Source organism: Meridianimarinicoccus marinus (assembly GCF_040689105.1).
Taxonomy (GTDB): Bacteria; Pseudomonadota; Alphaproteobacteria; order Rhodobacterales; family Rhodobacteraceae; genus Meridianimarinicoccus; species Meridianimarinicoccus marinus.
The window spans coordinates 1-57,671 of record NZ_JBFBVU010000008.1 but is presented as its reverse complement, the minus strand read 5'-3'; the positions used below and the strand labels follow the sequence as shown (position 1 = coordinate 57,671).

The window sequence follows — 57,671 nt, the reverse complement described above, 5'->3', positions numbered from 1 at the left end:
TATGAGGAATCGCATCGCGACCGGGTCATGGCCGAGCTTGTGCCGCGCGTCACCGATCTGGCCCGCCGCGCGATGATCGGCGGCATGGGCTTCAACATCGACGCCGAGGAGGCCGACCGGCTGGATCTGTCGCTGGACGTGATCGCTGCGGTTCTGGCCGCGCCCGATCTGGCCGGATGGGACGGGTTCGGCGTGGTGGTGCAGGCCTATGGCAAACGTGCCGCCCCGGTGCTGGACTGGCTGCACGGGCTGGCCGAAACCCACGACCGCCGCATCATGGTGCGGCTGGTCAAGGGCGCCTATTGGGACACCGAGATCAAGCGCGCGCAGGTCGAAGGCCTGCCCGGTTTCCCGGTGTTCACCCGCAAGGTGGCGACGGATGTGCATTACCTCCTGTGCGCCGAAAAACTTCTGGGCATGACCGACCGCATCTATCCGCAGTTCGCCACGCATAATGCCCATACGGTCGCGGCGATCCTTGAAATGGGGGCCGATCCGCAGGCCTATGAGTTCCAGCGCCTGCACGGCATGGGCCATGCGCTGCACGACATGGTGCTGAAGGAGTCCGGCACCCGCTGCCGTATCTATGCGCCGGTTGGGGCGCATCGTGACCTGCTGGCCTATCTGGTGCGGCGATTGCTGGAGAACGGCGCCAACAGTTCCTTCGTGAACCAGATCGTGGATGAGGATGTGCCAGCCTCCGTCGTGGCCGCCGATCCTTTTGCGGCGCTGGACGGTCCCGGTCCCGCCGGTGCGGTGGTGCCGCCGGGCGACCTGTATGCGCCTGAGCGTCCGAACTCCAAGGGGCTGGATCTGCACGACCGTCGTGATCTGGCCCGTCTGGAGGAGGCGCGCGCGCCCTTCCGCACCCATGTCTGGGAGGCTGGACCGATGCTGGCCGTGCCCGGCGGCGCAGGTCCGGTGGCCGAGGTCCGCAACCCGGCCCGTCCCGACGATCTGGTCGGTCAGTTGCGCGACACCACCCCCGTCGAGGCCGAAGCCGCGCTGGCCGCTGCCGCGCCTTGGCAGGCTTCGGCCAAAGACCGCGCGGCGGTTCTGAACCGCGCCGCCGACCTGATGGAAGCGCTCTTTGGCGAGGTCTTCGCGCTGGTCACCCGCGAGGCGGGCAAGACCCAGAAAGATGCCATTGCCGAATTGCGCGAGGCGGTGGATTTCCTGCGCTACTACGCCGCCCGGGCGCTGGAGCTGACCCAGCCGCCGCGCGGGGTGATGACCTGTATCTCGCCGTGGAACTTCCCGCTGGCGATCTTCACAGGGCAGGTCTCGGCCTGTCTGGCGGCGGGCAACGGCGTGCTGGCCAAACCGGCCGAGGCCACGGGGCTGACCGCCACTTTCGCCGTGCGATGCCTGCTTGAGGCGGGGGTGCCGCCCCATGCCCTGCAACTGCTGCCCGGTCCGGGGGCGGTTCTGGGCGCGCAACTGACCGGAAATCCGCGCGTGGACGGGGTGTGCTTCACCGGTTCCACCGCCACGGCGCAGCGGATCAACCGCACCATGGCCGCGCATCTGGCCCCCTCGGCGCCGCTGGTGGCCGAAACCGGCGGCCTCAATGCGATGATCGTGGACAGCACCGCGCTGCCGGAACAGGCGGTGCGCGATATCGTGGCCTCGGCCTTCCAGTCGGCGGGGCAACGCTGCTCGGCATTGCGTTGTCTCTACGTGCAGGACGACATCGCGGATGGCCTGCTGAAGATGCTGTATGGCGCGATGGATGAATTGCACGCCACCGATCCCTGGGACCTGTCAGCGGATCTGGGCCCGGTGATCTCGGCCGCCGCGCGCGACGGCATTCAGGCCCATATCGACATTGCGGCGCGCGAGGGCCGGGTGCTGAAACAGGGCAAGGTGCCCGCCACCGGATACTTCGTGAAGCCCACGGTCCTGAAGGTCGACAGCATCACCGACATCGGCAAAGAGGTCTTCGGCCCGGTCCTGCACGTGGTGCGCTTCAAGGCCCGCGATCTGGACCGCGTGATCGCCCAGATCAACGGCACCGGTTTCGGCCTGACCTTCGGGCTGCACACACGGATGGACAGCCGCGTCGCCGAGGTGACCGAGCGGATCCGGGCCGGCAACATCTATGTGAACCGCAACCAGATCGGTGCCATCGTCGGCTCGCAACCCTTCGGCGGGGAAGGTATGTCTGGCACCGGTCCCAAGGCCGGCGGACCGGCCTATGTGGCGCGGTTTACCCGGCCCGATGCTGCCACGGTATTCGCCGTGCCGGATGGCGTCGCGGCGGAGGAAACTGCGGTGCAGGCGGCCCTTGTCGAAGCCGGCACGAAACGGCGGGCGGTGCTGTCCACGGTCAGCCTGCCGGGGCCGACGGGGGAATCCAACCGTCTGACCGAACTGGGCCGAGGGGTGGTCCTGTGCCTCGGACCTGGCCTTGTTGCAGCAAAATCGCAGGCGTCCACGGCGCGTGAGCAGGGCTGTCAGCCGGTGATCGTCGCGCCCGGTGCGACGGGGCCGGGCGCTGTCGACGGGGTGCTGGTGCCCGAGGCCCTGCGCCGCCTGACCGGATTCGATGCGGTGACGGCCTGGGCCGCGCCGCAGGACTTGCGTCCACTGCGGCAGGCGCTGGCCGCGCGCGACGGCAAGATCGTGCCCCTGCTGTGCGAGGCCGACCTGGCCGCCCGCTGCCGCATGGAGCGACACGTCTGCATCGACACCACTGCCGCCGGGGGCAACGCCGCGCTTCTGGCCGCCGTGGGCGCGGAGGAAACCGAGGACGCCTGAGCCGCTAGTGCCGCGACAGCCGGGCGAAATCGGCTTTCGACAGGTAGTCGGCCCCGTGGGTTTGCAGGCGGGCGTATACCGGCCCGTCCGGATCCTCGCCCTGTTCCTTCAGGTAGGGGGCGAGGTCCGAGATGGCCTTGAAGATCCAGACCGCTTCTCCGGTGTCCATATCTACTTCGATCACCCGGCCGTTGATGGTTTCCGAGATCAGCATGAAACGCCCGTCCGGGCTTTCGCGCACCGCGCCCGAAACCTCCGCATCCAGATCGCCTCCGGCCTGATCGGGCGCGGTCGGAAACACCGTCCGGGCGCTGCGCTCGGCCAGATCGACCCGCAGGATCCGAGTGCCGGATCCGGTGGTCTGCCCGCCCTGGTTGTCAAAGACCAGCACCGTGCCGTCGGGCAGGATGCGCGGGCTGTGTTGGGCGACCATCGGGCCGAAATAGTGATACTTGATGACGCCGCTGTCCCGGTCGAGGATCACCAGCGAGGAACTGGACCGCAGAGACACCAGCAGATCGCCGGCGGTCACACCCTCAAGGGTGTCGGCCAGCACCGGGGTGACCTCGACCACCGCATTGACGTGGTAGGGATCGCAATCGTTGCGCACCGCATAGGCCAGCCCCTGCATGTCCGAGGCCCGCACCGACGCGTCGAGGAAATGCGTTGTCGCCTGGGTTCCGTCCGGCGAGATGATCGACACCCCTTCCTGAAACACCGACCCCAGCTTGCAGTCGGTGCGCACACGCGTTGCTGCGACGAATTTCGCGGCCCGTTCGACCGTGGCGGCGGGGGTCAGGATGGTGCCGTCCCCGGTGACCGTGGGCCAGTGATGGCTGTGGTCGGGGCGCACCCAGTCCACCGCGCCCGACCAGGACACGCGGGCGATGCCCACGTGGTACGGATACATGTTGCGCGCCTGGAAGGTCACGATCAGATCGCCCTGATCGGTCATGTCCAGCCCCTGCACATAGACGTTTTCGGCCTGCGCCTTGCCTGAGAAATCGGCCAGACGTTCGGGCGGGAACAGGGCTTCGGGGTCCACCTCCCACGTGTGGAACACCTTGCCCGCGCGATCCATGACATAGGCCAGGCAGCCGAAGGTCGGGCAAAGGTCGCGGCGATGATGGAACCCGCCGGTCATCAGGATCAACTGATCGTCGGGTGCGGGGCCCAGCGTGACGGCGGTATCCACATCCGAGGCCTCGGTGCCAAGCCGGATCACGGTATAGGGCAGTTCCTGATCTTCCAGCTTGCCCATGGCGTCGAAGCCCGCCTTGATCCACACCAGTTGCTTGTAGGGAAACACGCGGTATTCGATGGCGGCGACACCCCAGACAAAGGACAGAAGGGTGATGCCGCAGACGAAGGCGATTTCCGGCAGGTGACGGATCGGGCCCGACCCGGTTTCGCGGGAGGAATACGACATGCTCGAGATCCTGAATGTTTTCCGGAAACTCACCATTCCGCGCGGCAGAGGTCAATCAGATTGTCACTCCAGGGGCGATGGCCGCGATGGATTGGCAAGAACCCGCTGCCGTGGGGTCGATTCTTGTCTGTTTTTCCGGCATGCGGGGCCGCATGAGCCCGGCAGGATGCCGAAACCCCGTTTCGCGGCCTTTACCTGCCGCGGTGCAGGGGCGAGACTGCGGCCCATCGATTTGACGAGGAACACCCGCATGATTCCACCCGACGACAAGGCCCTTCTGACCGCGCTGTTTGAGGCTGCCGTTGCGGCGGCGGACCCCCGGCAGGCTCTGGCGCGGCATTTGCCGGAACGGCCGAAAGGGCGGACCGTGGTCATCGGGGCGGGCAAGGGGGCGGCGCAACTGGCGGCCGCCTTCGAAGGCCTTTGGGAGGGGCCGCTGGACGGGGTGGTGGTGACCCGCTACGGCTATGCCACGCCCTGCCGCCAGATCCGCGTGCTGGAAGCGGCGCATCCGGTGCCCGATGCTGCCGGGTTGCAGGCGACAGCGGCGTTGAAACAGGCCGTCAGCGGGCTTGGCCCGGATGATCTGGTGGTGGCGCTGGTTTGCGGTGGGGGCTCGGCCTTGCTGCCCGATCCCCAGCCGGGACTGACCTTTGACGACGAGATCGCGCTCAACAAGGCGCTGCTGGCCTCGGGCGCGCCGATCTCGGCGATGAATGCCATCCGCAAGCAGTTCAGCGGCATCAAGGGCGGGCGGTTGGCGGCGCTGGCGCATCCGGCGCGGGTGGTGAGCCTTGTGGTCTCGGATGTGCCGGGGGACGATCCCGCACAGGTCGCCTCTGGCCCCACGGTGCCGGACGCCACATCGCCCGAGGATGCCGCCGCGCTGGTGCGGGCCTATCGCATCGATCTGCCGGAGCGCCTGATGGCGCATCTGGCGCAGGCCACGCCTGCTCCGGGGCCCGACGCCGCCGTTTTCGCGGGCCATACGGTGACCGTCATTGCTTCGGCCGGGCTGTCGCTGGAAGCCGCTGCCCGCGCGTGCGAGGGGCAGGGCATTCCCGCCGTCATCCTGTCGGACGCGATGGAGGGAGAGGCCCGCGAGGTTGGCCGGGTTCTGGCCGCCATGGCGCGGGAATGCGCCACCCGTGACCGGCCGTTCCGCAAGCCGGTGATGCTGCTGTCGGGGGGCGAGACCACGGTGACGCTGCGCGCCGAGGGCGGACGCGGCGGGCGCAACACCGAATGCCTGTTGTCCGCCGCCCTTGCGCTGCAGGACATCCCCGGTGTCACCCTGCTGATGGCCGATACCGATGGCATCGACGGCTCGGAAAGCAATGCCGGGGCCTTCGCCGATGGCACCACCGCAGCGCGGTTGCGGGCGCAAGGGCAGGATCCCATGGCGCTGCTGAACGGGCATGACGCCTGGGGGGCTTTCGACAGTATCGGCGATCTGTTCGAACCCGGTCCCACCGGCACGAATGTCAATGATTTCAGGGCGATCCTGGTGCGCTAGCGGTCGGTGCGCCGGGGGCGACACGATCCGGGATCAGCGCTTGCCGTAGTACAGCCCGACCACATGTTCGGCTTGGGCGAAGAACAGCCAGCGCGACGCGCCGACCCCGGCCAGATGCAGGGCCGCGACCAGCGCCAGCATCACCGGGTGATGGCTGATGGTGAGGCCGAGAACGGGCAGCACCACCATGCCCAGAAAGGCCAGACCGCGCAGCTTGCGGGCGTGTTTGCGGCCGATCACATAGACCATCTCGTCCAGCAGGTAGTTGCTGCCGGTGTGCGGGCTGGCCATCTGCCGCATGCCGCCGCTGTCGCCCAGCCCGGTGGCGGTCTGCATCGTGGATCCGGCTTCAGAAAAACGACGGTCGCCGGTGTGCCAGACCCAGAGTTGCACCGCCCCGGCCAGCGCCAGCAGCAGCGGCGCCAGTGCGGGGGCGGCGAAGATCGCACCGCCTGACAGGGCCAGCGCAAGAAACAGCGCCGGGGTGCCGGGCTGGTGCCAGCGCGGCACCGTTTTCAATTGGGTGTAGATCATCGCCGTGGCCCAGACCGTGGCCAGGCACAGCGCCGCGCCCAGCAGACCGAAGGGTTGCCAGAGCGCGCCGAAGAACACCGCCCCGAAGGCGAAAACCCCCATCAGGAGCAAACCGGCCACCGCCAGACAGCCCTCGCGCGACAGCCAGCTTGAGCGCCACTGGGTCAGCGCCCGCCACGCCCGTTCGGGGTGGCCGAGGTGGAAGGTGGAAGACACCAACCCACCGACCGCAAGGCCAAACCCCAGAAAATAATAAAGAAACGCAGCCCATCCGGTTGCAGGCGGCAAGCCGAGGCCGAGCCAGTACAGCAGTCCCAGGCCGAAGCCCGACAGGGTGGTGAAGGCGATGACGGAGGGTGCGGGATGCATCAGGCCGATCCTCCGGGCAGACGGTCGAGGGCGCGGTCGAGCCAGCCGAGGAAGCCCTGCGGGGTCTCGGCGACGGGTTCCAGCAGGGGGGCCAGAATGTCGATCTGGTCGTCCTTGGGCCGGGGCGGCAGGTATTTGTTGACCGGTTTGGTGCCCAGTTCGGGCATCAGGTCCATGCCGCCGCGCTCGGCCACCAACTGGCTGACGGCGCTTTCGGGATCGCCCAGATCGCCGAAGTGGCGGGCCCCGGCGGGGCAGGTGCGCACGCAGGCGGGCACCCGGTCTTCCTCGGGCAGGTTGTCGTTGTAGATGCGGTCCACGCACAGGGTGCATTTCTTCATCACGCCTTCGGCCTTGTCCATCTCGCGGGCGCCGTAGGGGCAGGCCCAGGCGCAGAGGCCACAGCCTATGCAGCTGGATTCATTGACCAAAACGATGCCATCCTCGGTGCGCTTGTAGCTGGCGCCGGTGGGGCAGACGGTGACGCAGGGGGCGTCTTCGCAATGCAGGCAGGACTTGGGGAAATGCACGGTCTGGGCCGTGCCGCCGCATTCGGGCGTGACCTCATAGGTGTGGACGCGGTTCAGGAAGGTGCCTTGCGGGGCCGCGCCATAGGGGTCCTGATCGGACAGCGGCGCGCCATAGCCCTGATCGTTCCAGCCCTTGCAGGCGATGACGCAGGCGTGACAGCCGACACAGGTATCAAGGTCGATCACCAGCCCCATCTTGCGGTCGGTCGAAGCGGGTAGCTGGGTCATGAGTCCTCGGATTCCGGGGTCTGGAAAGCGTCTGGAAAAGGTATGGCTGGAGTCTGGCCCGGTGCGGCTTCGGTCAGCACGCGGCGCATCATCGGGGCCGGTCCCAGCGGGGTCTCGACCTGCGCAATCTCTTCAAATCCGAGCCGTGTGTAGAACCCATAGGCCGCCGAGTTTACCACCAACCGGCAAGAGGTGCAGCCCGCCGATACCGCCTCGCCAAGGGCGGCGTGCAGCAGCGCCCGGCCGATGCCCTTGCGGGTGTGGAACGGATCGACGAACAGCGCCAGCAATTCGGCCTCGGGGCGCGAGGGGGTCAGCGCGGCGAAGCCGATGATGGCCCCGGCGGGATCTTCGCACACGTGGATCACGTCCAGCAGATCCACGTCCAGTTCCAGAAGCTCGGGGTGGGCTTGCAGCTTTTCCACGTCGCCGGCATTGGCCATGGCGCCGCGACGGTACAATTCGGCCAGTTGTGGCAGATCGGAGGGGCGGGCGGCGCGGATCATGGGCGGCTCCTTGGGCCCTTGCCCACCGGGCTGGGCAGGGGCGTAAAAGCGGGTTGGGATTCAGGCGGTGGGTCGGCCTTTTCGATCCGCACCCGCAGGTCGAACCAGGCGGCCTGCCCGGTGATCGGGTCAGAGTTGGCCCATCGCAGCCCGTCGCCCTTGGGCGGCAGCAGTTCGTGGATCAGGTGGTTCAGCAGGAAGCCCTTTGTGGACTCGGGCGCATCATCGTCCAGCGCCCAGGTGCCCTTGCGTTTGCCGATGGCGTTCCACGTCCAGACGGTGTTGGCATTCAGCGCCTCTTGCAGGGCCACCGGCACGGTGATCTCGCCATGCGGAGAGGTCACCCGCGCCCAGTCGCCCTCGGCAAAGCCGTGTTCGTCCCACAGTTTGCGCGGCACATAGAGCGGGTTGACCCCGTGCAACTGTCGCAGCCACGCGTTCTGGCTGCCCCAGCTGTGATACATGGCCATGGGCCGCTGGGTCAGGGCGCGGATCGGATAGCTGTCGTCGGTGCCCTGGGGCTCCTCCCAATAGGGCAGCGGGTCCATGCTGCGGCGCACCCGCTCGCGCAGATGTTCGGGCGGCTGGCGGTCGCCATGGCCCTCGGCGGCGCGCTGAAAGCGGCGCAGGGGTTCGGACCAGAGTTCGAACAGATAGGGTTGTGGCGCATCGAACAGCCCCAGATCCACCGCCCAGTCCTGATAGGCCATGTTCCACGGTTTGTAGAATTGAGCCGCGTCGGGGATGTGGTGGATATGAAAGCCGCCCTGTTCGATATAGCGGTCGATCTGGTCGGGGTTGGGCGCGCCGCGCCCGGTCCGGTCGGCGTTTTCGCCGCGATGGCCCATCAGCGGGCCGATGCCGGGCCGTCGTTCATGGTTGGCGATATAGTCGGCGTAATCCTTGTAGATCGGCATGCCTTCGGCATCGGTGAAGCCGGGCATGCCCAGACGGTTGGCCAGCTGGATCAGCACGGTCTGGAAGCCGCGCACCTCGCGGTCGGGTTCGACCACCGGCCAGCGGATGGCATCGGCGGCGGCCTCGGCCTCGCAGATCGGGCGGTCGAGCAGCGAGATGCAGTCGTGCCGTTCCAGATAGGTGGTGTCGGGCAGGATCAGGTCGGCATAGGCGACCATTTCCGAGCTGTAGGCATCGGAATAGATGATGCGCGGAATGACGTAATCGCCGTTGTCGGTGCGCCGCGTCAGCATCTCCATCACACTCTTGGTGTTCATGGAGGAGTTCCACGACATGTTGGCCATATAGAGAAACAGCGTGTCGATCGGGTAGGGATCCTGCGCCACCGCGTTCGAAATCACCATGTGCATCAGCCCGTGCGCCGATAGCGGGTTTTCCCAGGTGAACGCCTTGTCGATGCGGCTGGCGGAACCGTCATCCTCCAGCAGCAGGTCTTCGGGGCCGCGCGGAAAGCCCAAATGCGGGCCGTCCAGCGGGCGGCCGGGACGGTCATGGCCATGCGGCGTGGGATGGGCCGAAACCGGCTTGGGATAGGGCGGCTTGAAGCGGAAGCCGCCGGGCACCTCGACCGTGCCCAGAATGATTTGCAGGATGTGCAGTGCCCGGCAGGTCTGGAAGCCGTTGGCATGGGCCGAGATCCCGCGCATGGCGTGGAAGCTGACCGGGCGGCCCACCATCGTGGTATGGGTCTCGCCCCGGAAATCGGTCCATGCGTGATCCAGCGTGAAGGCCTGATCAAAGGCCGCATGGGCGATCTCGGCGGCCAGTTGGCGGATGCGCGGGGCGGGGATGCCGGTGGTGTCGGCCACCGCCTCGGGCGCGTAGTCCTTCGACAGGTAGCGGTCGGCCATGTGCTGAAACACGGTGCGCGCGCCATCGTGGCTGGCGGCCAGATCGGGGCGCACGCCCTTCTGGTCGAAGGGGGCGAGCCGTCCCGTGGTGCGGTCAACGACCACCAGCTTGTCCTCGGCGTTGCGCAGCAGCAGCCCGTCGTCGCCCACAAGGCAGGGGGCATTGGTGAAGCGCGCAAGATAATCAAGGTCGATCTTGCCCGCTTCGAACAGGCAATGGATCAGCGCCATGATGAACAGCCCGTCGGTTCCCGGCGTGATGCCGACCCAATCGTCGGCCACCGCATTGTAACCGGTCCGCACCGGGTTGACGCCCACCACGCGCCCGCCACGGCCCTTGACCTTGCCGATGCCGATCTTGATCGGGTTGCTGTCGTGATCCTCGGCCACGCCGAACAGGAAGAACAGCTTGGTGCGGTCCCAGTCGGGCTGGCCGAATTCCCAGAACGCCCCGCCCATGGTGTAGATACCGGCGGCGGCCATGTTCACCGAGCAGAAACCGCCGTGGGCGGCGTAATTCGGGGTGCCGAAGTTCTGCGCCCAGAAGCTGGTGAAGGATTGCGACTGGTCGCGCCCGGTGAAGAAGGCCAGCTTTTGCGGCGCGGTCTCGCGCAGGTCGTTCAGCCAGCCGACGGCGGTGGACAGCGCCTCGTCCCAGGAGATCTCGCGGTACTGGCCCGAGCCGCGCGGCCCGGTGCGCAACAGCGGCGTGCGCAGGCGCGAGGGCGCGGTGTGCTGCATGATCCCGGCCGACCCCTTGGCACAGAGCACGCCCTTGTTCACCGGGTGGTCGCGGTTGCCCTCGATATAAGAGACCTTGCCGTCCTTCAGGTGAACGTTGATCCCGCAGCGGCAGGCGCACATGTAGCAGGTCGTCTTGCGGATTTCATCCGACACATGCGGCGAGGTGTCGAGATCGACCTTCGGGATGGTCACCTGGGATGTCTCCTGGGCTGGGGTGGTTCTGACGCCAGTGTAGACCGGATTTTTCTGCACTGGCGAGAGGATTTTCCCGCCCCTGCGCCAAAATCCCGGAAACGGGTCCGGGATTGGGCAGGTTGACGGAAAATCAGGCTTGCGGCACCATGTCGGCGGGGTCGATGCCCGCCACTTCCACCGGGGTCTTCATGGCGTCGCGGCGGAAGGGTTCGCCGAGCTCCTGGTTGATCATGGCCTCGATCAGCGTGGTAGTGCCGGCGGCCTGGTCCTTGATCGCCTGATCCAGCGCGGCGGTCAGCTCCTCCATGGTGCGGGCGACGACGCCTTTCAGGCCGCAGGCCTGCGCGATGCCTGCATAACTCACGCTTTCATCCAACTCGGTGCCGACGAAGTTGTCATGGAACCATAGGGTGGAATTCCGCTTTTCGGCGCCCCACTGGTAGTTGCGGAAGACGATCTGGGTGATGGCGGGCCATTCGGAGCGGCCGATGGCGGTCAGCTCGTTCACCGAGATGCCGAAGGCACCATCCCCGGCGAAGCCCACCACCGGGGTGTCGGGGTTGCCGATCTTGGCGCCGATGATCGCGGGCAGGCCGTAGCCGCAGGGGCCGAACAGGCCCGGCGCCAGATATTTGCGGCCCGCTTCGAACGACGGGTAGGCGTTGCCGATGGCGCAATTGTTGCCAATGTCCGAGCTGATGATCGCATCGCGGGGCAGGGCCGACTGGATCGCGCGCCAGGCCCGGCGCGGGCTGAGCCAGTCGGGCTTGTCGGCGCGGGCGCGGGCGTTCCAGTCGGTGCCGGGATCGTCGTCTTCGTGATCCATGGCGCTGAGCTGCTGCGCCCAGGCCGATTTGGTCTGCGCGATGCGGGCCTTGCGGTCAGCCCGGTCGGTGTCCCCGGCGGTGTCGGACAGCCGGTTCAGGATGCCGGTCGCCACCTTGGCGGCATCGCCGACGATGCCGACGCTGACGGTCTTGGTCAGGCCGATGCGGTCGGGGTTGATGTCGACCTGGATGATCTTCGCCTCGGCGGGCCAGTAGTCGATGCCATAGCCCGGCAGGGTCGAGAACGGGTTCAGCCGGGTGCCCAGGGCCAGCACCACATCGGCGGTGCGGATCAGCTCCATCGCGGCTTTCGAGCCATTGTAGCCCAGCGGTCCGGCAAACAGCGGATGGCTGCCCGGAAAGGCATCGTTGTGCTGGTAGCCGACACAGACCGGCGCATCGAGCCGTTCGGCCAGCGCCTGGCTGGCGGCGATACCGCCCTGTGCCAGCACCACGCCGGCGCCGTTCAGGATCACCGGGTTGCGGGCTTCGGACAGCAGGCGGGCGGCCTTGGCCACCGAGTTTTCGCCGCCGGGGCTGCGTTCGAACTCGATGGGGTCGGGGATGGTGATGTCAATGACCTGGGTCCACATGTCCCGCGGGATGTTCAGTTGTGCGGGCCCCGAGGCGCGTTTGGCTTTGGCGATGACGCGGGTCAGAACCTCGGCCACGCGGGACGGGTCGCGGACCTCTTCCTGATAGACGACCATGTCCTCGAACAGCTTCATCTGTTCGACTTCCTGAAAACCGCCCTGGCCGATGGTCTTGTTGGCCGCCTGCGGAGTGACCAGCAGCAGCGGCGTGTGGTTCCAATAGGCGGTTTTCACGGCGGTCACGAAATTGGTGATGCCGGGGCCGTTCTGGGCGATCATCATCGACATCTTGCCGGTGGTGCGGGTGTAGCCGTCGGCCATCATCCCGCCGCTGCCCTCATGAGCGCAGTCCCAGAAGGTGATCCCGGCCTTGGGAAACAGGTCCGAGATCGGCATCATCGCCGAGCCGATGATCCCGAAAGCATGTTCGATCCCATGCCGTTGCAGGGTTTTCACAAAGGCTTCTTCGGTGGTCATCTTCATGGGGGTGATCTCCTGTCACGGGTGCGCGTCCGGCGCCCCGGCGAATTGCGTCGGGGCAAACTACGCCCCAAGCGCCCCCGGCGGTTAGGGCCAGCCGGACCGGTCCTCTAGGTCCAGTTGGTGGGGCCTTGGGGGAGGCCACCCTGCGGGCAGGGCTGTCGCGGGGTCAATGCAGGCGCGGCACCGGGGCCACCCCGGTCAGATCCGGAATGCCGAGGCCAGCGTCTCGGGCAGGTCGAATTCCGACAGCACGCGGGCGCGGCCATCGTCCGACATCTTGCGGGCGGTTTTGACCACGATGTTGTGCACCTTGTTCTGCGGGTGCTTGGCCGAGAAGGGCGCGAAATACCACTTCAGGAACACAAAGCAGATCACGTCTTCCAGCGCCTGCACCTGCGGGTCGCGCTTCAGCCCTTCCTTGCGCAGCAGGCTGGCGGCGGTGTCGGCTTCTTCATCGGAATAGCCCGCCTCTCGCATCATCCCGGCCACTCGGGCGCCGTGGTGCTTGGCCAGATCGCGGCGCCAGGTCAGATAGCCGGTGCGGCCTTCGGGGTAATCCGCCCGTTTCAGGGTCCAGCGTTCGATGTGCTGGCCGCGCGCTGCCAGTTGCAGCACCTCTGAGGCGTCGGGGAACAGCCGGTCCAGTTCCGCGCTCATCCGCTCGCCGTACACCAGCGCCTCGGGGCGGCCATCGGTCTGGTTCGGGTCTTCGGCATTGGCGGCGTCTATGGCGGCGATCACATCGGTCAGTCGGCTCATGGGCGGGGTCTCCGGGAGTTGGTCAAAAAGACATCGGGGCGGGGGTACGGTGCGGTCGGCCGGGGCCGGTCTGCAGGCGGGTCAGGGCCTGCGCCAGCCGGGCGATGCCTTCGGCGATGCGATCGGCCGGGATCGAGGAATAGGCCAGCCGGTAGTGCCGGTCGTCCGGTGCGTCGGGGGCAAAGAAAGCGCGCCCCGGTTCGATCAGCACGCCGTGGTCCAGAAGCGCGTCGGCCAGCGCGCTGCTGCTGACGCCCTGCGGCGTGGTCATCCAGAAGCTGGAGCCGCCGAATTGTGCATCCCCGGCCATGGTCAGCCCATGCGCCCGGATCGCCTGATCCATCACCGCGCGGCGTTCGCCATAGGCCAGCCCCATGCGCTTGATCTGGCTGTCGTAATGGCCCAGCGACAGGAAATAGGCGGCGGTGCGTTGCAGGTGGCCCGGCGGGTGGCGCAGCACCAGCGCGCGCAGGGCGCGGGCCTCGCGGATGAAGGGTTCCGAGCCCACCAGATAGCCCAGCCGCAACCCCGGAAACAGCGATTTCGAGAATGAGCCGATGTAGATCACTCGCCCGTGCCGATCCAGCGATTTCAGCGCCGGAGAGGGGGTGTCGAGGAAGGACATCTCGAATTCATAGTCGTCCTCGACCACCAGGAAATTATCGGCCTCGGCCCGGTCCAGCAGCGCCCTGCGACGCTCCAGCGGCAGGGTGGCATTGGTCGGGCACTGGTGGCTGGGGGTGGTGAAGACCGCGTCGACCTCGCCCGACAGGGCGGTCGGGTCCAGCCCGTCTGTGTCCACATCCACCGCCAGCGTCTTGCAGCGGGTCTGGTTCAGGATCTCGCGCAGGCCGGGATAGCAGGGGTTTTCGAAGGCGGCGAGACGGCGCTGGGTCAGCAGGATCTGGGCGGTGATCCACAGGGCGTTCTGGGCGCCCAGCGTGACCAGCACTTCCTCGGGGCGCGCGGTGATGCCCCGGCGCGGCAGGATGTGGCGCAGGATGTACTCCACCAGCTTGGGGTCGTCGCGTTCATAGTAATCCGCCGTCAGGGCCTCGAAATCGCGCTGGCCGAGCGCCTGCATGGCGCAGACCCGCCAGTTGCGGTGATCGAACAGGGTCGGGTCGGTCTGGCCGTAGATGAAGGGATAGGGATAGCGGCGCCAATCCGGCGGGCGGTGCAGGGGGGCGTAGGTGGAGAACTTCTGGCCCAGGGCGCGGGACCAGTCCACGCTGTCCTCGCTGCCGCCGCGCGTCAGGTCGAAGGCCGGCGGGCGCGGCGCCGACAGCGACACGTAGTAGCCCGACCGCCCGCGCGAGGTCAGATAGTCATTGGCCAGAAGCTCGGTATAGGCCAGCGTCACGGTGATCCGCGAGATGCCCAGATGCGCGGCCAGCTTGCGCGACGAGGGCAGCTTGTCGCCGGGTTTCAGCCGTCCTGACAGGATCGCCGAGGTGACCATGTGCTGAAGCTGCTGCTGAAGCGTGCCTTCGAAATCTGGGTCCAGAAAAAAGGTCTGTTCCGAAATCGTGGCCATCGAGCTTCCCGGCTTTGGTGCGCAGGAAGCCTAGGCCGTCGGGGGGGCATGTGCAAGGCATCGACAGACGGGCCGGAAATGTGGCGCGCAAGCGGGCGGTTGCCGTTTTTCCGTGCGGGGGCAGCGGGTGCAACCGCGCCGCGCCGCAGGCGCGGCGCCCGGCCCAACGCCTTGCGGCCGTCAGGCCAAAAGGGGGCGGGAGCCGCCCCCGTCTGGATCTGTCCCCCGCGCGGGCCGCCTAGCCGAAAACCCGGCTCAGGGCCCCGTCCACGGCGCCGGTGATGGCGTCGATGTCATCGGCCGTGGCGATCAGCGGCGGGGCGAAGCACAGCGAGTTGTTGAACCCCGGCAGCGACCGGTTGGTGGCGCCGATGATGACGCCCTGGCCCAGCACGTCGGCCAGCACCGCGCCCACCTGCTTTTCGCTGACCGGCTCCTTGGTGCCGCGATCCGCGACCAGCTCGGCGCCGCAGAACAGCCCCGCGCCGCGCACGTCCCCGATCACCGCATGCTTGTCCTGAAGCGCGCGCAGGTTGTCCAGCATCCGCGCGCCCATGGCCCTGGTGTTGTCCAGCAGGTCTTCGCGTTCGATGATCGCCATGTTTTCCATGGCCGCCGCCTGCCCGGCGGTGCAGCCGCCGAAGGTCGAGATGTCGCGGAAATAGTTCAGCGGATCGCTGTCGTCATCCTTGAACTGCTCGAACACCGCTTCGGTGGTCACGGTGCAGGAAATCGCGGCATAGCCCGAGGCCACGCCCTTGGCCATGGTCACGAAATCGGGCTGGACGCCGTAATTCTGATAGCCGAACCAGGCGCCGGTGCGCCCGACGCCACAGACCACCTCGTCGATGTGCAGCAGGATGTCGTACTTGCGGCAGATCTCCTGCACGCGCGGCCAGTAGCCCGGCGGGGGCAGGATCACGCCGCCGCCGGCGGTCACCGGTTCCAGGCACAGGGCACCGACGGTGTCGGGGCCTTCGCGCAGGATCACCTCCTCGATGGCATCGGCGGCGCGCTGGCCATAGGCCTCGCCGGTCAGATCCCACTGTGCGCGGTATTCCAGGCAGTGCGGCACCTCGACGAAACCCGGCGTATAGGGGCCGTATTGGGCGTTGCGCTCGGGTTGGCCGCCGCCCGACAGGCAGGCGATGGTGGTGCCGTGGTAGTCGCGTTCGCGGTACAGGATCTTGTGCTTGCGGCCGCCGTGGCGCTTGTGAGCGATCTGGCGGACCATCTTGAAGGCTTTCTCGTTGGCCTCGGATCCCGAGTTCGAATAATAGACCCGGCTCATCCCCGGCATCTTGTCCAGAAGCTTCTCGGCGAATTGCGCCGCCGGCACCGTGCCCATGGCGCCGCCCCAGAAGTTCATCTTCAGGATCTGGTCTCGCACCGCGTTGGCGATGCTTTCGCGCCCGTAGCCGACATTCACCGTCCAGACCCCGCCCGAGACGGAATCGATGAACTCCTTGCCGTTCTGGTCCCAGACCTTCAGGCCCCGGCCTTCGACGATGATCCGCGGGTCGTTGGTCTCAAGCGGTTTGTGCTGCATCAGGTGATGCCACATGTGCGCCCGGTCTGCGGCGACCACATCCGACAGATCGTTGCGAGAGATGTTCTGATTCATGCCAGCGTTCCTTCCCAATGGCGCGACCTGGCCAGCCTGACCCGGTCTAGCGCCATGTTCAAGTTTTCTAAGTGCACAGGGAACGGGCGCGGAATAGGGCCAGTCTGACATTCTCTGTAAGGCCAAACCGGCAAGCCTGTTGTCAGCACGACAAGGCCCGCCCTAGGCTCGGTCCTGATCTGGTGGACCGAAATGCGCAGCGACGGAAAAACAGAACAACCGCGCCGCGTCCGGGTGTCGGCCCGCACCGGTCCACGCCGATTGCAACACGGAGATGGAAGATGACGCTGAAGACGAAACTTGCAGGAACGGTGGCAGCACTGGCCATGACCGCCGGGGCGCAGGCCGCCATGGCCCAGGACCTGACCGTGGCCTATTTCCTGGAATGGCCGATGCCGTTCCAATACGCCAAGGTCATGGGCAAATACGAAGAGGCCCTGGGCGTCGATATCAACTGGGTGTCCTTCGACACCGGCACCGCCATGTCCGCGGCGATGGCCTCGGGCGATGTGCAGATCTCGGTCAGCCAGGGCCTGCCGCCCTTCGTGGTGGCAACCTCGGCGGGGCAGGATCTTCAGGTCGTGGATGTGGCCGTGTCCTATTCCGAAAACGACAACTGCTTCGTCGCCGAAGCGCTGGAAATTGACAAGGCCAGCGTCAAGGAACTGGAAGGCAAGAAGGTCGGTATTCCCATCGGCACCGCCGCGCACTACGGGTTCCTGAAACAGATGAGCCATTTCGGCGTCGATATCACGACCATGGAAATCGTCGACATGGCGCCGCCCGAAGGCGCCGCCGCCTTCTCGCAGGGCAGTCTGGACATGGTCTGCGGCTACGGCGCCTCGGTGCAGCGCATGGCCGAGCATGGCAACGTGCTGCTGACCGGCGCCGAGAAGGAAGAGGTCGGCATCCTGGTGTTCGACGTGACCTCGGTGCCCGCCAGTTTCGCCGCCGAGAACGAGGAGCTTCTGGCCAAGTTCCTGAAGGTGACCGCGGACGCCAATGCGGCGTGGAACGCGGGCGAGGATACCGAAGCCTATCTGACCGCCATGGCCGAAGACGCCGGCATGGAGCTGGAAGCGACCCGCGAATACGTCAAGGGCTTCTCCTTCCCCTCGGTCGAGGATCAGCTCAGCAGCACGTGGCTGGGTGGCAACGTGCAGGCGTTCATGCTGGGCGTGGCGCAGGTGTTCAGGGATGCGGGCTCGATCCCGTCCGCCCGCGACAGCTATGAGAGCGCGGTCAACAGCGCGCCGCTGCAGGCGGCCTCTGAAATGTAGGCGCGCCGCATCTGCCGACAGACTCCGGGGCGGGTTGCGCCTGCCCCGGTCCCGAAACCCGCGCGCGGAGGTTCAGCCATGACCGGCCTGTCCATTGAAAAGATATCCATGCGGTTCGATCTGCCCAACGGCACGCATGTTCAGGCGCTGAAGGATGTGTCGCTCGATATCCAGGAGGGCGAGATCCTGTCGGTTCTGGGTCCGTCGGGTTGCGGCAAGACCACGCTTTTGAACATCGTCGCCGGATTTCTGGCGGCCACCGAGGGGCGGGTGGTGCTGAACGGGCACACGGTGCATGGCCCCGACGCCGAGCGCGGCATGGTGTTCCAGAAGGGCGCCCTGTTCGAATGGATGAGCGTGCGCGAGAACGTGGGCTTCGGCCCGCGCATGAAGGGGATGCCGTCGGGCGAGACCCGCAAGATCGTCGATCACCTGCTGAACACCGTGGGGCTGAGCGATTTCAAGGAAAAGGCGGTCTATGAGCTGTCGGGCGGGATGCAGCAGCGCGTGGCGCTGGCCCGCTGTCTGGCCAATGATCCCGATGTGATCCTGATGGACGAACCGCTAGGCGCGCTGGACGCGCTGACCCGCGAGAAGATGCAGGCGCTGGTGCTGAAGCTGTGGAAAGAAAGCGGCAAGACCGTGATCCTGATCACCCATTCGGTCGAAGAGGCGCTGTTGCTGGGCGAACGCCTGATCGTCATGGCGCCGCGTCCGGGCCGCATCCACAAGGAATATCGTCTGCCGTTTGCCGACCGGGGCGTCAACATGGACCTGCGCGAGGTCAAGAAAAGCGAAGGTTTCGCCGAAACCCGCGATGAGATCCTGTCGATGATCTGGGAGATGGAAGAGGAAATCATGGGCCGGACGGAGAATGTCGCATGATGGTCCTGGCGCTTTACATCGGGCTGTTCGTGGGCGCGGCGCTTTTGGTGGGGGCGGTGCGCCGGATCACCACGCCGAAAAACGATTTCACCTCGCTCAAGACCGTGACCTTTGGCGATGAAAGTGCGGTGCGGCCCGACCGGGCGGCCTCGATCATCTCGGTGCTGGTGATCTTCCTGATCTGGGGCGCGTTCACCGGATCGAAGCTGGTGCCGTTCCATGTGCCGGGGCCGTTCAAGGGCGAAACCAGTTTCACCTACACGGCGCGTAACGCGCAGGGCCAGACCGATGCCGCCACCGTCACGGTGCTTGTGCATGACGTGTCGGAATCCCACGACGCGCCCGAGATCGATCCCGGCGACGGCTTCGCCAAGAACTATTCCACCGCGATGGGCGCCTGGCGCAGCTCGCTTCTGGGGGCGCATCGCAACGACGAGGGGCAGGACGAGGACGGCTATGCCATCATCTCGATCGACAGCCAGCCCATTGCCCCCGGCGAGGTGGTGAAGGTGGCCAATGGCGAGGTGTCGATGACCGCCAAAGGCTCGCTCAACTTCACGCCCGAGAAGGGTCTGCAGATGGAGCCGATCTGGATGCCGGCGCCGGAAGCCGTGGTCAAACGCTTCTTCGAGATCGCCAGCGACGGCTATCAGAACTTCACCCTGTGGGAGCATCTGGGCTGGTCCCTGTTCCGGGTGATCCTGGGCTTCGTGCTGGGCTCTCTGGTGGGCATACCGCTGGGCTATGCCATGGGGTTGTCGGGCTGGTTTCGCGGCTGGTTCGATCCCATCGTCGAATTCATGCGCCCGGTGCCGCCGCTGGCGCTGATCCCGCTGGTCATCATCTGGTTCGGCATCTGGGAAACCGGCAAGATCGTGCTGCTGTTTCTGGCGGCGCTGTGGATCATGACCATCGCGGCGCGGGCCGGGGTGTCGGGGGTCAACATCTCGAAGGTGCATGCCGCCTATTCGCTGGGGGCCAGCAAGTTCCAGATACTGCGCTTCGTGATCGTGCCCAACTCGCTGCCCGAGATCTTCACCGGGGCACGGGTGGCCATGGGCGTCTGCTGGGGCACCGTGGTCGCGGCTGAACTGGTGGCGGCGCAGAAAGGCGCAGGCATGATGATCATCGCGGCCTCGAAGTTCCAGCTGACCGATATCGTCATCATGGGCATCGTCCTGATCGGCATCATCGGCTACAGCATCGACATCCTGATGCGCCGGGCCGAGAATTATCTGGTGCCGTGGAAGGGCCGCTCCTGATCCGACGGCAACTGCTCCGCAGGAAAGGGCGCGCTTGACCGGCGCGCCTTTTAATTGAACGGTCGTTTCGTCGCGGATGCCCCGCTTGTCGGATCCCGGCGCCGGGGCCTAGAAGGGTGCCAACAGCGAGGAGGCGAGAATGGATCTGAACGGATTGACGGCGATTGTCACGGGCGGGGCATCGGGGCTGGGCGAAGCCACCGTACGGGCGCTGGTGGCGCAAGGCGCGCGCGTGGCGATCTTCGATCTGAACGCCGAACGCGGCGCGGCTCTGGTGTCGGACCTGGGCGCGGCAACCATGTTCCGCTCGGTGGATGTGAGTGACGCGGCCAGCGTGGCCGAGGCCTTGCGCGCGGTCGAGGCCGCTTTCGGCATCCCCGGTGCGGCGGTGAATTGCGCCGGCATCGTGCTGGCCAAGACCACATTGGGAAAGGCCGGGCCGCATCCGCTGGACGCCTACGCCAAGGTGATTGACGTGAACCTGAAGGGCACCTTCAACGTGCTGCGGCTGGTGGCGGCGCGCATGGCCGAGGCCGCCCCCGGCTTGGATGGCGAACGCGGGGTGATCGTCAACACCGCTTCGGTTGCGGCGTTCGACGGGCAGCGCGGGCAGGCGGCCTATGCGGCCTCGAAAGGCGGCATCGCCGCGACCAGCCTGCCGGTGGCGCGCGATCTGGCCCGCAACGGCATCCGCGTCAACGCCATCGCGCCGGGGCTGTTCCTGACCCCCATGGCCGAAGAACTGGGCGAGGAAGTCTGCGCGCAACTGGCCAAGGACGTGGTGTTTCCCAAGCGTCTGGGCAAGCCGTCCGAGTTCGCCGACGCGGTGCTGTTCCTGATCCGGAACACCTATATGAACGGCGAAACCCTGCGTCTGGACGGGGCCGTGCGCCTGCCCTGAGGCCGCACAAACCCGGTTGGAAATCTCACCCCCGCAACGCCGTTTGCGGGGGTTTTTCGTCTGTGTCGCGGCGCAAGCCGGGAATGCCTGCGCACGATTATTCCGAATTCATTACGCCGAGGAAGGATAAAGGGTTAACATGGCTTCATTCCAGATGTGTCTTTCGACCGGGAGTTTGCCATGAGCACGCCGCCGCTGCTTGATCTTTCCAACGCCGTCACCGCCATTGAAGATTATGACAGCGGCTTGCAGACCAGCCTGAACAACGTCGGCGAGATGCGGACCGAAACCGCCAAGGTCATCGACGCGCTGGACGTGTTCGACCGGGCCATCGAGAAGGTCGTGGCCCTGCGGGACGAACTGGACTCCTTCGGCGACGACATCGGCAAGCTGCGGGTCATCGTGCGCCTGATGGGCAAGGCCGGGGCGCTGAAAACCATCGCCAAGACCGCCGACGAAATGCTGGAGGTCATCGAGACCAAGACCAAACAGTTCGAGGCCCGCGTCGACAGCGTGGTCAAGAAGCTGGAAAAGAGCCCGATCAAGACCACGCTGGACAGTGTCAACAGCAAGGTGATGGATTTCGACGCCCGGCTGGCGGCGGTCGAGGGCGAGTTGGGGGCGCAGAAATCCAGCTTCGGACAGGTGCGCGAGGTGGTCGGTCAGGCCGCCGCCTTCAACGCCACGCCGATCCAGTGGACCGGAACGCTGGTGGAAACCCCTGCCGCCCTGCTGGGCGAGATCAACCAGCAGTATGACAATGCCAAGGCGCTGCTGGACAGTTTCTCGGCCGATGTGCCGGAAGGCGATTTCCAGCCGATCATTGATCTGGATGCAGCGGTGCGCAAGGTGACCAGTCTGCTGGACAATTTCAGCAAGCCGCTGAACGAGGTCTACAAGCTGCTGGAGCCGATCGAGCCGCTGCTGGCGGCGGTGGACTTTCTGGCGTCGCTGACCATCGATCCGGTCATCAACAAGATCCAGGAAGCCATCGGCATCGACGACATCATCGACAAGGCCAAGGCACAGGTGGAACGCCTGCTGCCGTCACTGTCGATCCTTGACCATCTGGACGGGGCGTTCGATCTGGCGGTGACGACCCTGACCGACTTTGACCTGAACACCAAGACCTACCCGGTGGAGCAATCGGGCGGCGGCACGCTGGATGTGCCCGATCCTCTGGGCATCGTCGCCTGGGTCGAGGGCGAGCTGAAGGACAAGTTGCAGGAGTTCCTGCTGAACGGCGCCAAGACGCTGATCGCCGATGCCGGGCTAAGTGCCGGCGGCTATGGCGTGGCGCTGGAAATCCCGCCGCATCTGCCGGGGGCCAACACTTCGCAGCCGCCGCTGACCGGTTCGGACGGCGACAACGATCTGACCGCGCTGATCCATGACATCGTGATGATCGGCGACCAGCATGACAACATCATCACCGCGCTTGGCGGCGAGAACATGCTGATCGGCGGCGCCGGGGAAGACGAGTTGATCGGCGTCGATGGAGAGGACGATTATTTCGCCGGCGGGCAGGGTGACGACACCCTGCGCGGCGGCACCGGGGCCATGGATACGGCCTTTTACTTCGGGGATATCACCCAATACGTGGTGTCGCGAGAAAGCGAGAACGCGCCGGTGGTGGTGGAACATATCTCGCCCATTGCCGGGGTGTCGCTGGACGGGCGCGACACGCTTTACGACATCGAAAGTCTTGAGTTCCGAAATCGGGTTGTCGATGTGGATGTGCTGCTGAAGAACCAGCAGCGGGTGGCGCCGGGGACCAGTTTCACCGCGCCGGCGCCGGTGCAGAACCCCGACGGCAGCTATGACCCGTCCTTCCTGTTCGCCGATACGCCGGGGTCGACCACAGGCGTCACCATGACCGGCAGTCTGGGCGACGATGTGATCGCGGGCGGCGCGGGCGACGACACCCTGTCGGGCGGCGCGGGCAACGACAGTTTTACCGGCGGCGGCGGCGATGACACCATCGACGGCGGCGCGGGCATCGACACCTTCAGCTATTACGACGATGGCGTCGGCGGCGGCCATGATATCGAGGTCGATCTGGCCGCAGGCAGCTTCCGCCTGACCGGCCGCCAGATCGCCACCCTGACCAGCATCGAGAACGTGGTGGCCGAGGATGCCACCAATTCTTTGCTGTTCGGCGATGCCAACGGCAACGGTCTGACCGGCGGCTTCTCGGACGACCTGATCGACGGGCGCGGCGGCAATGACGCCATCAGTGGCGGCGATGGCCGGGACATCCTGATCGGCGGGCCGGGCATCGACCAGTTGTTCGGCGGCGACGACAATGACTATCTGGTGGTCGGCGATGCCGACACCTCGGCCGCGCAACGCTATGACGGCGGCGACGGCACCGACACGCTGGACTATTCGTTCACCAATCCCACGCAGTCGAACGGGCCGCTGAACCATTCCTGGCTGACCGGCAACACCGGCTTCAATCCCGACGACAAGGCCGAGGTGCAGCAAGGCTCGGGCCCGGTGCGAATCTACGCGGGGCAGGGCAAGGTCGAACGGATGGCCGCCGATCTGACCACGGTTCTTGTCACCGAATACACCCAGAGCATCGAAAGCTACGTCGGGTCCGATTTCAACGACGTGATCCACGGCGGCACCGGGGCCATGGCGGCCCATTCGCTGGACGGGGCGGGCGGCGATGACGTGATTTACGCCGAAGGCGCGCGCGGCACCATTCGGACCGGCGACGGCATCGACACCGTCTATGCGGGCACCGGCGGGGCGGGCTACATCGGCGACAGCGAGGACACGCTGTACCTGGAATCCGTCGACGATCTGCGCTGGCATGTCGAGGATATCGGCGCCACCAGCCGCAAGATCCAGGCCTTCCTGGCCACCGATACCGTGGAAATCAAATCGGCCAGCGGGGCCTCGAACCCCGGTGCTGGCTCGGTCCAGGGCTTCGGCACCATTTTCGGCAGCGACTTTGATGACAGTTTCGACATCTCGCGGTCCGGCATCCGCGACGAGGCCGCGGTGGTGGTGCATGGCGGCGAGGGCGACGACGATTTCAGCTTTCACATGCGGGGTGCGACCCCCAACAACGGCCATTTCTACGAAGCCCATGGCGAGGCGGGCAACGATCACTTCGCGGTGGCCTATAACGCCGAACTGGACGGCGGCGACGGCGACGACAGTTTCGCGCTGCGCGGCAATGGCGGAGCCACCCGGTTCATCAATGCCTCGGGCGGAACTGGCACCGACATGTTTCAGGTGAACCGGGTGAATGGAATCATCGACGGCGGCGAAGGCACCGATATCGTGTCGGCCTTCGACAGCAATCCGCTGGAGGGGCTGACCGTCAATCTGCTGGCGCAGCAGATTACCTATGCCGGGGATTCCTCGAAGGTCACCACCCTGCGCAATATCGAGGTGCTGATCGGTTCGGACCTGCATGGCGACACCCTGTCGGGCGGGCATCTGGGCGACAAGCTGATTGGGGCCGGCGGCAACGATGTGCTGGAAGGCATCATGGGCGCCCGCAACGCCCCGGATATTGCAAGCTATTACAAGACCACGTCGAGCGCCTCGAAATTGCCGCTGAACGGCAGCTGGACCATCGAGGCCTGGTTCCAGACCACGGATGTGGATTCCGACTATAACCGCCTGATCTCGCGCCCGATCGGCGGGTTGCAGACCTTTTCGCTGGCGGTGCGCAACGGCGATGGTCATACCCGCTTTGACCGTGACACCGGGGGCTTCTACGCCATCTCGGGCGGGGCGGTCGCCGATGGTCAGACGCATCACATGGCGGGGGTCTATGATGAGGTGGCCCAAACCTTCGAGCTGTTCGTGGACGGGGTATCCGTCGACAAGCTTGTCAATCTTCAGGGCGCCCCGCGCGACGACCCGGCCGAGATTTTCATCGGGCGATTCTCGGACACCAGCAAACAGTCCTTCGATGGTGTGATCGAGGAGATCCGGGTCTGGGACGTGGCCCGCGCGGCCACCCAGATCACGGCGGATCCGACGGCCATCACCGCCGCCAATGAGCCTGACCTGAAGTTGCATATGGTGGGCGGCACGGCGGATACGCAGTTGAGCGTGTCGAAAGGGGCGGCCTTCGGGCCGGTGTACCTTGACCAATCGTCGGGCGACGACCTGCTTTATGGCGGCGCGGGCAACGACATTCTGGCAGGTGGCGACGGCGATGACTTGCTGCACGGCGGCACCGGTGCCGACATGCTGTACGGCGGGACGGGGCGAGACACGGCCTCGTACGCGTCGGCGGCGCCCGGTGCCAATGGCGGGGCCCTTGAGGTGTCGGAATTCAGCAATGTGACCGTGGATCTGCAGGCGGGCACGGCCGTTGTGCACAACAGCGTCGCGGCGGTGGACATCCATATTTCCAGCCCGACGATCTGGCCGGCATTCAGCAACTTGCTTCTTCAGCATGGCACGCTGGTCGCAACCCGGACCGTGCGTATCGTGCCTTCCGAATCCGGCACGGCAGGTCAGAACCTGGTCAGCACCATGCGGGCCTCTCCCCTTGCGACAGTCACCGATACCACGGCCAACCGGGATGTTACGGAAACCCTGGACGGGATCGAAAATGTCGTCGGCGGGGTGGGCGCTGACACGATCCTGGGCGACGGCGGCAGCAACACCCTGCGCGGCGGCGCCGGGGCGGACACGTTGGACGGGCGCGGCGGCGACGACTTTTTCGGGCTGGAGGGCAACGACACCGCGCGGGGCGGGGCCGGCAACGACACCTTCTTCATCGGTGCGGGCGCGCTGTCCATCGATGGCGGCAGCGGCACCGACACGCTGGATTTCGGCGAGTTGGGCACCCGGCTGCTGGACATCACCAACTCCGACGGCTCGGTCAGCGAGGTCGAGCAGACCGTCGAACTGGGGCTGGTGCGCTATGACATGGCGGGCGGCTTCTACATCGCCGATTTCGAGATCGACGTCCCGGTCTGGTCCGACACCGGCACCCACGAGGCGCGCGGCGGGCTGTCGCCCCGCGCGGTGCTGGAAACCGACGCGGCCTATGCCAACAGTGCCGACGACCTGTCCCGCGTGGTGCCCACGGGCACCCAGTACCTGGTGTCCTTTGAAAAGCAGATCCAGAGCTTCCGGGGTGATTTCACCAACATCGAGGTCATCAGCAGCAGCAGCCATGTGGAAGTTCTACAGGAGACCGCGACCTCCGGCGATGACTTCATCCGCGGCGGGCTGAACCACGATACGCTCAACGGGATGGCCGGCAATGACATCCTGATCGGGGATCTGGGCACCGACCATCTGGACGGCGGTGTTGGCGACGACGACATGCGCGGCGGCGGCGGCGATGACTTCCTTGTCGTGGACAGCACGGGCGACAAGGTCGATGGCGGCGACGGGTATGATCGGGTTGCGATCATTGTCGGTACAGGCTTTGACGTGGATCTGACCACATGGGCCGCGATCGAGGAGGTCGAAGGCGCGGGCGGCGACGACACGCTGGACGGGTCAAAGGCCTTTTCACGGCTGACACTGTTCGGCCGCGCCGGTCAGGACGAATTGCGCGGCGGCTTTGGCAACGATCAGCTGTTCGGCGGCAGCCAGGATGACATGCTGTTTGGCGGCGACTCCACCGACTCACTGTTCGGCGATTCCGGGGCCGACTGGATGGACGGCGGCGAGCAGTCGGATTTCTATGTTTTCGACGGGGGCGACACCATTCAGGACAGCGGCACCCGGGGCTATGACAAGGCCCAGACCAATAACGCCTCGGGCGTCACTGTCTCGCTGGCCGGGTGGAGCGGGGTCGAGCGGATCAACGGGTTTACCGGCAACGACCGGATCAACGGGTCGGGGCAGACCGACGCGCTGTTGCTGTTCGGCGATTCCGGCAATGACATCCTGAGCGGTGGCAGCGGCAACGACGTGCTGATCGGCGGCGATGGCAACGACACGCTGAACGGCGGCGGCGGCAACGACATTCTGCTGGGCGGCACCGGCGACGATGTGTTCGACGGCGGCGCGGGCAACGATGTGCTCTATATCGGCGAGCCGGGGGATTACGTCTTTGACGGCGGTGCGGGGTTCGACAAGGCGGTGGTCACCGACACCAATGGCATCATCCTGTCCATCGGCGGCTGGACCGGGGTCGAGCGGGTGAACGGGCTGACAGGTGACGACAATATCGAGGCCAACGGGCTGGCCACCGCGATCACGCTGGTCGGATCGGCCGGCAATGACGTCCTGGCGGGCGGTTCGGCAGGCGACGTGCTGTATGGCGGGGCCGACGATGACCGCCTGTTCGGCGGCGATGGCGCCGACGCGCTGATCGGATCGGTGGGGAACGACTATTTCGACGGCGGCGACGGCGGCGACTTTTACCTCGGCGGCGCCGGGGTCGACACTTTCGTCTGGAAGGCAGGCTTCGGGCGCGACGTGGTCAAGGACTACACAGACGGCGTGGATCGGCTGGACTTCCGCTTCCACACCGGCGTTGCGGATATTTCCGATCTGACGTTCATGCAATCGGGGGCGCATACGGTGATCCGTCTGGCAGCGGGTGGACCGGACAAGATCACGCTGGCGGATGTGCTGGCCACGGATCTGACCAGCAGCGATTTCGATTTCGTCTGAGGCCGGGCCTAGCGGTAGACCTCGTCCTCCGAGGGGAAGCTGCGGTCCTTGACCTCGGTGGCGTAGTCGCTGACCGCTTTTTCGATCATCGGGCCCAGCGTGCCATAGACCTTGACGAATTTCGGGGTCCAGGGGTTCATGCCCAGCATGTCTTCCAGCACCAGGATCTGGCCGTCGCAGTCGGCACTGGCGCCGATGCCGATGGTGGGAATGTCGATCTGCTTGGTGATCCTGGCGGCCAGCGGTTCGACCATGCCTTCCAGCACCACGGCGAAAGCCCCGGCCTCGGCTACGGCCTTGGCGTCGGCCTCGTGCAGGGGCCAGCTGTCCTCGTCGCGGCCCTGGGTCTTGAAACCTCCCATGACGTGGCTGCTTTGCGGGGTCAGGCCGATATGGGCCATCACCGGGATGCCGCGTTGGGTCAGGAAGCGGATGGTTTCGGCCATGCGCGCGCCGCCTTCCAGCTTGACCGCGCCGCAATGGGTTTCCTTCATGATCTTGGCGGCGTTGCGGAAAGCCATGTTGGGGCTTTCCTCGTAAGTGCCGAAGGGCATGTCGACCACGATCAGCGCCTTCTTGGTGCCGCGCACAACCGCTTGCCCGTGCATGATCATCAGGTCCAGCGGCACGCCGACGGTGCTGTCCATGCCGTGCATGACCATTCCCAGGCTGTCGCCCACAAGGATGAAATCGGCGTATTTGTCGACGATGGCCGCCGTATGCGCATGATATGAGGTCAGCGACACGATCGGGGTGCCGCCCTTGCGCCGGGCAATTTGCGGCACGGTGATACGGCGGATGGTTTCGGTCTGGGTGCTCATGAAAGGGCCTCGTGCGGAGCGGCAGGGGTCAGGGGGTGACGACGCGCTGGTCGATCAGAAGCACATCGCCAAAGCGCACCGCCAGCAGGATGACGGCGGGGCGGGCGATGCGGCCGGAAAGCGCGGCAAGAGTTTCGGCGTCCCGGATGTCCACCGACTGAATCTCGGCCCCCGCGGCACCGCTGATGCGGGACGTGATCGCGGCGGCCAGTTCCTCGGCACTTTGCGGCAATTGCGGCAGGGCGCGTTCGGCCCAGTCCAGGGCCGCGTTCAGCGCCGGTGCTGCGGCCCGGTGCGCCGGGGTCAGCCGCACATTGCGCGAGGACATGGCCAACCCGTCACGCTCGCGCACGGTGGGCACGCCGATGATCTCGATCGGCATGTCCAGATCGCGGACCATGGTGCGGATGACCTGAAGCTGCTGATAATCCTTGCGGCCAAAGAAGGCGCGGTCGGGCCGGACGATGTTGAACAGCTTGGTGACCACGGTGGCGACGCCGCGGAAATGGCCCGGACGCAGCGCGCCGATCAGCACATTGGCCAGCGCCGTGGTTTCCACAACGGTCTGGGCTTCAGGATGATACATCTCGCCGGCCTGGGGCAGGAACAGCAGGTCCACGCCCTCGGCTTCAAGCAGGGCGATGTCGCGATCCAGATCCACCGGGTAGGCGTCCAGATCGCTGGCCTCGTCGAACTGGGTCGGATTGACGAAGATCGAGGCCGCCACCCGGTCGCAGGAGGCCTTGGCCGCGCGCACCAGCATCAGGTGGCCGTCGTGTAGGTAGCCCATGGTGGGCACCAGCCCCAGCACGGCGCCATCGGCCTTCAGCCGGGCGACGGCCGCGCGGGTATCGGATTTGGTCGGGCAGATTTCCATGGCACCGCCGGTCGAAGAGCTTTGATCTTCTGAGTAAAGCGGCGGCGCGGGTGGCACAAGTGCCGTGGCTTGCGCCAAAGGTCACGCCAGACCGGAGAGAGGGGCCCCGGTCTGGCGCGGCATCGTCAGGCGCAGGTCACGCTCTCACGATGAGGTTCGGACGCTTGGTCCGGGGTCAAGTCGCTGATCCAGGCCCGCATGCTGGCTTGCTGGGCGATCTCATAGGCGCGGTCCAGGTCCCAGGCCGCCATGGCATCCTGCAGGCTGGGAGCTTCGCAATTGGCGGGATCGGTTTCCGCGGGTTCGACACCGACATCGGGCAGCCGCACGGCCAGTAGCGCCAGCAGGCCAATGGTCAGGGCCGCGCCGCCGAACCAGCCCAGGGCAAAGGCCGAAAACAGCGCCCAGTCGGACAGCCAGGCCAGGGTGCCAAGACCGCAACAGGAAAAGGCGTTGAAGGCGATGATCGACACAGGGTTGACGACACGCGCCGCGCGCGGTCGCGGGGTCGGATCCTGGATATCTGTCTGTCGGTACATTCCGGCGGCTCCTCGCAAAACATTGGACGATGACACAAAAACAACCGTTTTAACGTGTGCTCAGGATCATCTGCCAATCTTAAGGATCCGTTACCCACGATTCGACACGGTCCCCACAGGCGCGCGGTGACGTTGCATGTCGTTTTTCCCGGCCGATGGGTCGGGCCGATTTGGACAGCGGGCCGCCGCCGCGCCATGGTGCGGACAAGCGTGCAACAGGAGGCCCGGCCATGAAAACAGAAGTCAAAGCACTGGTTGTCGGTGGCGGGGCTGTCGGCGCATCCATTGCCTATCATCTGGCCCGGGCGGGCTGGGACGACGTGATGCTGCTGGAACGGGACGAGTTGACCAGCGGATCGACCTGGCACGCGGCAGGGCTGCTGCCGCTGTTCAACATGTCCTATGCGACCACGCATATTCACAAGTATTCGGTCGAATTCTACAAGACGCTGGAGGCCGAAACCGGGTTGAATGCCGGGTTCTCGGTGGTGGGCAACCTGCGCATGGCGCAGAGCCAGGCGCGCATGGATGAATTCATGCTCTATGCCTCGACCGCGGAAACCGCCGGTGTGCCCTATGAATGGCTGACCCCGGCGCAGATCAAGGACCGCTGGCCGCTGGTGCGCACCGAGGATCTGAAAGGCGCGCTCTATCATCCGACCGATGGCTACATCAATCCGGCCGATGTGACGATGGCCATGGCCAAAGGCGCCCGTCAGCGCGGCGTGGTGATCGAACGCAAATGGCAGGTCGATGGCTATCACTGGAACGGGCAGGCCTGGGAAGTCACCTGCACGCGCACCGCCGACAAGGGCGGCAACCTGATCGCGACCGAGGAACAGCTCGTCATCACCGCCGAGCATGTGGTCACTGCCACCGGCAACCACGCGCAGCGAACCGCGCAACTGCTGGGGCTGAAGATCCCGGCGATCCCGGTGGAGCATCAGTTCATCGTGACCGAGCCCGACCCGGCGCTGGTCGAATACCGCAAGACCCACGGCGAACACCCGGTTCTGCGCGATGCCGATGCCAAATGGTACGTGCGCGAGGAACGCGGCGGCTGGATCCTGGGCCCCTATGAGCGCAACGCCCCCGCGCGCTTCGAATACGGCGTGCCCGACAGTTTCCGCGCCGACCTTTTCCCGCTGGATCTGGAACGGATCGAGGAGGAATACATGTCGATGATCCACCGGATCCCGTCGTCGGAAACCGTGGGTCTGAAGGACGATTTCAACGGCCCGATCTGCTATACGCCCGACGGCAACCCGCTGGTCGGCCCGGCGCCGGGGCTGCGCAACATGTGGCTGGCCGAAGGCTTCAGCTTCGGCATCACGGCGGCGGGCGGCACCGGCTATTACCTTGCGCAGATGATGGTGGAGGGCGAGGCCGAGATCGACATGGCCTCGCTCGATCCCAAGCGCTACGGGCGCTGGATGACCACAGAATACGCGGCGCGCAAGAACGAGGAATGTTACGAACACGTCTACATCCTGCATCACCCGGACGAGGAACGTCCGGCCTGCCGGCCGCTGCGGACCTCTCCGGCCTATGATCGGCAGGCGGCGCGCGGCGCGCAATTCGGCTGCGTCAACGGCTGGGAGCGGCCCAACTATTTCGGCCCGCTGGATGCCCCCGAGAATTTCGACCACGACGCCCGCAGCTTCCGGCGCGGCGACTGGTGGCAGTACGCCGAAGCCGAGGCCCGCGCGATCCGCGAGGGCGTCGGGCTGATCGACGCCACCGCCTTTGCCAAGCACTGGGTGTCGGGCGCGGGGGCCACCGAGTTTCTGGATGGGTTCACCTGCAACAAGCTGCCAAAGATCGGGCGGATCAACCTGACCTATGCGCTGACCAGCGCGGGCACCACGCGCACCGAATACACCATCGTCCGGCGGCAAGAGAACGGCTATTACCTCGTGTCTGCCGGGGCCTGGGCGGCCTATGACGCGGATTACCTGCAAAAGGCGGCCGAGGATTTCATGGCCCGCACCGGCAAGCTGGTGCTGGTGCATGATGTCACCACGCAATGGGGGGTCTTTGCCATTGCCGGGCCAAAGTCGCGCGATGTTCTGAAGGCGGTGCTGAAGGACGCCGACCCCGACACCGCCCTGTCCAACAAGCGTTTCCCATGGCTGTCGGCGCGCGAGATCGAACTGGGCATGTGCCCCACGATGGCGATCCGCGTCGCCTATACGGGCGAGTTGGGATGGGAATTGCATCACCCGATCGAAATGCAGAACTACCTGTTCGACCTGCTGGAAAAGGCCGGTGCTGAGCACGGCATGAAGCTGGTCGGCGCACGGGCGCAGAACTGGCTGCGGCAGGAAAAATCCTATCGCGCCTTCGGCACCGAACTGGGCCGCGACGCCACCCCCGCCGAGGCCGGTCTGGACCGCTTCATCGATTTGGAGAAGGACTTCTTCGGCAAGCAGGCGATGCTGGATCTGGGGATCCGGTCGAAATGCGTGACCCTGTTGATCGACGGGCCAGAGGATGCCGATCCCTGGGGCCGCGAGGCGCTGTATGATGGCGACCGGCGTGTCGGGCGTCTGACCTCGGGCGGCTATTCGGTGGCCTTCGGCAAATCCATCGGCATGGGCTATGTGGCACCAGATCTGGCGGCACCCGGCACCCGCCTGAAGGTGCGGATGTTCGACCAGCTGTGGGATGCCGAGGTGACCGAGGACAGCCCCTATGATCCGACGAATGCCACCATCCGCCAGAATGGGTAGCTTTTCGGGACGCCGGAATTATCCGGCGCTCAGATCGTCATAGGCGCGCAGGGCCTTCGCGGAATACATCAGCGACGGCCCGCCGCCCATCTGCACGGCCATGGCCAGCACATCCGCGACCTCCTCGCGGGTGGCGCCAAGCTTGATCAGCGCATCAATGTGGAACCCGATGCAGGGTTCGCAGCGGTCGGCGACGGCGATGCCGAGGGCGACGAACTCCAGCGTCTTGCTGTCCACGGCCGCGCCGGTCTTGGCGGCCTTGCTGAGCGCGCCAAAGCCTTTCGCCGCCTCCGGAATGGCGGTGTTCAGCGCGCGCAACTGGTCGCGCATGTCCTTGTTCTTGTCTTGCCACGACATGGGATCGCCCTTTCAAACTGGAATATGTGCATGGGTTGCGACCATTCCCGCCGCGCGGCAACGCGACAGGAGCGCACAGGGGCGGGCGGTGATCCGGTACAACGGGGGTTTGAACGGGTGCGGAAAATCGTAGATCTTAAGGGAACCGCGCGCGTAGCGCCGGACCCAATGTCAGATCACTGAGGTATTTCATGATCATTCGTTCCATTTCCGAAGTTCTGGACGGGCGCAGCCTGCCTGTCATCGCCCCCGACGCCTCCACCCGGTCGGCGTGCGAGACCATGGCGCGCGACAAGGTGGATGCCCTTGCGGTGATCACGGACGGCCAGTTGCTGGGGGTGTTGTGCGAGCAGGATGTGGTGCGCAAATGCGTGGCCGCAGGGCTGCACTCGGACACCACGCCGGTCAGCGCGATCATGTCCCGCGACCCGGTCACCGCGCAGGCCGAGGACCGGCTGGCCGATGCCTTCAAGGCCATGGTCGAAAGCCATATCCATCATCTGCCGATCCTGAAGGACGGCGCTGTGATCGGGATGCTGTCGTCGCGCGATATTCCCACCGAGTACCGCTTCATGCTGGAACGGTTCCAGGAATACCGCAACGACGCCCCGGCGGCCTGAGCCGCCGGCAGGAACAGCCGCCCGCGCCGGATCGGGCGGGCGGCCATCGGATCAGTTGGGCACGTCACCTTCGATGCCTTCGACATAGAAGGTCATGCCGGCCAGTGTGCCATCGTCAGCCACTTCGCCGTCGGCCAGCCAGGGCGAGCCGTCCTGCTTGTTGAGCGGGCCGGTGAACGGGTGATAGGCGCCCGAGGCGATGTCGTCGCGCATCTTGGCCGCTTCGGCGCGCACATCTTCGGGGATCACTTCACTGAATTCACCGATGCCGACCATGCCTTCGGTGATGCCGTACCAGGTGTTGACCGACTCCCAGGTGCCGTCGATGACCGCCTGCACGCGCTCGATGTAATAGGGCGCCCATTCGTCGATGATCGACGACAGCCGCGGTTCGGGCGCGAATTCGATCATGTCCGCCGCCTGGCCAAAGCCATAGCCGCCCTGTTTTTCCAGCGTCGCCAGCGGCGCGGTGGAATCGGTGTGGGCCAGGATCACGTCGACGCCCTGGTCCAGCATGGCCTGGGTGGCGTCGGCTTCCTTGCCCGGATCGAACCAGGTGTAGAGCCAGATGACGTTGATCTCGACATCCGGGTTCGCCTTCTTGGCGTGGATGTAGGTCGAGTTGATGCCGCGGATGACCTCGGGGATCGGGAAGGAGGCGATATAGCCGATCTTGTTGGTCTTGGTCATCGCCCCGGCAATGTAGCCGGTGACGGCGCGGCCTTCATAGAACCGCGCGGAATAGACCGAGACGTTGGGCGCGGTCTTGAAGCCGGTGGCGTGTTCGAACTTCACGTTCGGGAACTTCTTGGCGACGTTGATGGTCGGATCCATGTAGCCGAAGGAGGTGGTGAAGATCAGGTCGACGCCGGACAGCGCCATCTGGGTCATCACGCGTTCCGCATCGGCCCCTTCGGGCACCGATTCCTGCTCGACCACCTCGACGGCATCGCCGAAGTGTTCCTTCATCTTCATTGCTGCCTCGTGGTGGTGCTGTGACCAGCCGCCGTCATTGGCGGGGCCGACGTAGATGAAGCCCACCTTCACTGGATCCTCAGCGACGGCGGGGGCCGCGATACCGACCGCCACGACCGCCGCAGCAAGCACGGCTTTCAAAGATTGCATCATGTTCAGGTTCTCCTTGTTGGTTTTCTTTTCAACGGCGCAAGATCCTTGCGGACCTCACGCTCGATTTCCTCGTGCAGTTCGGTCTCGACCTCGCGCTCGACCTCGGCTTCCACCTTCTTTTCGATGGTGCCTTCCAGTTCGGTGTTGATCAGCGCGGTGGTGATGATCGCGGTGGGCACGGCGATGACGCCAAGCCCGATGAACAGGATCGCAGTGGTGAACAGCCGCCCTTCGGTGGTGATAGGATAGATGTCGCCATAGCCCACGGTGGTGAAGCTGACCACCGCCCACCACAGGCTGATCGGGATCGACGAGAACGCCTCGGGCTGGGCGTCATGTTCGAAGATATAGATGCCGACCGCCGCGATATAGAGGATGATGGCCGCAAGGAAGGCAAAGACCATCAATTCGCCGCGGCTGTGGGCCAACGCCACTTCCAGCCGCTGCAGGGCGCGGTTGGCGTGCAGAAGTTTCAGCAGGCGCACCAGCCGCAGCAAGCGCAGCGAGCGGACGGCGGCCCATTGCTGCTGCACGATCTGCAGCAATGGCAGGCAGGCCAGAAGATCGACGATGCCCCAGAAGCTGAAGATGTATTTCAGCCGGTTGGGGGCGCAATAGACGCGGGCGATGTATTCGATCACGAAAACCACCAGCACGACGATCTCGAACCCGAACAGGAAGGCATGCGCCCAGGCGGGCAGGCTGGGCACGGTTTCCAGCGAGATGCTGAGCCCCGAGGCCACGATCAGACCCTGGTGCGCCAGCGCAACCCGGCGCGAATGGTCCGGGTGCACCCCGTCCAGGATCTGGATGTATTCTTCGCGGCGCATGGCGGTCGGGTGGCCCTTTCGTCCGGGTCAGGTCGAGGCGTGGAAGACGCGACCAAGTGCGGCCGGTGCGTTCAGCGCGGCGCGGCGGCGGTCTGCCGACATGATGACCAGCACGAGGATGGTAATCAGGTAGGGCGACATCGACAACAGTTCGACCGGCACCTTCAGTCCCGCTGCCTGCAGGTTCAACTGCAACACGGTGACGCCGCCGAACAGATAGGCCCCCAGCAGCACGCGCCAGGGTTTCCAGGCACCGAAGACCACCAGTGCCAGCGCGATCCAGCCCGCGCCCGCGGTCATGCCCTCGGTCCATTGCGGCACCCGAACGAGGCTGAGGTAGGCGCCGCCCAGACCGGCACAGGCACCGCCGAACAGGATCGCCAGAAAGCGGATGCGTACGACCTTGTAGCCAAGGGCATGGGCGGCCTCGTGGCTTTCGCCGACCGCGCGCAGGATCAGCCCGGCGCGGGAGAATTTCAGGAAGGCCCAGACCGCCGCCACAAGGGCAAGGGCCACGTAGACCGTCACGTCATGGCTGAACAGCACCGGCCCGACGAACGGAATATCCGACAGGATGCCCAGGTTGACCGGACCGATGGGCGGCGGCTTGATGCCGACGTAGCCTTGCCCGATCAGCGCCGAGAACCCCAGCCCGAACAGTGTCAGCGCCAGCCCGGTCGCCACCTGGTTGGACAGCAGGTATTGCGTCAGAACGGCGAAGATCACCGAGAGCGCCGCACCCCCAAGGGCCGCGCCGACAAACCCCAGGAAGGGGCTGCCGGTTTCCACGGCGACAGCAAAGCCGCAGATGGCGCCGGTGATCATCATGCCCTCGACGCCCAGGTTCAGGACGCCGGATTTCTCAACCACCAGCTCGCCGATGGCGGCCAGCAGGATCGGGGTCGAGGCGACCATGAGCGAGGCCAGCAAAAGCTCGATTGATATAGCACCCATCACGCCACCTCGGATTTGATCAGGCGAATGCGGAAGTTGGTCAGAACGTCCACCGCCAGCAGGAAAAACAGCAACATGCCCTGGAAGGCCTGGATCGCCGCCGCTGGCAGTCCCAGCATGAATTGCGCCAACTCGCCGCCGATATAGGTCAGCGCCATCAGCAGCCCGGCCAGCAGGATGCCCACCGGATGCAGGCGGCCCAGAAAGGCCACAATGATGGCGGTGAAGCCATAGTTCGAGCCGAAGTCGATGCTCAGTTGCCCCGCCGGGCCGGTGACCTCGAACAAGCCCGCCATTCCGGCCAGCGCGCCGGAAAGGCCAAGGCAGGTCACGATCAGCCGGGTCGGGTTCACGCCGCTGAACCGCGCCGCGCGTGGGGCGGCGCCGGTCAGGCGGATCTGATAGCCCAGCATGTGCCGGGCCAGCAGCACATAGGCGCCGATCACCGAAATGAAGGCCGCGACCACACCCCAGTGCATGCCGGTGCCGGTGAACAGCTCGACGTTGGCCGCCGCATCCCAGTGCTGGAAATTGCGCGAGCCGGGAAAGCCGCCGCCCTCGGGGCTGCGCAGAAGCCCCAGCGAGACCGAGGCCAGAAGCTGTTCGGCCACATAGACCAGCAGCAGCGACACGAGGATCTCGTTGGTGTTGAATTTCGTCTTCAGGATGGCCGGGATCATCGCCCAGGCCCAGCCGCCCAAAGCGCCGGTCACCACCATCAGCGGAAAGATCAGCGGCGATTCCGAAGGGTAGAGCGCCAGCCCGACGCCGCCGCCACAGATCGCGCCCATGATGTATTGGCCCTCGGCGCCGATGTTCCAGATGCCGGCCTTGAACCCGAGGCTCAACCCGATGGCAATCAGGATCAGCGGCGCGGCCTTCACCAGAAGCTGCGGCCGCGAATAGCTTGCGAACTGCTCGTTGAAGAGCGGGTCGAAAAAGATCGTGCGGATGGCTTCGACCGGATCCTTGCCAAGGGCGGCGAACATCAGCCCCCCGGCAACAATGGTGGCCAGAACCGCGACCAGCGGGGTCAGCGCGGTCCAGAGTCGGGACGGGGTGGGGCGCTTTTCAAGGCGGATCATCGGATGGCTCCTTGCAGGGCGCTAGGCTTCGGCATGATGTGCGGTGTCCATGTCATGAGCGCCGCCCATCATCAGGCCGATCTCTTCCAGGCTGAGCCCGGCGGCAGGGCGTGGTTCGGTCAGACGGCCTTCGTTCAGGGCCGCAAAATTGTCTGCGATCTCAAGTATTTCCTCAAGATCCTGGCTGATGACGATCAGCGCGGTACCCTGTTCGGCCAGATCCAGAAGGGCCTGCCGGATCGAGGCTGCGGCGGCGGCATCCACGCCCCAGGTGGGCTGGTTCACCACCAGGGCGCGGGGGTTTTGCAACACCTCCCGCCCGATCACGAATTTCTGCAGGTTGCCGCCCGACAGGGCGCGGGCGGCCACATGGCTGCCCGGCGTGCGCACGTCGAACTCGGTGATGATCTTTTTCGCGAATTCCCGGGTCTTCGGCCAGTCCAGCATGCCGTTGCGCACCAGCGACATGCGCGGATCGCCGGTGAGCATAGCGTTTTCCACAAGGCTCATGTCGGGTGCTGCGGCATGGCCCAGACGTTCCTCGGGCGCGGTCAGCAGGCCGATGGCGCGGCGCTGGCGTGGGCCGAGCGTCGCGATATCCTGACCTTCGAAAAACAGGGTGCCCGCCGGGGCGCGGCTTTCGCCCGACAGAACGTCCAGCAATTCGTCCTGTCCGTTGCCCGCAACCCCGCCGATGCCGAGGATCTCGCCCGAGCGCACCTGCATCTGGATGGTTTTCAGCGCGGTGCCGAACTGGCGCTCCGAAGGCAGGCTCAGCCCACGCGCCTCCAGCAATACCTCGCCGCGCGTGCCCGCTGCGCGGGCCGGAGTTTGCAGAGTGGCGCCGACCATCAGTTCGGCCATGGCGCGGGCCGAGGTTTCGCGCGGGATGCAATCGCCCACCACCTTGCCGTGGCGCAGCACCGTTGCGGCGTCGCAGAGATTGCGGATTTCATCCAGCTTGTGCGAGATATAGAGGATTGCGGTGCCTTCCGCCGAAAGGGTGCGCAGGGTGGTGAACAGCATGTCCACTTCCTGCGGGGTCAGCACCGAGGTCGGTTCGTCCATGATCAGCAGCTTGGGGTTCTGCAACAGGCAGCGGATGATCTCGACCCGCTGGCGTTCTCCTGCCGACAGGTCGCCGACGCGCCGGGAGGGATCCAGCGGCAGCCCGTATTCTTCGGACACCGAGCGGATGCGTTCCGACAGGTCGCGCCGGGGCGGCGGGTCCTCCATGCCAAGGGCGATGTTTTCGGCCACGTCCAGCGCCTCGAACAGCGAGAAATGCTGGAACACCATGGCCACCCCGCGCCGGCGGGCCTCGGACGGTTTGGCGGGCGAATAGGCGACGCCATGCAACTCCATGCGCCCGGCGTCGGGTTTGACCAGCCCGTAGATTGTCTTGACCAGCGTCGATTTCCCGGCGCCGTTTTCGCCCAGAAGCGCGTGGATTTCGCCCGGCGCGATCGAAAACCCGACCTGATTGTTGGCGATGACACCGGGATAGGCCTTGGTCAGACCCTCCAGCATCAGCAGCGGCGTTTGGGCGGGGTCAAAACTCATGGGCAATCCGGGATCTATGGGCGGTCGGTTCGTCGCTCAGTAGGGCGGCGGCGACACCGATGGCAATGGCTGCGGGATGCTTGCCCAGGCGCGGGTCGCCAATCGGGCAGGTGATGCGGGAGATGTCGTCGGGGGCATGGCCAAGGGCGGCCAGCCGCCGCCGGAATCGGGCCCATTTGGTGGCCGAGCCGATCAGCCCGGCGCTGTGAAACCCGTGGCTCAGAAGCGCGTGGCAGAGGTCAAGATCCAGCGCGTGCGAATAGGTCAGGATCAGATGCCGGGCATCGCAGGGCGCGTGTTGCACCAGCAGCGGTGGCTGCGCGGCGGGCAGCACCGTTACGGCCTCGGGCGTAGCGTCTGGGAAGCGGTCCGGCGCGGTGTCGATCCAGGTCAGCGCAAGGTTGGGCAGGGGCGCCAGCACATCGACCAGCGCGCGGCCCACATGGCCTGCGCCCCAGATCCAGACCGGGCGGGTCGGATGCGTGACCGGCTCCAGCAGCCAGCCATCCTGTAGAGCCGTGGTCACCGGCTGGCCCTCGGACCGGGCGGCGCGGCAGGCGCGGCGCAGGGAGAGCGGGGCCAGATCCGCGCCCTCGATACGGCGCAGGTAGGGCGTGTCCTTGGGAACCTCGGTCAGACGCGCGGCGTCGAAACATTCGATCACCAGGGTGACCGCCCCGCCGCAGCATTGGCCGCGTGCGGGACCAAGCGGGATGCGCTGTACCCTGTGGGTGCGGGTGGTCAGGCATTTGCGCGCCTCTGCCACCGCATCGAATTCCAGCGCGCCGCCGCCGATGGTGCCCGATTGTCCTTCGGGCCAGACCAGCATCGCCGCGCCGGTTTCGCGCGGTACGGAGCCCGCGGTTTCTGCCACCACGACACGCGCGACGCGGGCGTGCCGGTCCAGGGCCTGCATCAGCATGTCGCGATCCAGGCTCATCCGGCGATTGCCCTTGCGAACGGGCATGCCTTTGCCACGCACGGCGGTGCGATGTGGCAGGATGATTTGTAGAGGCGTGGCCGGGTGCGCGTCACCGGGTCCCCATCGATGCGCACGGCCGGGCCGCCTGGAAGTAACGCCACCATAGATCCGAAAAAACCGCCGCTGTACCGGAATGGATCCGTGCCAAGATCGGTCGATGCGGCGTAGACCAGCCTCGGCATCTAGAAGGAAAGCCGGGAAAGGCGGCATTTGCAAGACTTCTGTGCATTGGTCTGACGCTGCGCCCCGAGCAAATGCCAGAAAATAGGGCAGAAATGTCCGGGGCTTGCGTGACGAGGGCACAATCTGAACACGTGCTTGCAGTCTTGACCGTCACGATAGGACTTTCACGTCGTTGCAGTGCCTTCTAGGTTGGCGCCATGAAAAATTCTCCGCGATTCATCCACCTGCGCCTACATTCCGAATATTCGCTTCTCGAAGGCGCGGTCCGGGTCAAGAAACTGCCCGGTCTGGTGGCCGGGATGGGGATGCCGGCGGTGGCGCTGACCGACACCAACAACATGTTCGCCGCGTTGGAGTTCTCCGAACTTGCGGCGCGCTCGGGCGTGCAGCCGATCATCGGCTGCCAGGTGGATCTGGCCTATGACACGCCGCGCCCCGGCGAACGGGCGGTGCCGCCCGCGCCGGTGGTATTGCTCGCGCAAACGGCGGTGGGCTATGGGCATCTGCTGAAGCTGAATTCGGTGCTGTATCTGGAAAACGACGGGCAACTGCCACAGGTGCCTCTGGCCAAACTGCTGGCGCATACCAAGGGGGTCATTTGCCTGACCGGCGGTCCCGACGGGCCGGTGGGGCGGCTGTTGCAGGCGGGGCATCGCCCGGCGGCCGAGACACTGGTGCGGCAACTGGCCGAGGGCTTCGGCGACCGGCTGTATATCGAGTTGCAACGCCATCCCGGCGAGGACGGCCTGCCGGACGCCGAGGCCCGGACCGAGCGCGGGCACGTAGAGATCGCCTATGCGATGGATCTGCCCTTGGTGGCCACCAATGACGTCTATTTCCCCAAGGCCGAGATGTACGAGGCGCATGATGCGCTGATCTGCATCGCCGATGGCGCCTATGTGGACCAGCAGGACGCGCGCCGCCGCCTGACCCCGCAGCACTATCTGAAAAGCCCCGAGGAAATGGCGACCCTGTTCGCCGATCTTCCCGAGGCGTTGGAAAACACCGTCGAGATCGCCCGCCGCTGTGCCTTCAAGGCCGAAACCCACCCGCCGATCCTGCCCCGGTTCGCTGACGATGAGGTCGAGGAATTGCGCCGTCAGGCGCAGGCGGGTCTGAAGGATCGCCTTGCGGTGATCCCGCATGCGGCCTCGGTCGAGGAATATGAAAAGCGGCTGGAATTCGAGCTGGGCATCATCGAGGGCATGGGCTTTCCCGGCTATTTCCTGATCGTGGCCGATTTCATCAAATGGGCCAAGGATCACGACATTCCGGTGGGACCGGGCCGCGGCTCGGGCGCGGGCAGCCTTGTGGCTTATGCGTTGACCATCACCGATCTTGATCCGTTGCGCTACAGCCTGCTGTTCGAACGGTTCCTGAACCCCGAACGGGTGTCGATGCCCGACTTCGACATCGACTTCTGCATGGATCGCCGGGAAGAGGTGATCCACTACGTGCAGGAGAAATACGGCCGCGACAAGGTGGGCCAGATCATCACCTTCGGCGCGCTGCTGTCCAAGGCCGCCGTGCGGGATATCGGGCGGGTGTTGCAGATGCCCTATGGGCAGGTGGACCGCCTGTCGAAGATGATCCCCGTGGAAGGGGTCAAGCCGGTTTCGATCGAGAAGGCGCTGATCGACGAGCCGCGCCTGCGCGAAGAGGCCCGCCGCGAAGAGGTGGTGGACCGGCTGCTGACCTATGGCCAGCAGGTGGAAGGTCTGTTGCGCAACGCCTCGACCCATGCGGCGGGGGTGGTGATCGGCGACCGGCCGCTGGACGCGCTGGTGCCGCTCTACCGCGATCCACGCTCGGACATGCCCGCGACCCAGTTCAACATGAAATGGGTGGAACAGGCCGGTCTGGTGAAGTTCGACTTTCTGGGCCTGAAGACCCTGACCGTGATCCAGAACGCCATCGACCTGATCGAGGCGCAGGGCCGTCCGCTGCATGTTGCCGCCGACGGCACGAAGCTTTACGAACCGGCCGCCGGGGCCGAGGGGCAGATCAACCTGATCCCGTTGGACGATGAAAAGACCTATCGCCTGTATGCCGACGCCAGGACGGTGGCCGTGTTCCAGGTGGAAAGCTCGGGCATGATGGATGCGCTGCGGCGCATGAAGCCGACGTGCATCGAGGATATCGTGGCGCTGGTGGCGCTGTATCGCCCCGGCCCGATGGAAAACATCCCGACCTATTGCGAGGTCAAGAACGGGCTGAAGGAACGCGCCTCGGTCCATCCGCTGATCGACCATATCCTTGAGGAAACCCAGGGCATCATCGTCTATCAGGAACAGGTGATGCAGATCGCCCAGGTCATGGCGGGCTACAGCCTTGGCGGCGCCGACCTGCTGCGCCGCGCCATGGGCAAGAAGATCAAGGAGGCGATGGACGCCGAGCGGCCCAAGTTCGAAAAGGGCGCGGCGGAAAACGGTGTCGACAAGAAGAAGGCAAGCGAGGTTTTCGACCTTCTGGAGAAATTCGCCAACTACGGCTTCAACAAGTCCCACGCGGCGGCCTATGCGGTGGTCAGCTATCAGACCGGCTGGCTGAAGGCGAACCACCCGGTGGAATTCATGGCCGGGGTCATGAACTGCGACATCCATCTGACCGACAAGCTGGCCGTCTATGCCGAGGAGGTGCGGCGCGGGCTGGGGCTGGAGATCGTGCCGCCCTGCGTGAACCGCTCGCAGGCGATGTTCTCGGTGGCCGACGGCAAGGTGGTCTACGGGCTGGGGGCGCTGAAGAACGTCGGCGTCGAGGCGATGAAACTGGTCGAGGCGGGGCGCGGCGACAAGCCCTTTGCCAACCTGTTCGACTTTGCCCGCCGGGTGGATCTGAAACGCATCGGCAAGCGCCCGATGGAGATGCTGGCCCGCGCCGGGGCCTTTGACCAGCTCGACGGCAACCGGCACCGGGTGTTCAAATCGCTCGATGCGCTGGTGGCCTATTCCGCCGCGATCCACGATCAGCGCGGCTCGTCACAGGTGTCGCTGTTCGGCGAGGCCGGGGATGACCTGCCCGAACCGCGCATGACGCAAGTCACCGACTGGCTGCCGGCCGAACGGCTGGGCGAGGAACACACTGCCATCGGCTTTTACCTGTCCGGCCATCCGCTGGACGACTACATGCCCGCGCTGAAACGGGCCGGGGTCAAGACGCTGGCCGAGGTGGAAGAGGCCGCCCGCACCGCGCCGCTGGTGGCCAAGCTGGCCGGGGCCGTGGCAGGACGGCAGGAACGCAAGTCCGCGCGGGGCGCCCGTTTTGCCTTCGCGCAACTGTCGGACCCGTCCGGTCTGTTTGAGGTCACGATCTTCTCGGACACGCTGGAAGCCTCGCGCGATCTGCTGGAGGCGGGCACCAACGTGGTGATGACGGTGGAAGCCACCTGCGAGGCTGACCAGTTGAAACTTTTGTGCCGCAGCGTGGTGCCGGTCGATTCCGTGGCCACGGCGGGCGCGCCCATGGGTCTGCGCGTTTTCCTGAACCGCAGCGAAACCCTGGAAACCATTGCGGCGATGCTGGAAAAGGCGCGCGAGGAAACCCGGGTTCCGGCGCGGTCGCCGGTGGAACTGTGTCTGCTGGGGCCGGACCTGCCCGGCGAGGTGCAGATCAAGCTGCCCGAACCCTATTACGTCAACCCCGCCATCAAGGGCGCCGTCAAATCACTGGACGGGGTTGTCGTGGTCGAGGATTTCTAGGGCGGATCAGCACTTCTTGGCGGCTTCGCTCAGCTTGAATTTCACCTGATTGCGCCTTTCAAGCGGGAAAAGACCTCGGTCCGTCAGGATGGCGTTCAACTCCACCATGTCGACGTTTTCCATGCAATTCACCGGCGACGGATCCAGCCCCATCCAGGACACCTTGTTCTTGACCATCAAGGCATACTGACTGTTGTTGGCGGGCACCGTGGACGCCGCCGTCACATCGGTGGTCGTTGGGGAGGACGTGGTCGCCGTGGTCACGGTACAGGCCGTCAGGGCACAGGCCCCTGCCAGCAACAGGGCGCCAAGGGATCTTTTCATGCGGAACCTCGCAAGGGCTGAAGGCGACTGCGCGGGGCAGTTGCGTTAGGTCAGCACTTCTTGGCGGCCTGGCTCAGCAGGAATTTCGCGGTGCTGCGTTTGTCCGCACTTTTTACCCGCCCGCCCGTCAATGCCGAGTTCAGCTCCACCATATCGGCGGTGCTCATGCAGTCAATCGGGCTGGGATCAAGACCCATCCCCGAAACGCGGTTCTTCAGGACCTGACCATATTGGTCGGTGGCATGGGCACCGGTTGCCACGAAGGCAACGGTCATGGCGAGGGCAAGGGATTTTTTGGCAATTTTCATGGGTTCGTTCCAGACTGATTGTGGTGGATCATGATAGCAGACCTAGGCAGAAGCTGGATGGATTTCCAGATAGAGCACGCCAAAGTGAGGCAGTTGACGCGGCGCCATCGCGGCCTTTTCAAAGCATCGCATGGGCCCCGTCCGGGTGCCCATGCGATGACGGGCATCCCTCAGCGGGCGCGGGCCGCGTCCAAGATTTCCGACGCCTGCTGGCGCATGGTGGACGTGTTTGAATCATCGTCCGACAGGATCTGGCGAAGCTGGACGATCTCGGTCAGTGTCAGCTTTTCAATGCCGACACTGTCGATGTTCTGCAAGCTCAGCGAGTTCACCAGAGCGCCGACCAGCATGGAATGGCCAACGGCCATGGTGTCGGTGTCGCTGTTGGCCCAGACGGCCGAGGCAGACGGGAGGGCGACGGTCGCAGCAAGCAGGGCGGCTTTCAGGGTCGTTTTCATTTCAAGGTCCTTTCATTGCGAACCACGGAGTGTGGTGTCTCTAATAAGCACGGGGTAATGGAAAAACAGAAATGAACTCATTTGACGTTTTCGCACGGAAAGAAGATGAGTCCGAAGCGGAAAATGCCGGAAATGAGAGGGTAATGAAACAAACCTCTCATTCGATGCCGTGGCAGTGCGATCACGAGATGGAGGCGTGATGAAGCCGTTACCGGATTGGAAGAATGGGCGTGCGGCGCGGTTGTGAGTTATAGTAATATGAAATCGTAGAAATCCATTAATAAGATTTCGTCTTGGCCGCTGCTCTGGAATGAACAACTGGAACCGGGAGCGCACTTAAAATAATTACATTTAGCCGAATCCGGAATGCCAATGCTCTCCGTTTGCATTGTGGAATTCAGTCGCGCCAGTTCCATTGACTGGTTCCACCGGTCAGCTTCACGCCAGATGATCCACCACAGCCAGGCGCTGTGCCTGCGTGGCAACCACGCCCAGCCAGCGGTCCACCAGCCGCAGGTCAGGCGGGGCTGCCGACACACCCGGCGCGATCTCATCCGCCAGAACGGACTCCACCGCCAGAGACACGGGAACCGATACCAGCCGCGCCATGGCCGAACCGCGGGCGTCACCGCTGGCATCCATGACATAGGTCTTGTGATAGATCGGGGCGCCCGCGCGGTCGGCGCGCAACTCCACACACATCACCACGCGATCAGGCTCGCCCTCGTCGAACTGGTGCTGTTGCCAGAGGTTTTCGGACATCTCCTGCAGGCGCGCCTCTCCCTCTGGCCCGGACAGGCTTTCGATCTCGCGGAAAATGTCCTTCCAGGCGGCGGCCCAGCCGTCCAGTCGCAGGGTGCCACGCACGAAGGTGCGCAGGCGCCAGTCCGGGTCAATGCCATACTCCGCGATGAAGGGCAGGCTGTCGCGGTTGGGATAAACCTCGAAGCTTTCCGGGGCGGGCAGGGGCGCGTCATAGCGGGTCAGGCTGTCCCACGGACGCGCGACGTTGAAGTCTTTGAAGTCCTTGATCGAGTGGGAGGGGGAACGCAGCGCCTTCAGAACCCCCAGGGGCGACCAGCTGAACTTGTAGCGAAACGGGTTAGGGGATTTCGGCACGCCGCCGCAATAGCTGCGGAAGGTGATCTCGTTGGCCGGGGCATGACCCCCTGCGGCGCGATAGTCCGCCACCAGCCAATGGGCCATCAGGTGATCGATGCCGGGATCCAGCCCGACCTCGTTGACCGACACCAGCCCTTTGGACCGAAACGCCGCATCCATCGACCGCATCTCGGGCGAGATGTAGGAGGACGACACGAAATGCGCCCCGGCGGCAAGGCAGGCCTGCGCGATGGTCACATGCCAATCGCCGGGCAACATCGAAACGGCGACATCGCCGGGTTTCAGCGCGGCGGCGAATGAGTCGGGATCAAAGGCCCGCACGTCGGCAGTCAGACCCTCCAGCACCGCATGTGCCTTGGCGGGCGTGCGGTTCCAGACCACCACGTCGTGGCCGTTTTCGATCAGCCGTCGCAGGCCGGGGCGCGTGGACAGGCCGGTTCCGACCCAGTGCAATCTTGGCATGGAGACAGGCCCTCAGACGTTGGCGATATGGGTTTCAAAGATCGCCCCGGCCCGCGCCCAGACGCCGGTGGCATTAGCGTCCAGGTCTTGAAGGTAGGGCAGAAGCTGGGCCGCGTAATCCTCGCTGCTTTCCACGGGCAGCATCGAGGGCAGGTTGTCGATCGCCATGACATCCAGCGGCACTGGGCTGTCGGTCACCCGGATCAGCGGGTCGGCGAAGGTGGTCGAGTGGTTGTAGATCGGGATCGGGTTGTAGCTGCTGCTCGGGTCGCAGGAAACATCGGCGATCACGCTCAGCCGCCGCGCCTTGGCCACGGCCTCTGCCGGGATGAAGACCGGCACGCTGGGGCCGGCGAGGATGCAGTTGACGAAAACCTCATGGTCCAGAATCTCGGGGAAGGGGCCACCGTTGGCGGTTTCGTCCTTGTCCCAGCGGGTGACCGCCAGCCCGAGCGCGGCGCAAAGATCGCAGGCGCCGCTGCCCACCCGGCCCAAAGCGCCGATGACAAGGGCGGTGGGGACAGGCGCGTCGGGAAGGGCGGCAAGGTCGTTGCGCAATTCCTCCAGCAGGGCCGCTTTGCCCGGATAGACGCCGATGGCCCCCAGCGGTGCTTCGGTCTTCTGCGCGATCCACGCCTTCAGTCCAATGGCCGCCCCGGCAAAGCCCGCCCAATAGCCGAAGGCCGCGATGCGCCGCCCGGTCTCGTCCAGCAGGTATTCCAGATCCAGCAGGGTGCCACCACCGCGACGGAACCTTCGCCGCAGCGCGGGACCATCCGCCTGTCCCTTGTAGGCATGGCCGAACATGATGTGGCGATGGGTCAGGTCGGGGCCATCCGCATCCAGCTCTTTCAGACCGAAAATGATGGCGTCGGACGGGGCGTCCGGCCAACTGTGCGCCGGGGCAATCGTACAGCCTGCTGCGGCATAGCCATCAATGGGAATGGCGCGGGCGGCGGAGTCCTCGACCGTGACTCGATGGCCCGCGTCCAGCAGCGTTCTGGCGCCATCCGGGGTCAGTCCGACCCGCTGTTCCATCTCGCGCTGTTCTGCCCTGACCCAGATATGTGCCATGCCCGTGCCTTTCTGATGTGGAAGGACAGGACGTATCGCCCGCGGCGCAGTCATGCAATCCTCTCGGCCCGATCCGCGGCCCCCGGTGCAACGAAAGTCGCGCGACCGGCCAAGATGTCGCCCCGACCCGCCGGCAGTCCACAGGTGACTTCCGGGCGGTTTCATAGGAACCTGAAGCCCACCCCGGAAGGAGCCCGCATGACCCGAAGCCTGCCCCCGAAAGACCGCCCCGATCTGTCCGCTTTTGTGTGGGAGGACCCGCTGCTGTTGGATGCCTCTCTCGGCGAGGAGGAACAGCTGCTGGCGGGATCCGCACGCCGGTTCGCGCAAGAGGTGCTGCAGCCCAGGGTCATCGAGGCCTATGCGCAGGAAACCATCGACACCGGCATTTTTCGGGACATGGGACAGATGGGCCTGCTGGGCGCCACCATCGCGCCGGAATACGGCGGGCTGGGCGCGGGCTATGTCAGCTACGGCCTGATCGCGCGCGAGATCGAGCGTGTCGACAGCGGCTATCGCTCGATGATGTCGGTGCAATCCTCGTTAGTGATGTATCCGATCTATGCCTATGGGTCCGAGGCGCAGCGGCAGAAGTACCTGCCGAAACTGGCCAGCGGCGACTGGATCGGCTGTTTCGGACTGACCGAGCCCGAGGCCGGCAGTGATCCCGGCGCCATGAAGACCCGTGCTGCGAAAACCGCCAGCGGCTACCGCCTGACCGGCGCCAAGACTTGGATCACCAACAGCCCCATTGCGGATGTGATGATCGTCTGGGCCAAGTCCGAGGCGCATGGAGGCAAAATCCGCGGCTTTATCCTGGAGCGGGGCCTGAAAGGCCTGTCGACGCCAAAAATCGAGGGCAAGCTTAGCCTGCGCGCCTCGGTCACCGGCGAGATTGTCATGGACAACGTGGACCTGCCCGAAGACGCGCTGTTGCCCGACGCACAGGGGCTGAAGGGGCCGTTCGGCTGCCTGAACCGCGCGCGCTTCGGCATTGCCTGGGGGGTGCTGGGGGCTGCGGAATTCTGCTGGCACGCGGCCCGGGATTACGGGCTGGATCGCCGCCAGTTCGGCAAGCCGCTGGCACAGACGCAATTGTTCCAGAAGAAACTCGCCGACATGCAGACCGAGATTGCCCTGGGAACGCAGGCGGCCCTGCAGGTCGGACGGCTGATGGACAGCGGCACGGCGGCGCCCGAAATGATCAGCCTGATCAAGCGCAACAATTGCGGCAAGGCACTGGACATCGCCCGCATGGCCCGCGACATGCACGGCGGCAATGGCATTTCGGGCGGCTACCAGGTGATGCGGCACATGGCCAACCTTGAAACCGTCAACACCTACGAGGGCACCCACGACGTGCATGCCCTGATCCTGGGTCGGGCCCAGACCGGACTGCAAGCTTTCGTCTGACGCCCTACCAGTGCGGCGGTTTCTGGTCCGCCAGCGGCACCGTGCCGCCCAGGTCGGATTCCCGCTCGGCCTCGCGCTGCATCAGCATGGCCACCCGCCGGGTCAATGTCTGGATCTCGCGATCCTGCCGCGCGATCACGTCCGACAGGTCGCTCACCGTGCGCTCCAGATAGGCCATCCGTTCCTGCATTTCCTGCGTGGCGGTCTCGGTCATCTGCCAAATCCTTGTGTTGTTCGGCTTTGTATCGCCGCGCGTGGGGTCAATAGGTTGCTCCCGCACCCTCCATCCGGTAGAGGGGCCGCGACCGTCAGAGGTGGAGCCCCCATGGCCAAGAAGGACAAGAAACAGCCACGCCCCAAGGCGGAAACGCCGAAGGGGTTCCGTGACTATTTCGGCGCTGAGGTGACCGAACGCAAGGCGATGCTGGATCGCATTGCCGAGGTGTATCATCTTTACGGGTTCGACGCGCTGGAAAGCGCCGCTGTCGAGACCGTCGAGGCACTTGGCAAGTTCCTGCCCGACGTGGACCGGCCCAACGAGGGTGTCTTCGCGTGGCAGGAGGAAGACAGCGACTGGCTGGCCCTGCGTTATGACCTGACCGCGCCACTGGCCCGCGTCTATGCCCAGTTCCGCAACGACTTGCCGACGCCCTACCGCCGCTATGCCATGGGACCGGTCTGGCGTAACGAAAAGCCGGGGCCGGGACGGTTCCGCCAGTTCTATCAATGCGATGCAGATACCGTGGGCGCGCCCACGGTGGCTGCGGATGCCGAGATCCTGTCGATGCTGTCGGATGCGCTGGAAGCCGTGGGCATCGACCGGGGCGACTATGTGGTCAAGGTCAACAACCGCAAGGTTCTGAACGGGGTGATGGAGGCTGCGGGCGTGTTGAACCCCGACGATCCTGCGGCCCTGGCCGCCGAACGCGGCATCGTGCTGCGCGCCATCGACAAGCTGGACCGCCTGGGGCGCGACGGCGTGCGCGCGCTGCTGGGGGCGGGCCGTGAGGATGCCTCGGGCGATTTCACCAAGGGGGCGGGTCTGAGCGACGATCAGGCCGCCATCGTTCTGGGCTTTCTTGATGCGCGCGGTTCCGATGGCGCCGCCACGGTGGCCAACCTTCAGGCCCTGATCGGGGCTTCGAAAACCGGCGCGCAGGGGGTCGACGAGTTGCAGCAGATCGCCGATCTGATGGCGGCGGGCGGCTATGGCGCCGACCGGGTCGAGATCGACCCTGCCGTGGTGCGCGGCCTTGGCTATTACACCGGCCCGGTGTTCGAGGCCGAGCTGACCTTCGAGATTACCGACGACAAGGGCCGCCCGCGCCAGTTCGGCTCGGTCGCCGGGGGCGGGCGCTATGACGATCTGGTCAAGCGCTTCACCGGACAGGCCGTGCCCGCAACCGGCGTGTCGATCGGCGTCGACCGTCTGTTGGCTGCGTTGTCTGCCAAGGGCCGGGCCGCGGCACAGTCCCATGGTCCGGTGGTGGTGACCGTGATGGATCGCGACCGTATGGCCGATTACCAGTCCATGGTCGCCGATCTGCGTGCGGCGGGCATCCGGGCCGAGGTCTACCTGGGCAACCCGAAGAACTTCGGCAACCAGATGAAATACGCCGACCGCCGCGATGCGCCCCTGGCGGTGATCCAGGGCGGCGACGAGGCGGCCCGCAACATGGTGCAGATCAAGGATCTGAAACTGGGCGCCGAGATCGCCGCGCAGGCCAGCCTGGAAGAATGGAAATCCCATGCCGCCCAGCGGGAGGTGCCCCGCGCCGATCTGGTGGCCGAGGTGCGCAAGATGCTGGACCGGGGCCAATGAGCGCGCCCTGCAAGTCTGAAATCCTCGCCGAGGCCCAACGCCTGCGCGCCTGTTTCGAGGCCGCCGGCGCCACCCCGGTGGATGCCGACATCCTGCTGCCCGCCGAGACCCTGCTGGATCTTTACGGCGAGGACATCCGCGCGCGGGCCTATGTCACCATGGATCCGCTGCATGGCGAATTGATGATGCGCCCGGATTTCACCGTGCCGGTGGTGCAGGCGCATATGTCCAACGGGGCCGGCACCGCGCGCTACACCTATCTGGGCGAGGTGTTCCGCAAGCAGGAAGGCGACTATGATCGCGCCAATGAATACCTGCAGGTCGGGTTCGAGCTGTTCGATGCCGAAGCGCCGGAAAAAGCCGATGCCGAGGTCTTCGCGATGTTCGCGACCCTGCTGGCGGATCTGCCCCTGCGCGCCGCGACCGGCGATGTGGGCATCCTGCGGGCGGCGATTTCCGGGCTGAAACTCTCCGCCCCGCGCCGCGCAGCGCTGATGCGGCATCTCTGGCGTCCCCGCCGCTTTCGCACCTTGCTGGAGCGTTTCTCGGGCCGCACCCCGGCCACGCCGCAACGCGCGGCACTGCTGGAGGCGCATGGTCGGGGCGAAGACGTGCTGTCGGAGGCCGGGCTGTTCATCGGCCTGCGCGATCCCGACGAGATCCGCAAACGCCTTGACCGTCTTGTCGCGGACCTGTCCGAACCGCCCCTGACCGAGGGCGAGTTGTCGGCGCTGGATCAGGTTCTCACCCTCAAGGACATGAGCCCCGCCGCGCTGGAACGGCTTAGCGACATCGCCGTGGACATGCCGGCAATGCTGGACGCGGTGCAGCGGTTCGAACGCCGGCTCGACGCGCTACAGGCCCGTGGTGTCGATATCGACCAATTGCACTTCGAAGCCGAATTCGGGCGCACCACCATGGAATACTACGACGGTTTCGTTTTCGGGTTCTCAGGCACCGAGCAGCCGGGCCTGCCGCCGGTGGCTCTGGGCGGCCGCTACGACGCGCTGACCCGCATCCTTGGCCAGGGCACCGCCATGCCGGCGGTGGGCGGCATGATCCGCCCGGCTTCTCTTCTGGACCTGCGCAGCGGAGATCCCGCATGACCCTGAAACTCGGTGTGCCGTCCAAGGGGCGGCTGATGGAAAAGACCTTCGACTGGTTCAGCGCCCGCGGCATCGGCCTCAGCCGCACCGGGGCCGAGCGCGAGTACAGCGGCGCCGTCACCGGGATCGACGGGATGGAACTGGTGCTGCTCTCGGCCTCGGAAATTCCCCGGGAACTGGCCCGCGGTCGCATTCATCTGGGCGTCACCGGCTCCGACCTCGTGCGCGACAAGCTTGCGGCATGGCACGACCATGTGATCGAACTGGAGCCCATGGGCTTCGGCTTTGCCGATCTCATCATCGCGGTGCCCAAATGCTGGGTCGATGTCGACACCATCGCCGATCTCGACAGCGCTGCCGCCGCCTTCCGGGCCACCCATGGCTTCCGCCTTCGCATTGCCACGAAATACCACCGGCTGGTGCGCGAATATCTCAGGAAGGAAGGTGTGGCCGACTATCAACTGGTCGACAGCCAGGGTGCCACCGAAGGCACGGTCAAGAACCTGACCGCCGAGGCCATCGCCGACATCACCTCGACTGGCGAGACCCTGCGCGCCAACCACCTCAAGATCCTCGGCGACGGGATCATTCACCGCAGCCAGGCCACGCTGTTCAAATCCCGCAAGGCGCAATGGACCGGCGACGATCGCAAGGCGTTGCAGGTGCTGAAGGACAGCCTCGCCGCCGCGCACGTGTGATCTTCTTCTTGGCAAAAATACTCAAGATCCGACCCTGGCCAGACTGACCTGGGCCGGGGTCAGAGAACCCCGATCTCGGCCAGCGCCGCCTGCATCTCGCGCGGCAGCCTGTCGTCGCCGGCTGCTGACGCCCGGTCCAGATCGGCTGGTGAATCCTCGGGTTTCAGATAGCGCCAGCCCTGAAACGGACGGCGCGGGGCAGGGCGGGTGCGGATGATCTGCGGGTCCATGACGATCCCGCAGCGCCGGATGCCGTCCTCGCCGATCACCTCATCCAGCCGCAGGATGCGCTGCCGCGCCAGAATCGCCCCCTTGAACACCCAATACAGCGACCCGCCCGCCAGCAATTCCGCCTCGCGCTTGGGCCACATGCGGGTGACATGGCGCGGCAACCCGTCGGGCTGCTGGGCTGCGCGGGTCTTTTGCCACGCGATCAGGTCCTCGACAGCGTCCGCGCCAACGCACAGCTTGATCAGATTGGTGTAGGTTTTGGTCATCACTTCTGCCCTTCAAGATGATATTTAGGTGTGACAGCCGGTGTGGCAAGCTATATGTTGTAGTCCGTCGAGAATCCCTGGAGCACCCCATGAGCCGCTTTTCCGCCCCCATCGCCGAATCCATCTGGGACATGAAGTATCGTCTGAAAGACGCAGAGGGCACCCCCGTGGATCACGGCGTGGAAGATACCTGGCGACGCATCGCAGGGGCGCTGGCGACGGTGGAAAAGGACCCCTCCGACTGGGAAGACAAGTTCTATGGCGCGCTGGAGGATTTCAAGTTCCTGCCCGCCGGGCGGATCATTGCCGGTGCCGGGACCGCGCGCAGCGTGACCCTGTTCAACTGTTTCGTCATGGGCACCGTGCCCGACAGCATGGCCGGCATCTTCGACATGCTGAAGGAAGCGGCGCTGACCATGCAGCAGGGCGGCGGCATCGGCTATGATTTCTCGACCATCCGGCCCAAGGGCGCGCCGGTGCAGGGGGTGGCGGCGGATGCCTCGGGCCCGCTCAGCTTCATGGATGTCTGGGACGCCATGTGCCGCACGATCATGTCGGCAGGCTCGCGCCGGGGGGCGATGATGGCGACCATGCGCTGCGACCACCCGGATGTGGAACAGTTCATCACCGCCAAATCCGACGCCGCGCGCCTGCGCATGTTCAACCTGTCGGTGCTGGTCACCGATCCCTTTATGGAAGCCGTCAAAGCCGACAGACCCTGGGATCTGGTGTTCGACGGGGTGGTCTACAACACCGTCCGCGCCCGCGACCTGTGGGACCGGATCATGCAGTCGACCTATGACTACGCCGAGCCGGGCGTCATCTTCATTGACCGCATCAATTCCGCCAACAACCTGAACTACTGCGAAACCATCGCCGCCACCAACCCATGCGGCGAGCAGCCTCTGCCGCCCTATGGCGCCTGCCTGCTGGGCTCGATCAACATGGCCAAGCTGGTGTCGAACCCGTTCGAAGGCGACGCGGCGCTGGACGAGGACATGCTGGACGATCTGGTGCGCACCGCCGTGCGGATGATGGACAATGTGGTCGATGCTTCGCGCTTCCCGCTGCCCGCGCAGGAAGAAGAGGCGCAGAACAAGCGCCGGATCGGGCTGGGGGTCACCGGGCTGGCCGATGCGCTGTTGATGGTCGGGCTGCGCTATGGCTCCGAGGACGCGGCGCGTCAGACCGAGCGCTGGTTGCAGGCGATCGCCCGCGCCGCCTATCTGGCCTCGGTCGATCTGGCGAAGGAAAAAGGGGCCTTCCCCTTGTTCGATGCCGAGAAATACCTGGCCAGCGGCACCATGCAGGCCATGGACGACGACGTGCGCGACGCGATTGCCGAACACGGAATCCGCAACGCGCTGCTGACCTCCATCGCGCCGACCGGCACCATCAGCCTTTATGCGGGCAATGTCTCGTCGGGGATCGAGCCGGTGTTCGCCTACAGCTACACCCGCAAGGTGCTGCAAAAGGACGGCTCGCGTACCGAGGAAGAGGTCGTGGACTATGCCGTGAAACTGTGGCGCGAAAAATTCGGGGACGTGGATCTGCCCGACCATTTCGTCAATGCCCAGACCCTGGCGCCGCTCGACCACGTGCGGATGCAGGCGGCGGCGCAGAAGTGGATCGACTCCAGCATCTCGAAGACCATCAACTGCCCGGCGGACATCGGCTTTGAAGAGTTCAAGGACGTCTACATGGCGGCCTGGGACCAAGGCTGCAAAGGCTGCACCACCTATCGCCCGAATGACGTGACCGGCAGCGTACTGAGCGTGGCCGAGGACAAACCGAAAGCGGCCCCGGTGGTGCAACCGGTTGAGGTCGGCGGCGTCGTTCATCTGACCGAGCCGCTTGACCGTCCCGTGGCCCTGGAAGGCAACACCTACAAGCTGAAATGGCCCGACAGCGAGCATGCGATCTATATCACCATCAACGATGTGGAAGTGAACGGCCACCGCCGCCCGTTCGAAATCTTCATCAATTCCAAGAACATGGAGCATTTCAGTTGGACCGTGGCGCTGACCCGGATGATTTCAGCGGTGTTCCGGCGTGGCGGCGATGTCTCCTTCGTGGTGGAAGAGCTGAAAGCCGTGTTCGACCCGCGCGGCGGGGCCTGGATGGAGGGCAAATACATCCCCTCGATCCTGGCGGCCATCGGCGGCACCATCGAAAAGCACATGATCGCCATCGGCTTCATCGACGGCGAGGGGCTGGGCCTGAAGACCGATCCTCACGCCGATCCCGTCTCTGGACTGGCCGCCCCCAAGGGCAAGGCGTGCTCCAGTTGCGGCAGCTACGAGATGCGGATGATCGAGGGGTGCGTGACCTGCGCCAATTGCGGGTTTTCTAAATGCGGGTAGGCGCGTAGTCCGGTCCGACAATGGCGGACAATCCTCCGCTTTTGCCGCCACGCTGGCGTCGCCGCGGCCTGCCGTTGAGCGGCTCGAGTCCGTGTTTCTGCCCGGCCCGAGCCAGCGGGCGCTTTGGTCCACAGTGCCTGCTAGTTTCACAAGCGAAATAGAAGACTTCGAGTTCTCGTATCGAGACTTGTCAAATCACCCGTTGCCCCTTAGCACCGCGACCGTGGAGCGGTGGCCGAGTGGTCTAAGGCAGTAGTCTTGAAAACTACCGTGCGTGAAAGCGTACCGTGGGTTCGAATCCCACCCGCTCCGCCACTTGCTACTGATTAATATGATAAAAAATCTTTTTTTAGTCTATACCCGCCAAAATACCCTCCAATTTGTTTGCGCTTAGAATCAGTTGATTGCGACATGTTGGTCAGTTCGCGACTGTCGGTGAGGCCGCGTGCTCGTAACTTCCGACAAGCCGGCGTAGTTTCCCAGATGGCCTCATGTTTTGGTGAGGCTGCTTGGATCGTGATGCTGAGTACAAGGCACGACGCCTCGTGTTCTATCTGTGAGAATGCTATAACCTGCATGAAGCGACTTGCGGTTGGGCAAAACTTTCAATCGGCCCTTTAATTGCGGTTCCACGTCAAGCCTGTTTCTCTGTCCTTTCCGGGGTCATGGTCCTTTTCGCGGTCATGGCTTCATGTTGCTGTTCGGGCCGGGTGCCTTCAACGTACGCAACGCAGGTGCCCTGGGGGCCTGCAGCCGATTGAACGAGGTCACCGCAACCACCGTCCCGGCGGGACATCACAGGTCTGACATCAGGCCTGCAATCTCAGGGTCGGATCATGCTTTGGTCATGCCGGCAGGTCTTTCCCCCATTCGAAGCCCGTCCCGTCAACTCAGATGCAGTGGAGGATCACAGCCAGCTGACGGGCGACGGCGACCTGAGCCTTTTTCATTCCGTTGCGCTTGGCGAGGCGCAGGCCCCACGCTTTCAGTGCGCACCATCTCTTCGTTCGGTGCAACAGGACGCTGGCCGCCTCGAACAAATAGCTCCGTAGCAGCCGGTCGCCCCATCGCGACACGCGGCCGTTGGTGTCGGTTTCGCCGGATTGCTTGCGGCGCGGGGTCAGGCCGAGGTAGGCGCCGACCGCCGCCGCGCTTTTGAACCGCGAGGGATCATCAATCGTGTCGCGGAACGTGAGCGCCGTCACCACGCCGATGCCGGGGACCGTCATGAGCCGTCGGGTGGTTTCGTCTTCCCGGGCGAGTTGGCGGACCCGCCGATCAAGCGCGTCCAATTCGCCACAGACTTGTCCATGGACGGAAATAAGCGGCAGCAACACCGGCCACAGGATATGTCCCTCGCCCGACAACTCTTCCACCTGGCGACGGAACTGCCCGCCGGTCGAGCGGGGGAAGATCAGGCCGCACGCCTTCAGCATGGCACGTATCTGGTTCTCGAGGTCGCGCCGATAGCAGGTCTCGCTGATCGAGAACGCCCTGCACGCCAGAGCGATGCTGGCAGATCGATAGCGCACTGCCCATTCGGCCATCTCGCGCCTTTGAGATGGCCTCACCACTTTTTTCCGAGGGCTTCTTTAAGCAGATCATTCTGCATGCTTTTCTCAGCATACATCCTCTTCAGGCGCTTGTTCTCTTCGTCGAGCTCTTTCATCCGCGCCATCAGACTGGCATCCATACCGCCATACTTTGAGCGCCACTTGTAGAAGCTTGCGCTGCTCATCCCATGCTCCCGGCAAAGATCAGCAACCGGCACGCCGTTCTCTGCCTGCTTCAGGATCGCCATGATCTGCGCGTCGCTGTACTTCGATTTCTTCATCAGAATCTCCTCTTTGATCTTCGAGAAAATTCTACTTCCGCACACCCCTAATTTTCAGGGGGATTGCCGACCTGACAGATACAGTTGCTAGGCTCTGCTCAGCCCCCGCTACCTCTGAAACTACACCACCACCTGGGACACAATCTCTACTTTCAAAGCTGTCTACCTTCGCAAATACAAACTTCGCAAATACAAAGCGCCCTGTTGCCCAAAAGCGTTCTCACAGCTACGATTTCACTCAAAAAAAAGAATCTCTATTTCTTGAAGCACAGTAGTTTCTTTAGGAGTCTCAAGATTTGGCCAAGAACCCGACAGCATCTGGTGGATCCTATACCAGGACCGCAGGCCAGAGCACCTCTCTGACATCTCTGTTCAGCTATGCAGATGTTGACAATGACATCGTCTCGTTTGCGGT

Annotated in this window: 41 protein-coding genes, 1 tRNA gene and 1 pseudogene (1 of these 43 running past the window's edge); 16 read left to right on the top strand and 27 right to left on the bottom strand. The window is 65.0% G+C overall.

Going from position 1 to position 57,671, the window contains the following annotated elements:
* Positions 1-2,760: the 3' portion of a bifunctional proline dehydrogenase/L-glutamate gamma-semialdehyde dehydrogenase PutA gene (gene putA / locus AB0T83_RS08430; RefSeq protein ID WP_366192587.1), read on the top strand. The gene continues 738 nt to the left of window position 1, outside the view; only the last 2,760 of its 3,498 coding nucleotides appear in the window; its start codon lies off the left edge, out of view; it ends in the stop codon at positions 2,758-2,760.
* 4 nt (positions 2,761-2,764) lie between these two features.
* Here putA and AB0T83_RS08425 read toward each other — a convergent pair whose 3' ends face one another.
* Positions 2,765-4,189 (bottom strand): arylsulfotransferase family protein, encoded by a 1,425-nt coding sequence (locus tag AB0T83_RS08425; protein WP_366192586.1) that lies wholly within the window; start codon positions 4,187-4,189, stop codon positions 2,765-2,767.
* A 250-nt stretch (positions 4,190-4,439) separates the two neighbouring features.
* Between AB0T83_RS08425 and AB0T83_RS08420 the strand changes: the two genes are divergently transcribed.
* Positions 4,440-5,705, top strand: a complete 1,266-nt coding sequence (locus AB0T83_RS08420; protein WP_366192585.1) for a glycerate kinase type-2 family protein — start codon at positions 4,440-4,442, stop codon at positions 5,703-5,705.
* Positions 5,706-5,738: 33 nt separating this feature from the next.
* Here AB0T83_RS08420 and AB0T83_RS08415 read toward each other — a convergent pair whose 3' ends face one another.
* From AB0T83_RS08415 to AB0T83_RS08380, 8 genes are all read right to left on the bottom strand, one after another.
* Complete coding sequence (locus tag AB0T83_RS08415) at positions 5,739-6,608, bottom strand: dimethyl sulfoxide reductase anchor subunit family protein (protein ID WP_366192584.1); 870 nt, start codon at positions 6,606-6,608, stop codon at positions 5,739-5,741.
* A complete protein-coding gene (locus tag AB0T83_RS08410) occupies positions 6,608-7,366 on the bottom strand; it encodes a 4Fe-4S dicluster domain-containing protein (protein WP_366192583.1) in 759 nt (252 codons plus the stop codon). Before AB0T83_RS08410 ends, AB0T83_RS08415 begins: the two co-directional genes overlap by 1 nt.
* On the bottom strand, positions 7,363-7,872 hold the full coding sequence (locus tag AB0T83_RS08405) for a GNAT family N-acetyltransferase (RefSeq protein WP_366192582.1): 510 nt from the start codon (positions 7,870-7,872) through the stop codon (positions 7,363-7,365). Before AB0T83_RS08405 ends, AB0T83_RS08410 begins: the two co-directional genes overlap by 4 nt.
* On the bottom strand, positions 7,869-10,637 hold the full coding sequence (locus AB0T83_RS08400) for a molybdopterin oxidoreductase family protein (RefSeq protein WP_366192581.1): 2,769 nt from the start codon (positions 10,635-10,637) through the stop codon (positions 7,869-7,871). Before AB0T83_RS08400 ends, AB0T83_RS08405 begins: the two co-directional genes overlap by 4 nt.
* A 133-nt stretch (positions 10,638-10,770) precedes the next feature.
* On the bottom strand, positions 10,771-12,543 hold the full coding sequence (xsc, locus tag AB0T83_RS08395) for a sulfoacetaldehyde acetyltransferase (protein WP_366192580.1): 1,773 nt from the start codon (positions 12,541-12,543) through the stop codon (positions 10,771-10,773).
* 198 nt (positions 12,544-12,741) lie between these two features.
* Positions 12,742-13,302: a DUF4202 domain-containing protein gene (locus AB0T83_RS08390; protein WP_366192579.1), complete on the bottom strand. Its 561-nt coding sequence runs from the start codon at positions 13,300-13,302 to the stop codon at positions 12,742-12,744.
* A gap of 22 nt (positions 13,303-13,324) precedes the next feature.
* Entirely contained in the window at positions 13,325-14,839 is a 1,515-nt protein-coding gene (gene pdxR, locus AB0T83_RS08385; RefSeq protein WP_366192578.1) for a MocR-like pyridoxine biosynthesis transcription factor PdxR, read from the bottom strand.
* Positions 14,840-15,077: 238 nt separating this feature from the next.
* The gene (locus AB0T83_RS08380; RefSeq protein WP_366192577.1) at positions 15,078-16,463 is read right to left on the bottom strand and encodes an aminotransferase family protein; all 1,386 of its coding nucleotides are present in this window, start codon (positions 16,461-16,463) and stop codon (positions 15,078-15,080) included.
* A 281-nt stretch (positions 16,464-16,744) separates the two neighbouring features.
* Here AB0T83_RS08380 and AB0T83_RS08375 point away from each other — a divergent pair, with 281 nt between their 5' ends.
* The 5 genes from AB0T83_RS08375 (at position 16,745) to AB0T83_RS08355 (ending at position 27,406) form a co-directional block, all read left to right on the top strand.
* A complete protein-coding gene (locus AB0T83_RS08375) occupies positions 16,745-17,743 on the top strand; it encodes a taurine ABC transporter substrate-binding protein (RefSeq protein ID WP_366192576.1) in 999 nt (332 codons plus the stop codon).
* Positions 17,744-17,821: 78 nt separating this feature from the next.
* Positions 17,822-18,628 (top strand): taurine ABC transporter ATP-binding protein, encoded by an 807-nt coding sequence (locus AB0T83_RS08370; RefSeq protein WP_366192575.1) that lies wholly within the window; start codon positions 17,822-17,824, stop codon positions 18,626-18,628.
* Positions 18,625-19,890 carry an ABC transporter permease subunit gene (locus AB0T83_RS08365; RefSeq protein WP_366192574.1) on the top strand — a complete coding sequence of 422 codons (1,266 nt, stop codon included), beginning with the start codon at positions 18,625-18,627 and terminating at the stop codon, positions 19,888-19,890. The genes AB0T83_RS08370 and AB0T83_RS08365 overlap by 4 nt, the downstream gene beginning before the upstream one ends.
* 139 nt (positions 19,891-20,029) lie before the next feature.
* A complete protein-coding gene (locus AB0T83_RS08360) occupies positions 20,030-20,791 on the top strand; it encodes an SDR family NAD(P)-dependent oxidoreductase (RefSeq protein ID WP_366192573.1) in 762 nt (253 codons plus the stop codon).
* A 180-nt stretch (positions 20,792-20,971) separates the two neighbouring features.
* On the top strand, positions 20,972-27,406 hold the full coding sequence (locus AB0T83_RS08355) for a LamG-like jellyroll fold domain-containing protein (protein WP_366192572.1): 6,435 nt from the start codon (positions 20,972-20,974) through the stop codon (positions 27,404-27,406).
* Positions 27,407-27,414: 8 nt separating this feature from the next.
* Here AB0T83_RS08355 and panB read toward each other — a convergent pair whose 3' ends face one another.
* The 3 genes from panB to AB0T83_RS08340 all read right to left on the bottom strand — a co-directional run bounded on the left by panB (position 27,415) and on the right by AB0T83_RS08340 (position 29,643).
* Complete coding sequence (gene panB / locus AB0T83_RS08350; RefSeq protein WP_366192571.1) at positions 27,415-28,227, bottom strand: 3-methyl-2-oxobutanoate hydroxymethyltransferase; 813 nt, start codon at positions 28,225-28,227, stop codon at positions 27,415-27,417.
* A gap of 28 nt (positions 28,228-28,255) precedes the next feature.
* Positions 28,256-29,104 (bottom strand): pantoate--beta-alanine ligase, encoded by an 849-nt coding sequence (gene panC, locus AB0T83_RS08345; RefSeq protein ID WP_366192570.1) that lies wholly within the window; start codon positions 29,102-29,104, stop codon positions 28,256-28,258.
* A gap of 125 nt (positions 29,105-29,229) precedes the next feature.
* Positions 29,230-29,643 carry a hypothetical protein gene (locus AB0T83_RS08340; protein ID WP_366192569.1) on the bottom strand — a complete coding sequence of 138 codons (414 nt, stop codon included), beginning with the start codon at positions 29,641-29,643 and terminating at the stop codon, positions 29,230-29,232.
* Positions 29,644-29,873: 230 nt separating this feature from the next.
* On the opposite strand from AB0T83_RS08340, the gene AB0T83_RS08335 reads away from it, so the two are divergent.
* Entirely contained in the window at positions 29,874-32,375 is a 2,502-nt protein-coding gene (locus AB0T83_RS08335; RefSeq protein ID WP_366192568.1) for a GcvT family protein, read from the top strand.
* Between the two features lie 18 nt (positions 32,376-32,393).
* Here the strand turns inward: AB0T83_RS08335 and AB0T83_RS08330 are convergent, their stop codons facing one another.
* On the bottom strand, positions 32,394-32,732 hold the full coding sequence (locus AB0T83_RS08330) for a carboxymuconolactone decarboxylase family protein (RefSeq protein WP_366192567.1): 339 nt from the start codon (positions 32,730-32,732) through the stop codon (positions 32,394-32,396).
* Between the two features lie 191 nt (positions 32,733-32,923).
* Between AB0T83_RS08330 and AB0T83_RS08325 the strand changes: the two genes are divergently transcribed.
* Positions 32,924-33,352 carry a CBS domain-containing protein gene (locus AB0T83_RS08325; protein ID WP_366192566.1) on the top strand — a complete coding sequence of 143 codons (429 nt, stop codon included), beginning with the start codon at positions 32,924-32,926 and terminating at the stop codon, positions 33,350-33,352.
* Positions 33,353-33,403: 51 nt separating this feature from the next.
* Here the strand turns inward: AB0T83_RS08325 and AB0T83_RS08320 are convergent, their stop codons facing one another.
* From AB0T83_RS08320 to xdhC, 6 genes are read right to left on the bottom strand one after another with little or no spacing between them, the layout of a single operon-like run.
* On the bottom strand, positions 33,404-34,477 hold the full coding sequence (locus AB0T83_RS08320; protein ID WP_366192665.1) for a BMP family ABC transporter substrate-binding protein: 1,074 nt from the start codon (positions 34,475-34,477) through the stop codon (positions 33,404-33,406).
* A gap of 5 nt (positions 34,478-34,482) precedes the next feature.
* Positions 34,483-35,310 (bottom strand): ion transporter, encoded by an 828-nt coding sequence (locus AB0T83_RS08315; RefSeq protein ID WP_366192565.1) that lies wholly within the window; start codon positions 35,308-35,310, stop codon positions 34,483-34,485.
* Between the two features lie 27 nt (positions 35,311-35,337).
* Positions 35,338-36,264, bottom strand: a complete 927-nt coding sequence (locus AB0T83_RS08310) for an ABC transporter permease (RefSeq protein ID WP_366192564.1) — start codon at positions 36,262-36,264, stop codon at positions 35,338-35,340.
* On the bottom strand, positions 36,264-37,349 hold the full coding sequence (locus AB0T83_RS08305) for an ABC transporter permease (RefSeq protein WP_366192563.1): 1,086 nt from the start codon (positions 37,347-37,349) through the stop codon (positions 36,264-36,266). Before AB0T83_RS08305 ends, AB0T83_RS08310 begins: the two co-directional genes overlap by 1 nt.
* Positions 37,350-37,370: 21 nt before the next feature.
* Positions 37,371-38,912: an ABC transporter ATP-binding protein gene (locus tag AB0T83_RS08300; protein WP_366192562.1), complete on the bottom strand. Its 1,542-nt coding sequence runs from the start codon at positions 38,910-38,912 to the stop codon at positions 37,371-37,373.
* On the bottom strand, positions 38,902-39,852 hold the full coding sequence (xdhC, locus tag AB0T83_RS08295; RefSeq protein WP_366192664.1) for a xanthine dehydrogenase accessory protein XdhC: 951 nt from the start codon (positions 39,850-39,852) through the stop codon (positions 38,902-38,904). Before xdhC ends, AB0T83_RS08300 begins: the two co-directional genes overlap by 11 nt.
* Before the next feature lie 422 nt (positions 39,853-40,274).
* Here xdhC and dnaE point away from each other — a divergent pair, with 422 nt between their 5' ends.
* Positions 40,275-43,775 (top strand): DNA polymerase III subunit alpha, encoded by a 3,501-nt coding sequence (gene dnaE, locus AB0T83_RS08290; protein WP_366192561.1) that lies wholly within the window; start codon positions 40,275-40,277, stop codon positions 43,773-43,775.
* A gap of 6 nt (positions 43,776-43,781) precedes the next feature.
* Here dnaE and AB0T83_RS08285 read toward each other — a convergent pair whose 3' ends face one another.
* The 5 genes from AB0T83_RS08285 to AB0T83_RS08265 form a co-directional block, all read right to left on the bottom strand.
* Positions 43,782-44,099, bottom strand: a complete 318-nt coding sequence (locus tag AB0T83_RS08285) for a hypothetical protein (RefSeq protein WP_366192560.1) — start codon at positions 44,097-44,099, stop codon at positions 43,782-43,784.
* A gap of 50 nt (positions 44,100-44,149) precedes the next feature.
* Positions 44,150-44,407, bottom strand: a complete 258-nt coding sequence (locus AB0T83_RS08280; RefSeq protein ID WP_366192559.1) for a hypothetical protein — start codon at positions 44,405-44,407, stop codon at positions 44,150-44,152.
* A 170-nt stretch (positions 44,408-44,577) separates the two neighbouring features.
* Positions 44,578-44,865, bottom strand: a complete 288-nt coding sequence (locus AB0T83_RS08275) for a hypothetical protein (RefSeq protein ID WP_366192558.1) — start codon at positions 44,863-44,865, stop codon at positions 44,578-44,580.
* A 438-nt stretch (positions 44,866-45,303) separates the two neighbouring features.
* Positions 45,304-46,449, bottom strand: a complete 1,146-nt coding sequence (locus AB0T83_RS08270; protein WP_366192557.1) for a saccharopine dehydrogenase family protein — start codon at positions 46,447-46,449, stop codon at positions 45,304-45,306.
* A gap of 12 nt (positions 46,450-46,461) precedes the next feature.
* A complete protein-coding gene (locus tag AB0T83_RS08265) occupies positions 46,462-47,523 on the bottom strand; it encodes a saccharopine dehydrogenase (RefSeq protein WP_366192556.1) in 1,062 nt (353 codons plus the stop codon).
* A 198-nt stretch (positions 47,524-47,721) separates the two neighbouring features.
* Between AB0T83_RS08265 and AB0T83_RS08260 the strand changes: the two genes are divergently transcribed.
* Complete coding sequence (locus tag AB0T83_RS08260) at positions 47,722-48,936, top strand: acyl-CoA dehydrogenase (RefSeq protein ID WP_366192555.1); 1,215 nt, start codon at positions 47,722-47,724, stop codon at positions 48,934-48,936.
* Positions 48,937-48,940: 4 nt separating this feature from the next.
* Here the strand turns inward: AB0T83_RS08260 and AB0T83_RS08255 are convergent, their stop codons facing one another.
* On the bottom strand, positions 48,941-49,150 hold the full coding sequence (locus tag AB0T83_RS08255) for a SlyX family protein (protein WP_366192554.1): 210 nt from the start codon (positions 49,148-49,150) through the stop codon (positions 48,941-48,943).
* 111 nt (positions 49,151-49,261) lie between these two features.
* Here AB0T83_RS08255 and hisS point away from each other — a divergent pair, with 111 nt between their 5' ends.
* Genes hisS through hisG form a run of 3 tightly spaced genes read left to right on the top strand, consistent with a single transcriptional unit; the run spans position 49,262 to position 52,562 of the window.
* Positions 49,262-50,758, top strand: a complete 1,497-nt coding sequence (gene hisS, locus AB0T83_RS08250) for a histidine--tRNA ligase (protein WP_366192553.1) — start codon at positions 49,262-49,264, stop codon at positions 50,756-50,758.
* Positions 50,755-51,864: an ATP phosphoribosyltransferase regulatory subunit gene (locus AB0T83_RS08245; protein ID WP_366192552.1), complete on the top strand. Its 1,110-nt coding sequence runs from the start codon at positions 50,755-50,757 to the stop codon at positions 51,862-51,864. The genes hisS and AB0T83_RS08245 overlap by 4 nt, the downstream gene beginning before the upstream one ends.
* The gene (gene hisG / locus AB0T83_RS08240) at positions 51,861-52,562 is read left to right on the top strand and encodes an ATP phosphoribosyltransferase (RefSeq protein WP_366192551.1); all 702 of its coding nucleotides are present in this window, start codon (positions 51,861-51,863) and stop codon (positions 52,560-52,562) included. Before AB0T83_RS08245 ends, hisG begins: the two co-directional genes overlap by 4 nt.
* 59 nt (positions 52,563-52,621) lie before the next feature.
* Here the strand turns inward: hisG and AB0T83_RS08235 are convergent, their stop codons facing one another.
* Complete coding sequence (locus AB0T83_RS08235; RefSeq protein ID WP_366192550.1) at positions 52,622-53,059, bottom strand: DUF1489 family protein; 438 nt, start codon at positions 53,057-53,059, stop codon at positions 52,622-52,624.
* 89 nt (positions 53,060-53,148) lie between these two features.
* Here AB0T83_RS08235 and AB0T83_RS08230 point away from each other — a divergent pair, with 89 nt between their 5' ends.
* Together AB0T83_RS08230 and AB0T83_RS08225 are read left to right on the top strand one after the other, a co-directional pair.
* Positions 53,149-55,422 carry an adenosylcobalamin-dependent ribonucleoside-diphosphate reductase gene (locus AB0T83_RS08230; protein ID WP_366192549.1) on the top strand — a complete coding sequence of 758 codons (2,274 nt, stop codon included), beginning with the start codon at positions 53,149-53,151 and terminating at the stop codon, positions 55,420-55,422.
* A 225-nt stretch (positions 55,423-55,647) separates the two neighbouring features.
* Positions 55,648-55,737: transfer RNA gene (locus tag AB0T83_RS08225), tRNA-Ser, on the top strand.
* 575 nt (positions 55,738-56,312) lie between these two features.
* On the opposite strand, the pseudogene AB0T83_RS20575 reads toward AB0T83_RS08225, so the two are convergent.
* Positions 56,313-57,256, bottom strand: a pseudogene (locus AB0T83_RS20575) (IS110 family RNA-guided transposase).
* Between the last annotated feature and the right edge of the window lie 415 nt (positions 57,257-57,671).

Coding starts and splice junctions, on each gene's coding strand:
- AB0T83_RS08425 (WP_366192586.1), bottom strand. CDS start 4,189: ATGTCGTATTCCTCCCGCGAAACCGGGTCGGGCCCGATCCGTCACCTG.
- dnaE (WP_366192561.1), top strand. CDS start 40,275: ATGAAAAATTCTCCGCGATTCATCCACCTGCGCCTACATTCCGAATAT.
- AB0T83_RS08325 (WP_366192566.1), top strand. CDS start 32,924: ATGATCATTCGTTCCATTTCCGAAGTTCTGGACGGGCGCAGCCTGCCT.
- xsc (WP_366192580.1), bottom strand. CDS start 12,543: ATGAAGATGACCACCGAAGAAGCCTTTGTGAAAACCCTGCAACGGCAT.
- AB0T83_RS08300 (WP_366192562.1), bottom strand. CDS start 38,912: ATGAGTTTTGACCCCGCCCAAACGCCGCTGCTGATGCTGGAGGGTCTG.
- AB0T83_RS08370 (WP_366192575.1), top strand. CDS start 17,822: ATGACCGGCCTGTCCATTGAAAAGATATCCATGCGGTTCGATCTGCCC.
- AB0T83_RS08365 (WP_366192574.1), top strand. CDS start 18,625: ATGATGGTCCTGGCGCTTTACATCGGGCTGTTCGTGGGCGCGGCGCTT.
- AB0T83_RS08305 (WP_366192563.1), bottom strand. CDS start 37,349: ATGATCCGCCTTGAAAAGCGCCCCACCCCGTCCCGACTCTGGACCGCG.
- AB0T83_RS08340 (WP_366192569.1), bottom strand. CDS start 29,643: ATGTACCGACAGACAGATATCCAGGATCCGACCCCGCGACCGCGCGCG.
- AB0T83_RS08320 (WP_366192665.1), bottom strand. CDS start 34,477: ATGCAATCTTTGAAAGCCGTGCTTGCTGCGGCGGTCGTGGCGGTCGGT.
- AB0T83_RS08405 (WP_366192582.1), bottom strand. CDS start 7,872: ATGATCCGCGCCGCCCGCCCCTCCGATCTGCCACAACTGGCCGAATTG.
- AB0T83_RS08230 (WP_366192549.1), top strand. CDS start 53,149: ATGAGCCGCTTTTCCGCCCCCATCGCCGAATCCATCTGGGACATGAAG.
- AB0T83_RS08380 (WP_366192577.1), bottom strand. CDS start 16,463: ATGAATCAGAACATCTCTCGCAACGATCTGTCGGATGTGGTCGCCGCA.
- AB0T83_RS08355 (WP_366192572.1), top strand. CDS start 20,972: ATGAGCACGCCGCCGCTGCTTGATCTTTCCAACGCCGTCACCGCCATT.
- AB0T83_RS08375 (WP_366192576.1), top strand. CDS start 16,745: ATGACGCTGAAGACGAAACTTGCAGGAACGGTGGCAGCACTGGCCATG.
- AB0T83_RS08335 (WP_366192568.1), top strand. CDS start 29,874: ATGAAAACAGAAGTCAAAGCACTGGTTGTCGGTGGCGGGGCTGTCGGC.
- hisG (WP_366192551.1), top strand. CDS start 51,861: ATGACCCTGAAACTCGGTGTGCCGTCCAAGGGGCGGCTGATGGAAAAG.
- AB0T83_RS08285 (WP_366192560.1), bottom strand. CDS start 44,099: ATGAAAAGATCCCTTGGCGCCCTGTTGCTGGCAGGGGCCTGTGCCCTG.
- panC (WP_366192570.1), bottom strand. CDS start 29,104: ATGGAAATCTGCCCGACCAAATCCGATACCCGCGCGGCCGTCGCCCGG.
- AB0T83_RS08420 (WP_366192585.1), top strand. CDS start 4,440: ATGATTCCACCCGACGACAAGGCCCTTCTGACCGCGCTGTTTGAGGCT.
- AB0T83_RS08310 (WP_366192564.1), bottom strand. CDS start 36,264: ATGGGTGCTATATCAATCGAGCTTTTGCTGGCCTCGCTCATGGTCGCC.
- AB0T83_RS08415 (WP_366192584.1), bottom strand. CDS start 6,608: ATGCATCCCGCACCCTCCGTCATCGCCTTCACCACCCTGTCGGGCTTC.
- AB0T83_RS08315 (WP_366192565.1), bottom strand. CDS start 35,310: ATGCGCCGCGAAGAATACATCCAGATCCTGGACGGGGTGCACCCGGAC.
- AB0T83_RS08280 (WP_366192559.1), bottom strand. CDS start 44,407: ATGAAAATTGCCAAAAAATCCCTTGCCCTCGCCATGACCGTTGCCTTC.
- AB0T83_RS08275 (WP_366192558.1), bottom strand. CDS start 44,865: ATGAAAACGACCCTGAAAGCCGCCCTGCTTGCTGCGACCGTCGCCCTC.
- AB0T83_RS08410 (WP_366192583.1), bottom strand. CDS start 7,366: ATGACCCAGCTACCCGCTTCGACCGACCGCAAGATGGGGCTGGTGATC.
- AB0T83_RS08390 (WP_366192579.1), bottom strand. CDS start 13,302: ATGAGCCGACTGACCGATGTGATCGCCGCCATAGACGCCGCCAATGCC.
- AB0T83_RS08265 (WP_366192556.1), bottom strand. CDS start 47,523: ATGGCACATATCTGGGTCAGGGCAGAACAGCGCGAGATGGAACAGCGG.
- AB0T83_RS08245 (WP_366192552.1), top strand. CDS start 50,755: ATGAGCGCGCCCTGCAAGTCTGAAATCCTCGCCGAGGCCCAACGCCTG.
- AB0T83_RS08235 (WP_366192550.1), bottom strand. CDS start 53,059: ATGACCAAAACCTACACCAATCTGATCAAGCTGTGCGTTGGCGCGGAC.
- xdhC (WP_366192664.1), bottom strand. CDS start 39,852: ATGAGCCTGGATCGCGACATGCTGATGCAGGCCCTGGACCGGCACGCC.
- pdxR (WP_366192578.1), bottom strand. CDS start 14,839: ATGGCCACGATTTCGGAACAGACCTTTTTTCTGGACCCAGATTTCGAA.
- hisS (WP_366192553.1), top strand. CDS start 49,262: ATGGCCAAGAAGGACAAGAAACAGCCACGCCCCAAGGCGGAAACGCCG.
- AB0T83_RS08270 (WP_366192557.1), bottom strand. CDS start 46,449: ATGCCAAGATTGCACTGGGTCGGAACCGGCCTGTCCACGCGCCCCGGC.
- AB0T83_RS08330 (WP_366192567.1), bottom strand. CDS start 32,732: ATGTCGTGGCAAGACAAGAACAAGGACATGCGCGACCAGTTGCGCGCG.
- AB0T83_RS08360 (WP_366192573.1), top strand. CDS start 20,030: ATGGATCTGAACGGATTGACGGCGATTGTCACGGGCGGGGCATCGGGG.
- AB0T83_RS08260 (WP_366192555.1), top strand. CDS start 47,722: ATGACCCGAAGCCTGCCCCCGAAAGACCGCCCCGATCTGTCCGCTTTT.
- panB (WP_366192571.1), bottom strand. CDS start 28,227: ATGAGCACCCAGACCGAAACCATCCGCCGTATCACCGTGCCGCAAATT.
- AB0T83_RS08255 (WP_366192554.1), bottom strand. CDS start 49,150: ATGACCGAGACCGCCACGCAGGAAATGCAGGAACGGATGGCCTATCTG.